Raw genomic sequence first — 55,018 nt, 5'->3', positions numbered from 1 at the left:
CCGCACAAGGCTGGCGGAGGACGCTGCTCGGATGGACGACATGATCCTGCCCAAAGGCGCGGAACTGGCAGGCGGCACCGATCTGTTCCGTCTCTATCACGTCGATGATGCCGCCGCCTGGCAGCAGCGACTGGCGCGCGCCCATATCTGGAGCCGCATTTTCCCCTATTCAGACACCTACCTGCGCCTTGGCCTGCCTCCGGCAGCAGGCTGGGACCGGCTGGAGGCCGCCCTTTGATCACCGCAACCCTTCTGATCCCCGCCCTGATCCTAGATGCCATTCTGGGGGAACCCCGTTGGCTGTGGAACAGATTACCGCATCCGGCGGTGCTGATGGGGCAATTGGTTGGTGCCCTTGATGCAGGGCTCAACTCCGGCGCCGGGCGCCGGACCAAGGGCGTGGTCGCCGTTCTGGTCCTAGTCATCACCGGACTGCTGATCGGTTGGCTGCTGTCACTCTTTGGCGCCTTGATGGAGATCCTCGTGGCCGCAATCCTGATCGCCCAGCGCTCGCTCTGCGATCATCTGCAGGCGGTGGTTCAGGGCCTGCAAAAGGACGGTCTGCACGGCGGTCGCGCGGCAGTTGCCATGATCGTCAGCCGCGACACCACCGAAATGACCGGCCCACAGGTCGCCCGCGCTGCCATCGAAAGCGGCGCCGAAAACATGTCGGACGGTGTGATCGCCCCCGCCTTCTGGTTTCTGATCGCCGGGCTGCCCGGATTGCTGGCCTATAAGATGATCAACACCGCCGACAGCATGATCGGCTACCGCAACGCGCGCTATCGCGACTTTGGCTGGGCGGCGGCGCGGCTCGATGATCTGGTGAACTGGATCCCGGCGCGGGTGACGTCGCTTTTGATGGCGCTGGCCGGAGGAACCTTGCGGGACTGGTCCGCGATTGCCGAGGACGCCCGCAAGCATCGCTCCCCGAATGCCGGCTGGCCCGAGGCCGCCATGGCGCGGGCGCTGGATGCGGCCCTATCCGGACCGCGTTCCTATGACGGCGAGATGCAAGAATTTCCCTGGGTGCACGAAGATGGTGCCAAAGGCATCGGCGCCGAAGCAATCCGGCGCTGCACCGAGATGCTTTGGAAAACCTGGGGGCTTGCCCTGCTGCTGACGGTTGCTATTGCGGTGATCTTCTAGCACACACTTGGGGCAATCACGGTCTAGAAAGGACGCCCAAGACATGCGCAAACTGATCCTGGCCCTGGCAGCCGCGATGCTGCCCACCGGCACCTTCGCCCAATGTGGCGGCAGCTTCTCTGACTTCGTACAGGGCCTGAAACAGGAAGCGGTGACCGCGGGCTACGATGCTGCCACCGTGAATGCGTTCTTCAAAGGCACCAAACAGGACCCCAAGGTGCTGCGCGCAGACCGGGCGCAGGGTGTGTTTCAGAAACCCTTCATCGAGTTTTCGCGGCGACTGATTTCCCAGAACCGGATCGACCGGGGCCGGGCCATGTCGAAAAAGCATGACAGCACCTTCCGCCGCATCGAAAACACCTACGGCATCAACCGCGGTGTACTTCTGGCCTTCTGGGCATTTGAAACCGACTTTGGCGCCTTTCAGGGCGATTTCAACACCCGCAATGCGCTGGTTACCCTTTCGCATGACTGCCGCCGTCCCGAATTATTCCGCCCGCAGATTTTTGCCGCGCTTGAGCTGTTCCGGCACGGCGATTTTGACCCGGCCCGCACCACTGGCGCCTGGGCCGGAGAGATCGGCATGGTACAGATGCTGCCCCGCGACATTCTGGACAATGGCGTTGATGCCGATGGCGACGGGCATGTCACCCTGAAAACCTCGGCGCCGGATGCACTGATGTCGGGAGCCAAGATGCTATCGCATCTGGGCTGGCAGCCGGGTCAGCCCTGGATTCAGGAGGTAACCCTGCCCAAGGGTCTGGACCTGTCGCTCACCGGACCTGCGCAAAAGCTGTCGGTGGCGGACTGGCAGCGGATGGGCATCGTGCCCCGCGAAGGGCGCCTGCCCGATCCAGCCATGCGCGCCTCGCTGATCGTCCCGCAGGGCCATAAGGGACCTGCCTTTCTCGCCTATCCCAATTTCGATGTTTATTTCGAATGGAACCAAAGCTTCACCTACGTGATGACGGCCGCCTATTTCGCGACCCGGCTGGAAGGCGCGGCGATCTATGACGCCGGAAGCCCCGATCAGGGCCTCAGCGGCGCCGGGATGAAACAGTTGCAACAGAAACTGCAGGCGCGCGGTCACGACGTCGGCGACATCGACGGTATTCTGGGCGCCAAGACCCGGATCGCGGTACAAAAAGAGCAGGAGCGCCTTGGCCTGCCCGCTGACGCCTGGCCCACTCCGGCCCTGCTAAACCGGCTCTAACGCACGGGAAACCGGTCGCCAGCCTGGTTGATCAGCACCACCCGGCCATGGCTGTGCACATAGAGATCGCAGCGCGAGAACCCGTCGACATAATCGATGCAGACGCTGCCATCTTGTGCGATCCGGTAGCTGCCCCAGCTGGTGGCCCCGCCATTGGCGGCCGAGTTGGTATAGGAATAGGCACCATCCTTGCCGAACCGCGCCTCACCGTCATCAAAGAACACGAAGGCCTGCCCAGGCAGCGCCGCGAGCTCAGACGGAGCAAAGGGTTGGTCGGCGGGTTTCAGATTCCAGTCTTCCGCATCAGCCGGGTCTGCGCCAAGACAGATCATGGCGGCGGCAAGAGAGCAGGCAATAAGGGAAGCACGTGTCATGCCCCCGGTATATCGCAAAAGCCGCCGGGCGCAGGTCACGATCCGGTGACGCCGAAAATACCTGTCCCGCGTGCGTGCCTACCAGTCGATGAAGGTTTCGAAGTCTTTCATGGCCCGTGCCCAGAGTGACACCTGCTGGGCAAAGTCATCAGCACTGACACCGTCCCGGCCCAGATAGATATCCATCTCGATGCGGGCCGACCCTTCATCCGAGATATAGGCACGTGCAAACCGGTTCTCCGTGTTCCATTCATTGATCTTTGCCAATCGTACCGATCCTTCGGTCTGATAGCCGGAAAAGAACTGGACCGCGTTGCAGTCGGTGTTGTTGTCACAGCCGTAGTAATAGACTGAGAAATCACTGCCGTAATAAGTCACGCGCAGCTTGGGATCACCAACATTATCCGTTGTCGCTTCGACCTCTGCCCCTTCATTTTCGAAGAACCTGTAAAGGCTATCGCCATCCGTCGCAAAAACGGGTTCGGCCTGTGCTGCAATGGGCAGAGTCAGCGCAGCGGCCGTGAGGATGGCGAGGCATCGTGAAGGGTACATACTAGGTCTCCTGAAAACACTTGTACCGATCCTAAGCAGGACGTCTCGGCCACACAAGGAAGTCGCCCGCGCCCCAACCTAAAGCCGCACTGCTGAGACCGCGGATCAGGCGACCAGCGCTTCTGCCTTTTTCAGATCGACAGAAACCAGCTGGCTGACGCCTTTTTCCTGCATCGTCACCCCGAACAGCCGGTCCATGCGGGCCATGGTGACCGCGTGGTGGGTGATGATCAGGAACCGGGTATCAGTCTGGCGGCACATCTCGTCCAGAAGATCGCAGAACCGGGTCACATTGGCATCATCCAGCGGCGCGTCGACCTCATCCAGCACACAGATCGGCGCCGGGTTCGACAGGAAGACGGCAAAGATCAGCGCCATCGCCGTCAGGGTCTGCTCACCGCCGGAGAGCAACGACAGGGTCGATAGTTTCTTGCCTGGCGGCTGGCACATGATCTCCAGCCCGGCGTCCAGCGGATCGTCGCTTTCGACCATCACAAGGTTGGCCTCACCGCCGCCGAACAGATGGGTGAACAGCATCGCGAAACTGGCGTTGACCTGCTCAAACGCGGTCAGCAGCCGCTCGCGCCCTTCGCGGTTGAGGCTGGCAATCCCGCTGCGCAGGGTCCGCACGGCCTCTTCCAGATCCTGTTTTTCCGACACCAACTCGTCATGTTCGGTCTGGATCTCCCGGGCATCTTCCTCGGCCCGCAGGTTTACCGCACCCAGCGCATCCCGCTGCCGCTTGTGACGAGAAACCTCGGCCTCCAGCGTCTCGGCCGTGGGCATCTGATCAGGGTCGGTATCAAGCTGTTCCAGCAGTACCTGAGGCGCACAGTTCTGCTCTTCTGCGATCCGTTCCGCAGCATGGGTCACGGTTTCCCGCGCGGCCTCGAACCGGGCTTCGGATCTGGCCCGCGCCTCGCGCGCTTCGGAGGCCAGACGCTCGCAGTCGCGTTCAGTCTGCACCGTCTCGCGCAGCACCGCCTCTGCCGCGATCAGCGCATCGGTCGCTGCTGCCTTGCGTGCTTCGGCCTCTTCGATGGCCTCATTCAGCTCTTCCCGCTTTTCGGCAATCTCGGCGGGCACCGCGTGGGCGTCTTCCAGCTCTTCCTGAGAGGCCTCGCGCCGTTCGGCCAACTCAGCGATCCTGCGCTCGGCAGTGTCTAACCGGTGACGCCAGCCCGACAGGTCCTTGGTGACCTGCTGCGCCCGTTTGGTGCGTGCTTCGCCTTCGCGGCGCAGCTCATCATGGGCCGAGCGGTGGGTCAGCATGGTAATCCGCGCCGCCTCCACCTGCTGCTTGATCTCCTCGACCATGGCGCGGGCCTGCTCCAGATCCCCGAGTTCTGCCAGCGCGGTCTCGGCATCTGTCAATTGCAGGCGGGCGGCCATGGCGTCTTCTTCATGCCGGGTCACCGCGATGCCCAGGGTTTCCAGCTTGCCCTCGGCCATATTCCGGTCAGCCTCCGCCCTGCTCAGCGCCCGGGCGGCATCGGCAACGCGTTGATCGGCGGCGCGGCGGGCCTGGCGAGCCAGCTGATCCGCCTGAGACACCTCTTCCAATTTGCGCAGCAGCGCATCATGGGCAGCGCGGGCGCCATCCGCGCGGGCACCGACGCGTTCCAGATCCTGTTTCAGCGCCTCCAGCCGGTTCAGCTGTTCCAGCCGCAGGGCGGCGGCGCTTGGCGCATCTTCGGCCCAGGACCGATAGCCATCCCAGCGCCACAGATCGCCCTCCAGCGTTACCAGACGCTGCCCCGGTTGCAGCTGCGACTGCAGATCGCGGGCCGTGTCACCATCTACCAATCCGATCTGTCCGATCCGCCGCCCCAGCGCTACCGGGCCAGACACATATTTCGCCAGCGGCTCTACCCCATCAGGCAAAGGCACATCGCGATCATATCCCGCCAGTGTGACCCAGCCGGTCGGCCCGTCCACATCGGCCATCGGCGCGCGCAAATCATCGGCGAGCGCCGCGCCAAGCGCCTTTTCATAACCCGGGGCCACGCTCAGCTCATCCAGGATCTGGCCGCCTTCAGCAGTGTCCCGTTCCACCAGTTTCGCCAGTGCCGTGACCTCGGCGCGCAGGGTGCCCAACTCGCCCTCGGCCTCAGATCGCTGCGCGCGCGCCTCGGTTTCGCGTTCCTGCGTGTCCGCCCGCATTTCATCGGCAGCAGCGAGCGCCTCTTCGGCGGCCTCTGCGGCCTCCCGGGCGTCCTCCTCGGCAGTGACAGCCTCTTCGAACCGTTCAGTTGCTTGCTCCAGTGCCTCTTCGGCCTCTGCCTGGGCGCCGCGGGATTTCTCACCTTCATCCGTGGCCCGTTGCAGCGCACGCTGGCAATCCTCGACCAGCCGCCGCGCCGATTGGTGACGGGCCACCAGACGGGCCACATCCTCGGTGACCTGCGACAGGTGGTCCTCGCGGGCCTCAAGGATCTGCCCGGCATCGCGCGCCAGATCAGAGGCCTCGGCCAGACGATCCTCGTGGCCTTCGCTGGCCTTGGCCAGTTCCCGCTGTTCCCAATCCAGCCGTTCGATGGTTTCGCCCGCATCCCGGTTCAGCCCGGTCTCGCGCTCGATATCGTTGCCGAGCTGCTGAATACGGGAGGTCAGCCGCTCAATGGCCTGGCGTGCCTGCGCGTCCTGATCGCTGAGCGCATCGCGCTGCACCATCAGCCGCTGCAGGATTGCCGCCGCGATGGCTTCCTCTTCGCGGAGGGGCGGCAGGGCGGCCTCATCCTCGGCCCGCTTGGCGCCCGCTGCGCGGCTCAGCGCCTCAGCCTTAGCCGCCTGGGTGACGCGGGTACTCAGCTCTTCCTCAGCGGCGGCGCGGGCGTCGTCTGCCTCGCGCCAGCGGCGGTACAGCAGCATGCCCTCGGCGAGGCGCAGTTTTTCCCCGATATCACGATAGCGCTGCGCCTGTTTCGCCTGACGCGCCAACTGCGACAGCTGCGCCGCCAGCTGTTCGATCACATCATCGACGCGCAGCAGGTTCTGTTCGGTGTTCTTCAGCTTCAGTTCTGCCTCGTGGCGGCGCTGATAAAGGCCCGAGATGCCGGCCGCCTCTTCCAGAATACGGCGGCGCGCCTTGGGTTTGGCATTGATCAGTTCGGAAATCTGCCCCTGCCGCACCAGCGCAGGCGAATGCGCCCCGGTCGAGGCATCGGCAAACAGCATCTGCACGTCCCGCGCGCGCACATCCTTGCCGTTGGATTTATAGGCGCTGCCCACATCGCGGGTGATCCGGCGCACGATTTCCAGCTGATCGCTGTCGTTGAACCCCGAGGGTGCCAACCGGTCGCTGTTGTCGATCTGCAGGCTGACCTCGGCGAAATTTCGCGCCGAACGGGAGGTCGTCCCGGCAAAGATTACGTCCTCCATACCGCCGCCACGCATGGCCCGGGCGCGGGTTTCGCCCATCACCCAGCGCAGCGCCTCCAAAAGGTTCGACTTGCCACAGCCATTCGGCCCGACAACGCCGGTCAGCCCATCCGCGATGATCAGATCGGTCGGATCGACAAAGCTTTTGAAGCCATTGAGCCTGAGTTTGGAAAAGCGCAAAGCCGCCCCTGAGTGATTCCGTGATAGTGAACCTCAGCAGGTTCGCGGGTCTTGAGTCAACGCTACAGCCCCCAAATCGGGCAAGCCTGCCTTCTTTGGCCACTATATCTTGTGGATAATCCCGAGAAATACAGCCTCAGCGGGAAAAATTGCCGGAACTGGCCTTTTACGGGCAGGACAAACGCCCGACAAGCACCGCCTGATCACCGCTGACCCAGAGGACACGGCAGCCGGTAGAGGCCGCCATTGCCCGTCTGGCCCGGTGCCGCAGTGGTCCCAGCCGGGGCGCATATTGCGGGTTGATGCGCACCGCCTCGACCAGAGTCCCGCGCTGACGGATATCAAAGGTGCTGCCCTCAACCGTAATCCGCGCAGGCGCAACACCCCGGAAATGCGCACTCGGGGTATCACAGCCCGCCACCAGCAGAACGCACAGAAGACTCAGTACACGCATGGCCGCCTCACGGTTGCTTCCTCGCCCTCAATAGGAGAGGCTCGGAAGTGACTATACCACCTCTGCGCTGACCTGCCGAGGCGACACAGCGTCCAGCTCTGCCAGAGTCTCTGCGATCAGACGGGCCAGACGAGCGATCCCCTCTTCAATCGCCGCCTCATCCAGCACCGAATAGCTGAGCCGGATCGTGTTGGTGCCACCGCCATCGGCAAAAAAGGCCTGACCGGGCACAAAGGCCACCTTCACGCTGTCCAGCGAGCGCGCCAGAAGTTGTGCCCCGTCCAGCCCCGCAGGCAGAGTAATCCAGATGAACATCCCGCCTTCGGGGCGGGTCCAATCCACGCCCGGCGGCATGTGCTGCTTCAGCGCGCGCAGCATGGCATCCCGGCGCGCCTTGTAAGCGGCGCGGACCTTTTCCACATGGCTGTCGAACTGCTGTCGTGCGACGGTGTTTACCGCCATCTGGTTCAGGGTTGGCGAGTGCAAATCCGCCGCCTGTTTGATCAGCACCATCTGTGCAATCACCGGCCGGGCCGCGACGATCCAGCCAACGCGAAGCCCTGGCGACAGGGTCTTGGAAAAGGTGCCGCAGTAGATTGTGCGGCAGTTGTCCAGCGTTCCCTTCTTCGCCTGCTCAAGCGCCAGAATAGGCGGCACCGGATCGCCGTCATAGCGCAGGTCCTGATAGGCACCGTCTTCGACGATGGCGCATTGCAGGTCTTCGGCGAGATCCAGCAGACGTTCCCGGTCGGCCTGACCGACGGTCTCCCCAGTGGGGTTGGCAAAATCCGCTGACAGATAGGCGAATTTGACCGCCCCACCATTCTGTGCGGCGTCATCGCGATAGCTTTGTGCCGTGCGGTTCCCGGAAAGGTTCAGCTGATCATAGCGCGGTTCGTAGGCGTTGAAGGCGGCCAGCGCCCCCAAATAGGTCGGCGCCGTCACGAGCGCGGTGTCCCCTGGCGACAGGAACAGTTTGCCAAGGTAATCCAGCCCCTGCTGCGAACCAGAGGTGATCAGGATGTTGTCCGGTTCGCAGTCTACGCCCATGCGCGCCATCTGGCCAACGATCCATTCTTTCAGCGGCGGGTACCCTTCGCTGACCGAATATTGCAGGGACTGTGCTTGCTGTCCGCCGGACAAGGCCCCTTGGAACGCTTCGGCAAAAGCCTCGGCCGGGAACAGGCCCGGGTCGGGAATGCCACCTGCAAAGGACAGAATGCCCGGCTGATCCAGAAGTTTCAGCAATTCGCGGATTTCCGACGCCTTCATCCGCATCGCACGACTGGCAAATATGTCTTTCAGCTGCATGAGACCCTCCTGACTGCACGCCTTTGGGCGATTGGCAATCTTTATTGCAGGTAAGTCAATATAACTGACCTTTTGTTTCAAAAAGGTGATCGGGCTTTTACGGATCTTGCGCATGACTTGCGGTCTTGCCTGAGATGCGGTCATATGATTTGACCAATTCGGGAAAACCACTCCCGTCCTGCAATACACAGATCCCGAGGCTCCGATGCCGTTTCAGAAAGTTCAGCCGGAAAAACTCTCGACCTCGGTCGTGCGCCAGATCGAGCAGCTGATTCTGCGAGGTATCCTGTCGCCTGGTGAGCGCCTGCCGGCCGAGCGGGAACTAGCGGAACGTCTGGGCGTATCACGCCCCTCGCTACGCGAAGCCATCGGCGAATTACAGGAACGCGGGCTTTTGACCTCGAAAGCGGGATCAGGTGTTTTTGTCGGCGATGTTCTGGGCTCAGCCTTTTCCCCCGCGCTGGTGCAGCTGTTTTCCAGCCATGATGAGGCGCTGTTCGATTACCTGTCCTTCCGCCGCGACATGGAAGGTCTGGCCGCCGAACGTGCAGCGCGGCTGGGGTCAGACGATGATCTGAAAGTAATCCAGACCATCTTTGACAAGATGAAAGCCGCTGGAAACCCCGCCGAATCCGAAGAAGCGGCAAAGCTGGATGCGCAGTTTCATTCCGCGATCATGGATGCCAGCCACAACGTGGTGATGCTGCATATGATGCGGTCGATGATCGATCTGCTGCGCGAAGGGGTGTTCTACAATCGCAAGGTCATGTTTCAGCAGTATACCTCGTATGAGGCGATCCTGGAGCAACACGAAGCCATCAATGCCGCATTGCAAGCGCGTGATCCCGCGGCAGCGCGCGCAGCCGTGGAACGGCATCTGGATTATGTGAAACAGGCCCTGATGGACCACCAGCGCGCCGAGCGGAACGCCGATGTTGCCCGGCAGCGGCTAGAACACGAAAAAAGCAAATCCTGACCCAGACGGGCGGACTTTGAACGACTGCGCCCACGCGACACAGCCATCTGCGCCTAGTGCAGGCTTTTCCGCCAGTCGATGATCGCCTTGCCAAGCCGATCCGCGATCTTCTGAAAATCGCCACTGCTCAGCAGCTCTGCCGCCGCATCACGCCGGTTCTTTTCCACACAGGTCGCGATATGACCCGCCGCCTGATGAAAACGACTATGCGCCTGCGCTACAGCCTGAAAGTACGGAGAGTCACCGATTTCGGGATCCTGGCGCAGCTTTACCAGCCATTTTCCAAAAGTGCATTGGTCGTCTTGGGAAATCTGCTCTGCCGACCAAGGCAGCTTGCCGGTCGCAACGGCCTCTTTAAGCTGTAGTTTCCAGCATCCATGCGCGCCGACCGCGTCTTTAATCTGCCGGTCCAGATCTACCTTGTCCATCCGGACACCTTTCAAAACTGCTACTCATAACAACCATAAAACCATAACCGAGCATACGTAAATGATGGTTAACGCCGCCGGGCTGCTGATCCGTGAAATACTACCGGCCCGGTGGCACCGCCTGTGGAGAGAGCACAGGGACGTCCATCCGGGCGGGAGAAGGGGCGCGTTGCAACCCGTTTTAATCTTCTTCAGGCGGCTGCAAAATCCATCAGGAAGCCACGCGACGGATCGGTCTCTGCCAGCCGTTTGCGAACCGGTCCCAAGGCGCCAAGGCATTGCGTGTCGATGATGCTTGCACCTGCGGTTTCCAGCGCCACGGCGATTGCCAGCGGTTCAAACGCACCCGACGGTCCCATCGGGTGAAATGTCTTCAGGCGGCTTTGCTGCGGCGTCATAGCGTCCTCCGGTTCCTTTGAACGTTGCTCAATCCACCATACCCGACAGGCCTGCGCGCCGCAGCACGGCAGGAGAACAGTCAGCGATGCTGACGGGTTAGCCCTCCTATCCAAAAGGATGGGAAACGGTCCCGACCCGCAGAAGACCCCGGAAACGCAAAAACCCGGGCGTTACTGCCCGGGTTTTCTAAGGTTTTAAACTGACTGTGGATCAGTGCAGTTTGGCGTCCACATCCGCGATGGCCGCGTCGATCAGCTTGTTCGCCTCGGTTGCAGTCATCTGCTTGGCGATAACCTGATCCGCAGCTGCAACCGCGATGGAAATGGCCTGATCACGCACTTCCTTCACAGCCGATGCTTCGGCAGAAGCGATCTGCTCTTCGGCTGCGGCCAGACGGCGTGCAATCGAGGTTTCCAGATCGGATTTTGCTTCATCTGCGGCTTTGACGGCGTCCTCGCGGGCGGCCGCAACGATGCGGTCGGCCTGCGCCTGGACTTCCTGCTGCTTACGCTCGTAGGAGGCCAGGATGGTCTGGGCTTCTTCCCGCAGGGCGCGGGCTTCGTCCAGCTCTTTCTGGATACCTTCGGCGCGCGAATCCAGCTGGCTCCCCAGCAGGCTCGGCACCTTCACGAACAGCAGAATGCCGACGAACAGAAGGAAGGCGATCAGAACAACAAAGTTGGTGTTGCTCATGGACAGGAACGGACCACTTGCGGCAAAGGCCGGGGAAGTGGCGCCAAGGGTCAGGGCAATTGCCAGAACTGTGCGCATGTCCTTATCCTTTCATCCGTTCATCGACCGCAGCCGATACCGCTTTCGCGTCCGCCTTGCCGCCCAGTGCTGCAACCAGCGCCTCTGCGGTGTCGGTCGCCACAACCTTCACGCTTTCCAGCGCGCCGGCTTTGATCTCTGCGATGGCCTTTTCGGACTCGGCGGCCTTATCGGCGATCTGTGCATCCGCCTTGGCGATTGCATCGTTCAGATCGGCCTGAATTTCCGCGCGGGTCTCGGCGGCGATACGCTGCGCCTCGGCGCGTGCGTCGGCCAGAGCCTTGTTATATGCGTTTTCGGCCTCGACCGCTTTGGCTTTCAGATCTTCAGCCGCGGCGAGGTCATTGGTGATCGTTCCCTGGCGTTCCGCCAGTACCGCCGCGATGCGGGGCAGAGCCACGCGCGACAGAATGAGGTAGATCACGACCAGCGCAACGGCGAGCCAGAAGATCTGGTTTCCGAAGGTCGAGAAATCCAGTTGCGGCATGCCCGGTGCAGACCCGTGCGCTGCGTCCGCCGCGCCGTGTGCTGCCTCTTGCGTATTTGATGCCATGTCGTTCTCCTTGGGAACTTGCCGTTACACCGGGCAGCGCGATGATCCGCACTGCCCGGCCGTAAGGATTGAGGTTCCTGAGGTCTTAGACAGCGAACATCAGCAGCAGAGCGACCAGGAACGAGAAGATGCCCAGAGCTTCTGCAAAGGCGATGCCGATGAAGAGGGTTGCGGTCTGGCCGGCGGCTGCCGACGGGTTGCGCAGAGCGCCTGCCAGGAAGTTGCCGGCTACGTGGCCCACACCGATTGCGGCTGCGCCGGAACCGATTGCTGCCAGGCCTGCGCCGATGAACTGACCGAGTTGTGCGATATCGCCTTCCATGGGTTTTCTCCTTACGATGGAATTGGTGATTTAGGGTCTCGGGTGAGCCGGACAGCTCACCCGGATGAGGGAACGATCCTGCCTTAGTGGCTCGGGTGCAGTGCGTCCTTGAGGTACACGCAAGTCAGGATGGTAAAGACGTAGGCCTGGATGAAGGCCACGAGAACTTCGAGGGCGTAAACTGCGGTGATGGCAAAGATCGGCAGGAAGCTGAACGCGCCCAGAGCGGCAGCAAAACCTGCGAACACCTTCAGAACCGCGTGGCCAGCCATAACGTTACCCGCAAGACGAATGGAGTGGCTGACGGGGCGCACGAAGTAGGAAATCAGTTCGATGATGGCCAGGATGGGGCGCAGCGGCAGCGGCGCGCTCGACACCCAGAACAGGCCCAGGAAACCAGCGCCGTTCTTGACGAAACCAACGATGGTCACTGTGAAGAACACCAGCGCAGCCAGAACCGCGGTCACAGCGATGTGCGAGGTGGTGGTAAAGGACATCGGCAGCAGACCCAGGAAGTTCGCCATCACGATGAACATGAACAGGGTCATGATGTAGGGGAAGAACTTCACACCGTCCTTGCCTGCAACGTCTTCAACCATCTTGTAGATGAAGCCGTAGGCCAGTTCCGCAACCGACTGGGCACGGCTCGGCACGATGGCGCGGCGCGAAGAGCCCAGAACCAGCAGCGCGAAGACTGCAACAACCGCGAGGCCCATCCACAGGGTCACGTTGGTGGGGGTGTACCAGGAAATGTGGTCACCGCCGAACAGCGGGGTCACGATGAACTGATCCATCGGGTGGATCGCCAGGGCGGCGTGCTCGGGTGCAAACACAACCCCTGCTACAAGGGCCAGCGCCAGTGCCGCGTAAAAGAAAATCTTGCCCATCTGTCCGTGTCTCCTGTCGCCAGTGCCTTCCCCCTTAGGGTCAGCCCCGGTCTTGCGCATTTTTGTCGGCCTCTTCGGCCAGTTTCTCGTTCTGGATCTCCTGCGCCGTGCGAAGCATGGTCTTCACCCCGGCGGCAAGCCCCAGCATTATGAACAGCACCATGAAGATGGGCAGGGTTCCAAACAGGTGGTCCAGCCCGTATCCGATGCCAAAGCCGATCCCGAGGCCGGCTACCAATTCGATCACCATCCGCCAGGCCTGATTGGCCAGAGAGTAGTGTTCATCCACGCGCGGCTTGGGCTCCTGGGCCTTACGCGCCTCCGCCAGCTTTGCCTCCAGCTGCGCCATGCGCTGCTTTTGGTCGTCATCTGTCACGGGCGCCATCCTCACGTGAATTCTGAAGAGCGTGCTAAGGGGTGCGGGGCTCAGAGTCAATTGCCCAGATAGGGCTGCGACAAGCAGCCTACCGCATTGACATTAAACCACATTTTAAACCACCGCCATCGCCGGGTTTGTCGAACAGAAGGCCAGATGCGCCGATTCCGGGCAAAAACCCTTATTCAACTTTCCGGTTAAGTAAGAAAACAGCGCCTAAGCGCAGCCCACAACCGAAGTGCCAACTTCCCCCGTCCCCTTGTGCTGACAGCCGATGTTCACTCTTGCATCTCCGCGGCACAGGACCGAGTGTGCAGAGATTGTTTCAGGAGAGCAGCATAGACGTTCAAATCTTCGCGGCACTGGCCTCTGGCGCTCTGACGGCCGGTTTTATCAATGGCTTCGCCGGGTTCGGTACCGCGCTTGTCGCGTCAGGTTTTTGGTTCCTTGTCCTGCCGCCCCATATCGTGCCGCCGCTCATCATCGTGTCCGCATTGGCGGCGCAGCTTGTAGGCCTGCTTGGCTTGTCGACAGATATGAACTGGCGCAAGAGCAGCTATTTGATCTCAGGTGGCATTCTTGGCGTTCCCATAGGCGCGGCCATGCTGGCCCTGCTTGACCCGGGCCTTGTCAAATCTGCGGTCGGGGGCTTTCTGGTTGCCTACGCGCTGCTGCAATTTGCAGGCTGGCCCAAAAAACGCACCAAAGCCCGGGCGGAAGGACACGCGGATCGGTTTGTCGGACTGGCCGGTGGCATCATGGGCGGCTTTGCCGGGCTGTCGGGTGTCGCACCGCTGGTCTGGCTACAACTCAGAGGCTTTAGCGCCAACGAACAACGGGAACGCTATCAACCGTTCAATCTATTGGTATTGGCATTTGCCGCTGGCGCCATGCTGCTGATCGGAAAGCTGGACCAAGAGCTGATGTTCTTCGCTGCAATCTCAGCCCCCTTTACCCTGATCGGCGCGTTTGTCGGTGTCAGGGCCTTCAAAGGCATAAGCGACGCGGGTTTTCGCAGAGCGGTTCTGCTTCTCTTGTTGATCTCTGGCGGGCTTATCGTCGCGCAAAGCCTGTAGCCCAGAGCCATCTCATCGATGCTTCCCTTTGCAGACGGCGCAGAATACTGTGCGCGAAGATGTCTAGTGATCTCGATACCGTCTTTGCCGCTCTCGCCGATCCCACACGGCGGGCGATCCTGACCATGTTGCTCGAAGACGACATGGCCGTCACCGATGTGGCCGATCCTTTCGAGATGTCTTTGGCGGCGATCTCCAAGCATTTGACCATCCTGACCCGGGCCGGGCTCATCGCGCAGGAAAAACGCGGCCGGGTGAAATGGTGCAAGCTGCAACCGGACGCCCTGCGCAGCGCCTCGGTCTGGATGCAGGGGTTTGGCCAGTTCGAGCCGGTGAACCTTGATGCCTTTGAACGGTTTCTCGCCACCGAACTCGGCAGCGACACGGCAGAGGCCAGCGAATAACCCCATCGGGCCCGCCCCTCAGGTCGGGGCGCGGGCCGGTTTCGCGTCATCTTCCAGCAACAGCACCAGCGCGATGACCGTTAGAGCGATCCCTACCAGCAACAGCCCAGATGGCACCGGACGCCCCAACGCGATTTCCCAGACAATCACCCAGCTGGGCGTCAGATAAGTATAAGCCATGACCTTGGCCGAGGGCAGGTGCAGGGTTGCGTATTGCAGCAGGACAAAGGTCGTCGCGCTGGCAAAGATCGCCAGATAGAAAAGTCCGATCCAGACAATGCCCGGCAGGTTCATCCAATCCGTGCTGCGGATATCGTTCCAGCCAAAGACGGTCAGGATCACCCCGCCAGCGATCAGCATCCCGAAGGTAAAGACCACCGCAGGCTCGCCCCGGTTCAGCTTGCGCACCATAGGGGTATAGATCGCGTGGGAAACACAGCCGATGAAATAGATCATTTCGCCCTGCCCGATCTCAAAGGCGGTAAAGGCGGACCAATCGGCGTGGAAGATGACCCAGAGCGCGCCGGTGGCTCCGATGGCCAGCGCCAGCGCCATACGCGGCGTTGTCACCTGCCGCAGCAGGATCCAGCCGAAGACCCCGCTCATCACCGGCGTCAGGGTAAAGACCGCTGAGGCGCTGACCGGATCTGCTGTCTTCAGCCCATAGAACATCAGCACAAAATAGGCCGCGAACAGTCCGCCCAGCACCAGAAACCGCCATGGAGCGCGAAAATGGCTGGCGCGGAACTTCCGCGTGCCGAGCGCCACAGCGCCGATCAGCACCGCCGCAAGGGCAAACCGCGCCGCGTTGAGCGCCGCCGGGGCGATTTCATTGGCAACCATTACCCCAAGCGAGAAAGACCCCGCCACCAGAGCCGAGAACAGCAGCATGGCGATATGGCCGCGCAGAGCCGGGGTCAGGCCACCCATTCTTTCGACCTTTCCTTCAGGAACTTCAGGAAGCTCTGCACCTTGTTGGTACGGTGCAGGTCCACGTGGGTCACCAGCCACAGGCTGCCTTCCCATTCCTTCAGCGGCTCCATCATCGGCACCAGATTACTGTGCCGGGCGGCTTCCCACAGGGACATGAAACCGATCCCGGCATCGGCAAGAATGGCCTCCTGCATCGCAACACCGTCCGTGCAGCGGAACATGATCGTCTCGGGCGTAGTGTGATCCCGCAGCCACCTGTTAAAGGGCGCCCGGCTGTCTGCGTTGTCGCTGCCGACGAAACGGTGGTTCGGCAGATCCTCTACCCCATTCAGCATGCCGTGCTTGTCCACGTAACTCTGGGTGGCGAACAGCCCCACTCGCTGGCTCAGAAAGGGTTGCACCACGTTATCGGGTTGATCGGGGGCATTGCCCGCCCGCAGCGCCACATGCGCCTCACCATATTCCAGCCGAAACAGGCGCTCGCCGGTCAGATAGCGGATGATCAATCCAGGATGCATCTGCTGAAACTCGGTCAGCACCGGCACCAGAAGATGCGAGAGGGACGACAGAGAGGTCACCACCAGCTCGCCCGTGACCTCATCCCCCTGCCCTTTGAGCCGCCCGGCCAGCTGGCTGAACTGATCGTCCGTGGTCTGCGCCACCCGCAGCAGGTCCTGCCCCGCTTCGGTCGGGGTATAGCCGCGCGCGTGACGCTGGAACAGTTTCACCCCCATCCGGGCTTCGATTGCGTCGATATGGCGGATGACCGTGGCGTGGTGGACCCCCAGAACCTCTGCCGCGCCGCTGACCGTTCCCATGCGAGCCACCTGATAGGCCGTACGCACCTCATCCCAGTTTTCCATTCCGGTCTCCGTCTGCAAATTACCCAGTTGCGCACGCACGCACACGAGCTGTGATTTATCAGCGATTGTGTTCAGTTTTGCAATCGTACATCTCAATAGCAGAGCTTCACTCGTGAACAGGAAAAAGACAATGACCAAGACCGTATTGCATATCGACTCCTCGGCCCGCCGCGAAGGTTCGGTGTCCCGTGACCTCAGCGCCAAGATCGTTGACCGCCTGGCAGCAGACACAGTTGTCCGCCGCGATCTGGCCACGCCGCTGCCGATGCTGAGCGAGGACTGGATCAATGCCAACTTCACCCCGGCCGATCAGCGCAGCGACGAGCAGAAACAGCTTCTGGCCCAGTCCGATGCCTTGGTGGAAGAACTGAAAGCCGCAGACACACTGGTCATCGGCGCGCCGATCTACAACTTTGCCGTTGCCTCCAGCCTCAAGGCCTGGATCGATCTGGTTGCCCGCGTCGGCGTGACCTTCAAATACACCGATCAAGGCCCGGTTGGCCTGCTGGAGGGCAAGCGCGCGATTATCGCCCTCGCCTCCGGCGGTACCGAAATCGGCTCCTCCATCGACTTTGCCTCCGGCTACCTGCGCTACATGCTGGGCTTCATGGGCATCACCGACGTCGAAATCGTGGCGGCTGACACGCTGGCCGTCGATGCGGATGCAGCCCTGGCGCGCGCCAACACCCAGATCGAGTCGCTGGCGGCCTGATCCCCGGCCCTTCTCGGGACACACAAAAAACAAAAGAGCCCCCGCATCGGGGGCTCTTTGCGTTTAAAATGCTGCCTGAATGGCAACAGGCCGGGCGATCAGGCCTCGATCTCTTTGATCATGTCGACGCGTGTTGCGTGGCGGCCACCTTCGAATTCGGCAGACAGAAAAGCGTCAGCGATCTCCAGCGCCAGACCTTCACCCACCACGCGGGCACCGATCGACAGGATATTGGCATCGTTGTGTTCGCGGATCATCCGGGCCGAAAACGGGTCAGAGCAAACGCCGCAGCGGATGCCTTTGACTTTGTTCGCGGCCATCATGATGCCCTGCCCGGTGCCACAAAGGATGATGCCCAGGTGGCAATCGCCCGAAGCCACTTTCTGCGCCGCTGCTTCGCCGTGCTTGGGGTAATGGGTGCTTTCCGGCGAGGTCGGGCCGATGTCAACCACCTCCCAGCCCTGTGCCTCGATATGCTTGGCGATGGCCTGCCGCATGTCGATCGCGGCATGATCGCTGGAAAGAACGATACGTTTGGTGTCTGCCATGATAAAGGTGTTCCCTTGATGATGTTGCGGATCAGACGGCGGCTGTGCCTCAGATCCAGTTTACCGCAACCCCGATGCGGTCGAAGAATGCCAGCAGATCGCCGCGCGGCATGACCACGGTGCGGTCGTTGACCAGCGGATGCATGTTGATCACATCCACGTCCTGCGCGGCGCGATCCAGATAGAATGTCACGTTCTTTTCGACGCCGGTGATCATCGCCAGCGGGCTGACAGCGCCGGGCCGGATGCCCAGATGCTCCATCAATCGGTCTGCCGATCCAAAGCTGAGCCCGGGCGCGCCGATCTCCTTGCCCAGTGCCTTGAGGTCAACCTCGCGGTCCTGCTCGACCGAGATCAGATAATTCCGCTTCTTGCGGTCACGCAAATAGAGGTTCTTGATCTTCAGCGCCGAGACACCCGGCTCGGCCATGTCGGCCTCGACCGTCTTGGCCTCTTCCACGGTCCGGAGCGGCACATGTTCATGCAGCCTGTAGGTCAGCCCCCAATCCTCCAGCCGCGCCAAGAGTGCGTCCGAGGAAACAGGCATGTCATCAAGTTGATCGGCTGTGGCGTCCGCTTTCGCTTCCATAGGCTCGCATTCCGCTCTATCTGAACTGTCCAGTTGACCCCTCTATTGCCGCAAATCGGCCGCAGGCACAATGCGGCCCCATCGCAGGCGCGCTCTGCAACGGCCTGCTCTGGCCCGCGCGGTTGACTCCTGCCCCCATCCGGCGTATCGACAGCCAACTTTCCGGAAGATCGCCCGAGTCTTCCGGTCCCCGTGCATTTGCCGGGGATCGCCCTCCACCAGCGTGTTACGCCCGTGGGGGCATTTGTGCATGGGCGTCATGGCCCCTACATACGGGGGCAGGAAACCGTAACCGGCTCAAGGAGGCCGCAAGGCATGTTTGAAAATCTATCCGAACGCCTTTCCGGTGTATTTGACCGGCTGACAAAACAGGGCGCCCTGTCCGAGGAAGACGTCAAGACCGCCCTGCGCGAGGTGCGTGTCGCGCTTCTGGAGGCAGACGTTTCGCTGCCGGTCGCCCGCGAATTCGTCAAGAAGGTGCAAAACCAGGCCACCGGTCAGGCCGTGACCAAATCGGTCACCCCCGGTCAGCAGGTCGTCAAGATCGTGCACGATGCGCTGGTCGAGACACTGCAGGGCGAAGGCGATCCCGGTGCGCTGAAAATCGACAACCCGCCCGCACCGATCCTGATGGTCGGTCTGCAGGGCTCGGGTAAGACCACCACCACCGGTAAGCTGGCCAAACGGCTGAAGGAAAAAGACGGCAAGAAGGTCCTGATGGCCTCGCTCGACGTTTATCGCCCCGCAGCGATGGACCAGCTGGCCGTTCTGGGCACCCAGATCGGCGTCGACACCCTGCCCATCGTACCGGGCCAGAAACCCGTCGACATCGCCAAGCGCGCCAAACAGCAGGCGGCGCTGGGTGGTTATGACGTCTATATGCTGGATACTGCCGGCCGCTTGCAGATCGACGAAGTCCTCATGCAGGAAGTCGAAGACGTGCGCGATGTCGTCTCGCCGCGTGAAACCCTGCTGGTCGTCGACGGTCTAACCGGTCAGGTCGCGGTCGAAGTCGCCGAGGAGTTCGATGCCAAGATCGGCATCTCCGGCGTGGTCCTGACCCGGATGGATGGCGACGGACGCGGCGGTGCCGCCCTGTCGATGCGCGCCGTTACCGGCAAGCCGATCCGCTTTGTCGGTCTGGGCGAGAAGATGGACGCCATCGAAACCTTTGAACCGGACCGGATCGCGGGCCGGATTCTGGGCATGGGCGACATTGTGGCCCTGGTCGAAAAGGCCCAGGAAACCATCGAGGCCGAACAGGCCGAGCGTATGATGAAGCGCATGATGAAGGGTCATTTCAATATGAATGACCTGAAGATGCAGCTGGAACAGATGCTCCAGATGGGCGGCATGCAGGGCATGATGCAGATGATGCCGGGCATGGCGAAGATGGCCAAACAGGTCGAGGATTCCGGCATGGACGACAAGGTGCTGAAGCGCCAGATCGCCATGATCCAGTCGATGACCAAGAAAGAACGCGCCAACCCCGCGCTGCTGCAGGCCTCGCGCAAGAAACGCATCGCCGCCGGCTCCGGCATGGAGGTCTCCGACCTCAACAAGCTTCTGAAGATGCACCGCCAGATGGCGGACGTGATGAAGAAGATGGGCAAGATGGGCAAAGGCAAGATGCTGAAACAGGCCATGAAAGGCATGTTCGGCAAAGGCGGCGGCATGCCCGATATGGCAGGCGGCATGCCCGGCGGAATGGATCCCAGCCAGATGGACCCCAAGGCGCTGGAAGCCGCGGCCAAGGCGATGGGCGGCAAGGGTGGCCTGCCCGGCGGTCTGCCGGGTCTGGGCGGCATGGGCGGTCTACCCGGTGGTCTCTCCGGTTTTGGCAAGAAGAAGTAACAGCTCATGACCGTGACCATTCCCACCATCGAAACCGAACGCCTGATCCTGCGCGCGCCGGAACTGTCGGACTTCGACGTGATGTGCGAATTCTACGCGTCCGAACGCGCCACCTACGTCGGTGGCCAGATGAAGCCCGAGCAAGTCTGGCGCCACCTCGCCTGCGAGATCGGTCACTGGCACATGCTGGGCTATGGCCGCTGGATGGTGGATGAGAAATCCACTGGCAAGGTTGCGGGCAACATTGGCCTCTGGAACCCGCATGGCTGGCCCGAGCCGGAAATCGGCTGGGACCTGTTCGAAGGTTTCGGCGGCAAGGGATACGCCACCGAGGCGGCAACAGCTGCGCGCTCTTTTGCTTATGACGTTCTGAGTTGGGACACCGTGATCAGCCTGGTGAACCCGGAAAACCACGCCTCTCGCGCGGTGGCAAAACGCCTTGGTGCGCGCCGCGATGGTGATTACACCCATCCGCGCCTTGGCACGCTGGAGCTTTGGCGTCACCTGTCCCCGGCAGAGGTCACCGACGGCGGCATGGAGGCTTATGCCTGATGCCAGCCTCCATCCCGACCATTGAAACCAAACGTTTGATCCTGCGCGGCCCCGAGCCCGAGGATTATCCGAACTTTAAGGCGACATTTTCGTCTTATCGCGCGCGTTTCATGGGCGGGCCGCTGAACCCGTATGAATCCTGGATGCTTTATGCCGCTGAAATCGGCCACTGGCAGATCCGCGGCTTTGGCATGTGGATGATCCACGACAAGGTCACGGACGAGACCTACGGCATGGCGGGCGGCTGGAAACCCGCAGGCTGGCCCGAGCGTGAAATCGCCTGGATCATCTGGCCCGAAAAGGCTGGAAAAGGCTACGCGCTGGAGGCGACCAGCGCCGCGCGGAGATATTTCTACGACACATTGGGCTGGGATGGGGCGGTCAGCTACATCGACCCCAAGAACCTCGATTCCATCCGCCTGGCCGAACGCCTTGGCGCCAAGAAGGACAATGATGCCGAGACCATCGACGGCAGCGACGCCGTCTACCGGCATCCCTCGCCCGAGGCGCTGAAGGGCAGCCAGATCGCCCATGGCATCGAGATGGAAATCAGCCACTACGCCGACCCGCTGTTCAAACCGAAAGGATGGGCCATTGACTGACATGAGCAATGATCCTGTTGCACGCGCCGCCGAAATCCTGAAAGGGCACCGCGAAAGCATCGACCGGCTGGACGCGATCCTTGTCTATACCCTCGGCGAGCGCTTCAAGCACACCCAGGCAGTGGGCAAGCTGAAAGCCGAACACGACCTTCCCCCGTCCGATCCGGCCCGCGAGGCAAAGCAGATCGCACGGCTTGAAGACCTGGCAACTCAGGCGGACCTCGACCCTGAATTTGCCAAGGCGTTCCTGAACTTCATCATCGATGAGGTCATTCGCCACCATAAGAAACACCAAGAATAAGCGGGATTGATCCGACAATCGGAAATCCCGTTCAACGCCATCAAAGGAGAATGAAACCATGGCAATGAAAATTCGTCTGGCCCGCGGCGGCTCAAAAAAGCGTCCCTTCTACCGCATCGTGGCTGCTGACAGCCGCATGCCGCGTGACGGTCGCTTCATCGAGAAGCTCGGCACCTACAACCCGCTGCTGCCCAAAGACAGCGAAGAGCGCGTGAAAATGGACATGGAGCGTGTTCAGGCATGGCTCGACAAGGGCGCCCAGCCCACCGACCGTATCGCCCGGATGCTGGAAGCCGCCGGTGTGCGCGCCAAGACCGAGCGCAACAACCCCAAGAAAGCTGTTCCCGGCAAGAAAGCTCAGGAGCGCGCTGAAGAGAAAGCCGCAAAGGCCGCCGAAGCTGCTGAAGCCGCTGAAGCACCCGCAGACGCGGAATAAGACCATGACGCTGCGAAAGACCCGTGATCAGGGCGCCTTCCCTGAGGGCTTTCGCAGCGAATTGGACCGGTTGATGCGGCTTCGGCGCGATGTGCGCCGATTCCGCAGGGACCCTGTGGACGAGGCAGTGCTTGCGCGCTGCCTCTCTGCGTTTCTGCTGGCGCCCTCGGTGGGGCTCAGCGAACCTTGGCGCGTTCTACGTATCGAAAGCGATACCGCCCGCGCCGCAGCCCTTGAGAATTTCAAGGCCGCCAACGCCGAAGCGTTGCAAGGCTACTCTGGCGCACAAGCCGAACGTTACGCCGGGCTGAAACTCTCGGGCATGCAGGAGGCGCCGGTGCAACTGGCGATCTATTGCGACGATGCCACCAGCAAGGGGCACGGTCTGGGCGCAGGCAGCATGCCGGAAATGCGGCGTTATTCCGTGGTCTGCGCCATCACCCTGTTCTGGCTGTCGCTGCGCGCCGAAGGGTTGGGCCTTGGCTGGGTCTCGGTGCTGGATCCCGAGCAGCTGAACCGCGATCTAAAGGCCCCGGAAGGTTGGCAGCTGATCGGCTATTTCTGCATTGGCCACCCCGAAGTCACCGAGGACGAGACCCCGGAACTAGAACAGCAAGGCTGGGAAAGCCGCCGGGACGGCCTGCCGGTCGAAACCCGCTGATCCGCAAGACGGCATCTGCCGACCTCTTGGAGGCGGCCAGCGAAACTTCGCCTTGTCATGAACACCCCAATGGCTCAGATAGGGTTGGATGAAACCGGTCTGCGATCAACAGTTACACAGGATACAGCCATGAGCGATCTGATTTGCATCGGCGCGGTGGCCGGCGCCTTCGGGGTACGGGGTGAAGTCCGCCTGAAAAGCTTTTGCGCCAATCCCGAGGACATTGCGACGTATGGCCCGCTCAGTTCCGAGGACGGCAGCCAGAGCTATACTGTGTCACTGACATCGGTAGTCAAAAACGGCTTTGCTGCGCGCCTTGGCGGGGTGGAGACCAAGGAACAGGCGGATGCGCTGAAGGGGCTGCGCCTTTTTGCCCCGCGCGATCGCCTGCCAAGCCTGCCGGATGATGAGTATTATCATGCCGACCTGATCGGTCTTGATGTCTATGATACCGGCGGCACCCTGCTGGGGCAGGTGAAATCGGTACAGAACCACGGCGCGGCCGATCTGTTGGAACTGCACGGCCCTGGGATGAAGAACACGGTTCTGCTGCCCTTTACCCTTGCGGCAGTCCCGACAGTGGATCTGGAACAGGGCCGGATCATCGCCGACCCACCCGAAGGGTTGTTCTAAGCAACTGCAGAGCCTGCCACTCCTTACAGTTCAGTCGGTATGGTTTCTTTGAAACCAGTCAAAAACCGTCTCGACCCCACTCAGAAGGGTTATGTCCCGCTCCTGCAGCTCTGCCCCCGGTGCGGGTAGGCGCAGCCATGAGCGGTAGAGGCGATGCAGAAACAGGAACCGGAAGACCGGATCCTCTGTAAACCGGGCGCCATAGCCCGCTTCAAAGGCGGCCCAGTCGCTGCGCGCGACGCCGCCAAATCCAACCGCCTGCCCCTGCGCCCCGTCCCCTGTGGCCAGATGGTCCGGCAGGTTCGCCAGCCAGAGATTGGCAATATCCGAATGCGGCAGGGAAAACCGAGCGTTGGAAAAATCGATAAACGAGACCAGATCCTCGGTGATCAGGATGTTCCTGAAATGCAGGTCCCCATGCTGCAGCGCCGCCTGATAGGGCAGCCCCCGCGCCTCCCGGGCAAAGCGGTGCAACATCGCACAGAGGCCCAGAAACCTGTTTGGCTTGCGGATCTGCAAATCGCCCGCCCGCACCTTGGCGGCGCGGTCTTGCACCCGCTCAAGATGCGATTTTGGCCAAAACCGGCGCTGCTCCACCGCTCCGGCCGCATGCAACTGCGCCACGGCACCGCCAATCCGGCGCAGCAGAACCTCCCTATCGCCCAGGCCATGGTCCGCAAAGGCGAGCTCGCGATAGGCTGTTTCGCCCGGCGCAAACTCAAAAAGCGCGATGGGGCGCTCCGGATCCAGCCAGACCAGCCCCGGCACATTGACGCCCGGAACATCGCGCAGCGCCTGCGCCGCCGCGCGATGGCGGTCGTGGTGGGCACGCAAGACCGCCAGATTACCTTCGGCAAAATCCGCCCGCAGCACGAAACGCCGTTCGTCCGCCGTCCGGATCCCCAGCACTGCGCGGCTGTCCTGCCGGGACGAATTCACCTGCATCATACTGAAAGCGGCCCCATCCGGCGGCAGGCCGGTTTCTGCAGCGATCTGCGGCCAAAGCGCCATCGCGCGCTTCTCCACCTCTGCCACGGATGGCTTCTGGTGGAAGGCAGGCAGCCGGTTCATCATTTCATCGGGCATGGCAGGGGCAAAGCTTTCTGTTGCGACCGGCCCAGTTTCAACTAAACAACGGGATATGAGCAACCCGACAAAATCCCATGGCCGCAAGGCGATCCGCCCAACGCTGAAACCGCGTGAACTGATGACACCGACTCCGGATTTGGCCGGGGTGTGGAAGGTCAAGATCATGACCCTGTTTCCCACCGCCTTTCCCGGTGTGCTGGGCGAAAGCCTTACCGGCAAGGCCCTGCAGGAAGGGCTGTGGCAGATGGAGACCATCGACCTGCGCCAGTTCGGCGTCGGCAAGCATCGTAACGTGGATGACACCCCCGCAGGCGGCGGCGCCGGGATGGTGCTGCGCCCCGATGTTCTGGGCGAGGCGATCGACCATGCCATGGATGGGGTGCAGGGCAACTGGCCGCTGATCTACCTGTCGCCGCGCGGGCGACGCATGGACCAGAAGATGATGCAGAACTTCGCGCGTTGCGACGGCATGACCCTGCTGTGCGGGCGATTCGAAGGCGTCGATGAACGGGTCCTGGAACACTATGGCATTCAGGAAGTCAGCCTCGGCGATTTCGTGATGACCGGCGGCGAAATCGCGGCGCAGGCCCTGATCGACGCCACCGTGCGACTGATCCCCGGCGTCCTGGGCAACCAGGCCTCAACCGAGGAGGAAAGCTTTTCCTCCGGGCTGCTGGAACATCCGCAATACACTCGCCCCGCCGAATGGAAGGGCCGCGAGATCCCCGAGATCCTGATGTCCGGCCATCACGGCAAGATCGCCGAATGGCGTCACCAGATGAGTGAAGAAATCACCAAGGCGCGCCGCCCGGACCTATGGGACGCCTATTGCGAGACCAAGAAGGACTGATCCGGGGACGGAACCTATATAGCCCCCGGCCCCACCCCGTCAGGGCGCGGCGTTGTTCTTCTTGACGGTCAGGTCCGTCCCCTTGCGGAAGGTGATGTCACCCTTGGGCTGATTGCGCCGGGTTTCCCAACCCAGTTGCCCCGAAGAAATGCCATTGTCGGGATAATGCGTCTTCAGCTTCCAGGCGCCGCCGCCCGCGCCGCGCTCCAGCACTACCCGGCAATGCGGGATCATCTTTACCCCGCCATCGCGTTCGATGAACTTGACGTTCAGCGCCTTGAACAGCTGGTCCATGGTCTGCGCGCCGGTTTCGAATTTCTTCAGTTCGCTCTTCACTGTGGACACATCGACGGCATCGCCATCCCGCTCGACCGCGTAGCCCCAGCCAACCGAACTGGATGGCTTGCCCAAGAGCACGGTCAGATTCTTGAACTCGGTGGTGACCGCCGTGTGGTCCGAGGTGTTGCCCTCGGCCCAATGGGTGAAATCCTTGAGCTTGTTGGCCACGTCCAGCGCCGCCTCTACCGCTTCCTTTTCCAGCACCGGCGTGGCCCACATCGACCCTTTGCCGCCGCTGTACTGGGTCCTGTCGAACTTGTTGACGATATTCTGCGCGGTCTTGTCGATATCGGCGATCACGCGTTTGCCGTCCTCTTCGGTGTAGGTGACCTTGACCTGGTTCCAGGTTTCCGTCTGCATCACACCTTTTTCCTGACGGCTGACGCCCGAAGTATTGCCATCCTGATCCGGGGTGACGCCATCCTGCGTTGAGGCGCGCATCGCCTGGCGCTCCATCCCGGTCTGTGCGCCGTGGCGACCGGTGCCATGTCCCTCGCCACCCTCTTCGGCCTTTAGCCGCTCCTCCTGCCAGGCCTGCGCCTCGGCCTGTTTCTTGATCAGCGCCTCGATCTGGGCCCGGGCCTGATCCACCGGTACGCTGTCGAGCATCTCATCCAGCGCCGAGATGCGTGATTTGATATTGCCCAGTGCGGTGACGAATGCCTTTTCCTTCTCCAGCTTCTCGCTTTTCATCTTTTCGATGTTTTCAAGCAGCTCGCTGCGCGAGGTCTCCAGCACCTGACGCGCCTTGTCGAGCCGATCTGAACTGGCATCGACCTGGCGCTGCTTGGAGGCGATGTCCTTTGGCTTGGTCAGCCCCGACAGAGTGTCCTGCAGATCCTTCAGCACGCCCGCCTCACGGGTCACGGCGGCCTCCAGTTTCTTCAACTTTTCCGCTTCGGATTTGATGCGCGAGGCGAGCACCTTGGCAGCCTGACCTGCTTCGGATTTGTCAAAGTCAGAACTGCGTTTCTCGGCGCTCTGCTCCTCAGAAGCCAGCGCCTCCTTCACATAACCGACCATTTCCTTGTCCAGTTGCTCCAGCCGTTTCTGTCCGTCGGCCCATTCACCCTTTTTGAAATGCTCGACGACGGCGGCGAAATGCTGACGCAGCGCCTTGCGCTCGTCATCCATGATCTTGCCTTTGACCTTGTCAAAGCGGGCCGTGGTCGCCTTCAGCCGGGTCTTGGCGTTGACCTCTTCGCGCGACGCCTCCGATCCGCCGCCGATCAGGCCAATCAGCTCTTCCATCCGGGTGTTGAGTTTGCTCAAGATCGCGGCTGCCTTGTCCACCGCGCTATCCTTCTGCTCCTCAATCTGGCCGAACAGGATGCGCAGCTCCTTGCGTTCCTCGTCGGTGATCTTGCCCTTGATCTTGTCAAACCGCGACACCACAGCCTGCAGCCGTTTTTCGAACTTACCATCGGCGCTGTCCGCCCCGCCAGCGTCCACATCCGCGTCCACGATCTTATAGGCAAACTGCGTGCCCTTCATGACCGGCTTCAGATTCTTTTCCAGAATCTTGCCCTTAACCGGGCTCAGCTTCAGGGTGCCATCCTCAACAAAACAGCGGCCGACGGCGTGCGTCTTGGCCTTGGCTTTCAGCTCTTTCAGCAACGGCGCGGCGGTCTCTCCGACCACCAGAATAGTCTGCGGCGCGCCATTGAGCGCCACCTGATCGTAGTAATGAAACTCGCTCAGGCTCGCGTCGAGCTTTTTGAGTTCCTTCTTAAGCTCCGCCTTGTAGCCTTGCTCACTATTGAAAATATCCAGCTTTTTGAAAGGCATGGTCATTCCTCCTACCCATGAGGCACATTTAAACAGCACGGCCAGAAAGGGCCGACGCAACAACTTGATCTATCAATTCCCCCAAACGGTAGCCCCATAAGCCCCGGCGAGCAAAACAAAAGCGTTGCGAAGAAGTGGGGTTACGGCACAATTCCCTTGAAACATTGGCGCCACAGGCCTAAAAGCCGCTCGTCTGGTACCGGATTCGGTTCCGGGCGTTTTGCCTATGTGCGCATATCCTGGCTGACCTTCTTCGGTCATCTGACAGGGCGCGGATCGGCACTCAGGAACGATCGGTGTGATCTCTGGCGGGCTGCACAAGCGGGACCCGGTGAAGACCAAGAGCTCTCATATCCGCGCAAAACTTCGTGGAACAACCACGAGCAAAATAGGAGAAGATCAGATGGACCTGATCGCACAGCTGGAGGCGGAACAAGTTGCCGCCCTGGGGAAAGAGATCCCCGATTTCAAAGCCGGTGACACCATCCGCGTCGGCTACAAAGTGACCGAAGGCTCGCGTAGCCGTGTTCAGAACTACGAAGGCGTCTGCATCAGCCGCAAGAACGGTTCTGGCATCGCCGGTTCCTTCACCGTCCGCAAGATTTCGTTTGGCGAAGGCGTGGAGCGTGTGTTCCCGCTGCATTCGACCAACATCGACAGCATCACCGTCGTGCGCCGTGGCCGCGTGCGTCGTTCCAAGCTGTACTACCTGCGTTCGCGTCGCGGCAAATCCGCCCGTATCGCTGAAGACGCAAACTACAAAGCTAAAGCGTAAGGAGTGGTATCATGAAAGCCGACACCCATCCCGACTACCACTTCATCGACGTCAAAATGACCGACGGTACCGTCATCAAGATGCGTTCCACCTGGGGCAAAGAAGGCGACCAGCTGTCGCTGGACATCGACCCCTCCGTGCACCCCGCATGGACCGGCGGTTCGACCCGCCTGATGGACGCCGGTGGCCGCGTGTCCAAGTTCAAAAAGAAATACGAAGGTCTGGGCTTCTAAGACCAACTATCGGTTTCGAAACGAAAACCGCTCCTTTTGGGGCGGTTTTTTTTTATTTTTGGCGCAAGCACAAATTAGATAGAGGCCATGCATAGCCCGAGCAAAAATTGTAAAATCTTTTCAAATTGACAAGCTTTTTGGGGCACAGTTTTTCGAAATCGTGGATACACTGAAACGAAAGGCCGCAGCCAATGCTCTCCCAAGCCAGCCCTTCCCGCATCAAACACCTCCCCGAGGCTTTGGCGGGGAATCGAGGGCATGGGACCCCCGTGAGCCAATCGGAAGTCACTGCGGCGGTTACTCTTTTCCGAGAAGGCAGAATCTCAGACGCCCTGTCCACAGCACAAGCTCTGGCGAAACGCTCCCCCGACTTGGTCCCATTGCTGGATTTGCAGGGCGCGTGCCTGAAGGCCCAAGGCGACCTCCTAGGCGCTCTGGATTTCTTCAAACGCAGCCTAGAGGCTGGAGGCAATCCCGCCATCGGGCATTTCAATATCGGCGCTATACTTCTTCAACTCAATTACCTCGATCTCGCAACCGAGCACCTGAGCAAGGCCGTCGTCCTAGATCCGAAAAACCCGGCGGCGAGCAGAGCACTGGCCATGTCCCTGAACGAACAAGGCCACTATGCGGAAGCCGTGCATATCATCTCAGCTCTTATCGAGAACAATCCGGTTACCGATGAATTACTCAACGTACTGGGCCTATCACTACGCCGCCTTAACCGTCTGACAGAGGCGAAGGCCTGCTATAATTCGGTGACCCCGGCCTCACCAGCTGGTGGAGAAGCCCAATATCAGCTTGGACTCATCGCAGTATCCGAAAACAGAAATGACACCGCAAAGCAGCATTTCCAGAACGCTCTGGACCTAAATCCCCGGCTGACGCCCGTGCACCGCAACATGTCCCTGGTGATCACCTATGACAAGGATCATCCCCACCTGAGAGACATGCAACAACTCCTCAACGAGGGCGACCTGCAGCCCAGCGCAGAAAGCGAACTGCGCTTTGCGCTCTACAAAGCTCTGAATGATACCAGGCAGTACGACGCCGCATTTGAGCATCTGGAACAGGGCAACAGCCTCAAGAAGCAAACGATCAGATATTCGATCGAGAAGGACGAAGGCATATTTGCGTACCTGAAGCATACCTTTGCTGAACCGGCACCGGTTGCCACATCTGAGCTCGGCTTTCGGCCAATTTTCATCGTCGGGCTGCCGCGCTCAGGCACAACGGTAACGGAACGCATCCTATGCGGCTGCGAAGGTGTGACAGGCGCTGGCGAATTGCAGTATTCCACAACTGCCATGTCCAAGCTGATGCAGCAAATGGCAACAAAGAAGCAAACGAAATTCACACAAGCCGACGCACAGGCCCTGCGAGACGCAGTTGGGCAGGCCATGCAGGGTCACGCCAATGGCGCACCTGTTGTAATCGACAAGATGCCGCTCAACTTTCGTTGGGTCGGCGGCCTTCTGGCAGCCTTCCCCGAGGCGCGGATCGTCTACACCACGCGCATGCCCCGCGATCAGCTCTGGTCTCTTTATCAGGTTTGCATGGCGGGTAGTGGCAATGGGTTCAGCTATGATCTCAGCGACATTGCCCAATATCAGGCTCTAACGCGGGACCTGATGCAACACTGGATGCGGCTGTTTCCGGACCAGATCCATCAACTGGACTATCACGCGCTCACGAAAGATCCCGAAGAGCACATCCGGCCATTGGTGGATTTCTGCGGGCTGGAATGGTCCGATGACTGCCTGCATCCAGAAAACCGTGAGAGCGCCATTCAAACGGCATCGTTGCAGCAGGCGCGACAGCCGATCTATCATCGCTCGACCCCGGACTGGCTCCCCCACGAGGCACGTCTCTCCTCGGCATTCGAGCAGTTGAACCAATTGGGTCTGTAGCAGCGCCGGAACGAAGTGTTCCAATTAACACATGGCATCCTGCGGCAGTGCATCAGCTGCACTGCTGCCCCCGCCTGATGCGGCAAAAATCAGGCTCTAATTGGGGTAGTTCAACGCTTTTCATTGATTCGGGCACTGTCTATAGTCCGCAGAAAATCGCTCCCGCGGCGCGGGGAACCAAAGGGATCATTGAATGGCGCATATCATTGTCGTCGGCAACGAAAAGGGCGGTGCAGGGAAATCCACCGTCTCCATGCATGTGGCAACCGCTCTGGCACGGCTGGGGCACAAGGTGGCGGCGCTGGATCTTGATCTGCGGCAACGCTCGCTTGGTCGGTATCTGGAAAACCGCAAGGCGTTCATGGCACAGGTCGGGCTGGAACTGCCCATCGTGGATCTGCACGAATTGCCGGACATCGATCCCGACAGTCTGCAACCGGGCGAAAATATCTATGATCACCGCCTGTCCGCTGCGGTCTCCAGCCTGGAGCCGGACAATGATTTCATCCTGATCGACTGTCCCGGTTCACACACCCGGCTGAGCCAGGTGGCGCACTCGCTGGCCGACACGCTGATCACGCCACTGAACGACAGTTTCGTGGATTTCGACCTGCTGGCCCATACCGATGACAAGGGCGACAAGATCACCGGCCCGTCGGTCTATTCGGAAATGGTCTGGAATGCGCGCCAGTTGCGGGCGCAGGCCGGGTTGAAACCCATCGACTGGATCGTGATCCGAAACCGTGTCGGCACCCAGCGCATGGTCAATAAGGAAAAGATGGAGCGCGCCATCAACATGCTGTCCAAACGGATCGGCTTTCGCGTTGCGCCGGGCTTTTCCGAGCGGGTGATTTTCCGCGAGCTCTTCCCGCGCGGCCTGACCTTGCTGGATCTCAAGGACGTGGGCGTCAAACAGCTGAACATCTCCAACATCGCCGCCCGGCAAGAGCTGCGGGACATGATGAAAGAGCTGAACCTGCCCGGTGTCGAGATCAATATCTGATCCGCGCCCTGCGAGGTGCCAGGCTGGCCCTCACACGGGCCGTTCCGGCGCCTCGTAGATCGTGAACAATTCGATCGGCTCGGCCACGCTGCGCAGCATGTAGCGGCCGAGAGACACCAGATCGTGCCCCGCCTCTGCCCCGGCGCGCTGTACCTCCTGTGACAGGATCACGCTTTGCCCGACCGAGTGGCGCAGGCCGGAAATCCGCGCTGTCTGATTGACGGTCGGCCCGATCACGGTGAAATCTAGCCTGTTTTCTGACCCGATATTCCCATACAGAATATCGCCCGCATGCAGCGCAAGGGTGAACCCCGGCGCGGGCTGGCCAGCCTTGGTCCGTTCGATATTGCGCAGGCGGATCTTCTGACGCAGCTCACTCGCCGCATCCAGCGCCGCCTTGGCGTCCTTGCTGAGCGAGCCGAGGTTGAACATCGTCAGCATCCCATCGCCCATGAACTTCAGGATATTGCCCCCGTGGGACTGGATCACGGTTACAGCAATGCCGAAATAATCGTTCAGCATGTCGATCACCTCGGGGCCGGGCACCTGCTCGGCCAGGCTGGTAAAGCCCTTGAGGTCGAACAGGCAGATGACCGCGTTGATCCGGTCCGACGACCCGCGCTGGATTTCGCCGGACAGCACCCGCCGCCCGGCGTCACGTCCCAGATAGACCTGCAACAGATCCTTGGCCATCTGCTGGTTCGACATCGATTTCAGCGCCAGCCCCAGGTGCGGCGCGATCGTGCGCAGCAGGAGCAGGTCACGCGCGGGAAAACCGCCCGGATGATCGCAACTCCAGGAGATCAGCACCCCTTCGGAGGGCCTGCTCGGGTCCAGCGGAGCCTTCTCATCAGAGAACCGCAAACCGAAAGCAAAGTAATCGGTCACCCCACGCCCCCGCAGATCCCCCAGCATGGGGAAACGGACGACATCCTGATCGTTCAGATCTGATCGGAACTCATCCAGGTCCTCTGCCAACAGATGGAACAGCGGGCTTTGCAGCCAGGCATCGCGCGGCGCCTGCCGATGCTCGTATCGCTCCTGCGACATCCCTTCGGTCCGTGTCCAGCTGAACCCGATCCCGCCGAACTGCGGGTGAAAGGCGCGTTGCGCCAGATGAAACCGCCACAGGGGCACACCGGCGGCGACCAGTTCCTCGCAGAACGCCTTCAGAAAGGTTTCGCGCTCGTTGCTGCGCAACCCCTGCTCGGTCAGCCAGGAGATCAAGGCGGGGGCTCGGCTGTCTGTCTGATCCACGGGAAAGGGTCCTCGGTTTGCGCGGGTGTTTTGCCAGTATCCGGCACTCTCTGTGTCCGGCAGTATCTGGGGTGCCGAAGCCCGAATGTCTATTCCTCGATTCCAGCCAACTGACGCAACATGCGCCGCAGGGTCTGTTCCTCTTCTGGGCTGAACCGGGCCGCCAACTGCTTGTCATAGCTTGCCGCCTGCCCGCGCAGATCGCGATAGGCCGCCTCCCCCGCCGGGGTCAGCTTCAGGTGCTCCGACCGCCGGTCCGCCGTATCCCTGTTGCGGGTGATGAAACGGCGCTCAGTTAGCTTGGCCACCGCCCGGCTGATCTTGGTCTTGTGGATCTTGGCGCGCTGACCGATCTCCTTGGCCGTCATGGTGCCATAGGTGCCAAGGTGGAACAGTACCCGCCATTCGTTGCGCAGCATCCCATAACGGTTCTTGTAATAGGACTGAAAGGCAAGCGAGCTTTCCTCGGCCGCACGGTTCAGCAGGAACGGCAGGAAATCCTGCAAAGCGAAATCATCTTTTTCGGTCATTTGCCCCTCCATACCCTTGTTAGTTACAAAATCAACTATTACCCCGGCAAGCGGAAAAGGAGGAACGCGCCATGAATCGACCCACAAATCCCCATGAGATGATCCAGGCCCCTTCGCTTGCTGGCCCGCATGAGGGCTATATGCCCGGCTTTGGCAACGACTATGAAACCGAGGCTCTGCCCGGCGCCCTGCCCCAGGGCATGAACAGCCCGCAGAAATGCAATTACGGTCTTTATGGTGAGCAGCTGAGCGGCACCGCCTTCACCGCCGAGCGCGTCGAGCGCACCTGGTGCTACCGCATCCGCCCTTCGGTGAAGCACTCCCACCGCTATGAAAAAATCGACCTGCCCTATTGGAAATCCGCGCCCTGTGTCGATCCCGATGTGACCTCGCTCGGTCAGTATCGCTGGGATCCGGTGGCCCACAGCGGCGAGCCGCTGACCTGGCTGACGGGTATGCGCACCATGACCACCGCAGGCGATGTGAATACCCAGGTCGGCATGGCCAGCCATGTCTATCTGGTCACAGAATCGATGAAAGACAGCTATTTCTTCTCGGCCGACAGTGAGCTCTTGGTCGTCCCGCAAGAGGGCCGTCTGCGTTTCTGCACCGAGCTGGGCATCATCGATCTGGAGCCGAAGGAAATCGCCATCCTGCCGCGCGGCCTGCTCTATCGGGTCGAGGTTCTGGAAGGCCCCGCACGCGGTTTCGTCTGCGAAAACTACGGTCAGAAGTTCGAGCTGCCGGGCCGTGGCCCGATCGGCGCCAACTGCATGGCCAACCCGCGCGACTTCAAGGCGCCGGTGGCGGCGTTTGAGGACCGCGAAGTGCCCTCTACCGTGACCATCAAATGGTGTGGCCAGTTCCACGAGACCAAGATTGGCCATTCGCCGCTGGATGTGGTCGCTTGGCACGGCAACTATGCGCCGGTGAAATACGACCTGCGCACCTATTGCCCGGTCGGTGCCATCCTGTTCGACCACCCGGATCCCTCGATTTTCACCGTGCTGACCGCGCCCTCGGGCCAGCCGGGCACCGCGAACATCGATTTCGTGTTGTTCCGCGAACGCTGGATGGTGGCCGAGAACACCTTCCGCCCGCCGTGGTATCACAAGAACATCATGTCCGAGCTTATGGGCAACATCTACGGCCAGTATGATGCCAAGCCGCAGGGCTTCATCCCCGGTGGCATGTCCCTGCACAACATGATGCTGCCGCACGGACCGGACAAGAACGCCTTTGAGGGCGCGTCGAACTCGAACCTCGGGCCGGAGAAGCTGGAAAATACCATGTCCTTCATGTTCGAGACCCGCTTCCCGCAGCACCTGACCGAATTCGCCGCCAAGGAGGCGCCGCTGCAGGACGATTACATCGACTGCTGGTCCGACATCGAAAAGAAATTCGACGGCACGCCGGGCCTGAAGTAAGCCTGTAGCCACAGCCGTTTTGCGCCGGGGTGCTCCCGGCGCCTGCACATAACGTTTTGGGAGACACCATGCCCCTTTTGAAATCCTGGGTCGCCTCGGCCAATTCCGCCGACACGCCCTTTCCGCTGAACAACCTGCCCTACGGCGTCTTCTCTGTCGGTGACGAAGACCCGCGCTGCGGCGTCGCCATCGGCGACATGATCCTTGATATGCAGGCCGCCGAAGAGGCTGGCCTCATCGACCTGACCGATTACGCCCTGTTCGAGGTCCCCTTCTGGAACGACCTGATGGAAGAAGGTCCCGCCGTCTGGACCGCCCTGCGCAACCGTCTGACCGCGCTTCTGTCCGAAGGCGCCGCCGAGCAGGCCAAGGTCGAACCGCTGCTGGTGCCGCAGGCCGAGGCGCAGATGCATATGCCCTTCATGGTCAGCGAATACACCGACTTTTATGCCGGCAAGCATCACGCCATGAACGTCGGCACCATGTTCCGCGGCCCGGAAAACGCGCTGCCGCCGAACTGGCTGCACATCCCGATCGGCTATAACGGTCGCGCCTCCTCGGTTGTCGTGTCCGGCACCGATGTGCGCCGCCCCTGGGGCCAACTGAAAGGCCCGAATGACGACGCCCCCCGCTGGGCGCCCTGCGCGCGTTTCGACATCGAGCTGGAAATGGGTGCCATCGTCGGCGTCCCCTCCGAAGGTCCGATCACCGTGCAGGAAGCGGACGACAATATCTTTGGCTACGTGCTGCTGAACGACTGGTCGGCGCGCGATATCCAGGCCTGGGAATACCAGCCGCTTGGCCCGTTTCAGGCCAAGGCGACCGCCACCACCGTCAGCCCCTGGATCGTGACCAAGGCGGCGCTGGAACCCTTCCGCTGCGACACGCCCGCGCGCGAAGTTGAGCTACTGGATCACCTCAAGGACTGCGGACCGATGCTCTATGACATCGATCTGGAGGTAACCATGGCGCCAGAGGGCAAGGACGCCAGCACCATCGTGCGCACCAACTACAATGAAATGTACTATTCCGCCGCGCAGCAGCTGGCCCATCACACCACATCGGGCTGCCCGATGAACGCGGGTGACCTGCTAGGTTCCGGCACCATCTCGGGCGAAACCAAGGAAAGCCGCGGCTCGCTTCTGGAACTCAGCTGGGGCGGCAAGGAGCCAGTGACGCTGGAGACCGGCGAGGAACGCTCCTTTATCGTCGATGGCGACACGCTGACGCTGAAAGGCGCAGGCAAGGGCGACGGCTACACGATCGGGTTCGGCGAATGTGCGGGTAAGATCCTGCCCGCGCTGGACGATCCCTATAAGCGCTAAGCTGTGATCGCCCTCGACCATATCCAGATTGCCATCCCCAAGGATGGAGAGCCCAAAGCCCGCGCCTTTTGGTGTGAGGGCCTTGGGCTGGCCGAGATCGAAAAGCCGGAGGCGCTGAAAGCGCGCGGAGGCCTGTGGCTGTCACTGGCCGGTTCCGAGCTGCATCTGGGCGTGGAAGAGGGGTTCACCCCTGCGCGCAAAGCCCATCCGGGCTTTGCCGTAGACGACATCGACACCATCGCGGCACGGATCACGGCCACCGGCCAATCACCGCGCTGGGATGACACCATAGAAAGCCGACGCCGGTTCTTCGCCGAAGATCCATTCGGCAACCGGCTTGAGTTTCTGCAAAAGGACTGAACACATGGCAAAGGCATTCGCGTCGCAAGGCGACATGACGGAAAAGAAGATCAGCTTCACCGAAGTGGGCGAGGGCCTTTACGCCTTCACCGCCGAGGGCGATCCAAACTCAGGCGTGATCATCGGCGATGACTCGGTGATGATCGTCGAGGCGCAGGCCACCCCGCGTCTGGCGAACAAGGTTATCGAATGCGTGCGCTCGGTGACGGACAAGCCGATCACCCATGTCGCGCTGACCCACTATCACGCGGTGCGGGTGCTGGGCGCCTCGGCCTTTGGCGCGCAGCAGATCATCATGGGCGATGCTGCCCGCGCCATGGTCGTTGAACGCGGTCAGGAAGACTGGGACAGCGAATTCCAGCGCTTCCCGCGCCTGTTCGAAGGTCACGAAAGCATCCCGGGCCTGACCTATCCCACCACCACATTCTCGGAAGACATGACCGTCTATCTGGGCAACCGCCGCGTCGACCTGATGCACCTGGGCCGCGCCCATACCGCAGGCGACATCGTGATCCACGTGCCGGATCAGAACGTCATGTTCACTGGCGATATCGTGGAATACCACTCGGCCTGCTATTGCGGCGACGGTCACTTCAGCGACTGGGGTGATACGCTGGATGCGATCAAATCCTTTGACGTCGACGCCATCGCGCCGGGTCGCGGGGATGCGCTGGTCGGCAAGGAAATGGTCAACGCGGCCATCGAGAACACCCGCGACTTCGTCGAAAGCACCTATCGCCCCGCCGCCCGCGTGGCTGCCCGCAACGGCACCCTGAAAGAGGCCTGGGACGCGGTGCGCCAAGAGTGCGATCCCAAGTTTAAAGACTACGCGATCTACGAGCACTGCCTGCCCTTCAACGTCGCCCGCGCCTATGACGAGGCCCGCGGTATTGACACCCCCCGCATCTGGACCGCACAACGTGACCTTGAAATGTGGGACTCACTACAAGGCTAAGATGCATGAAAATAACGCACTTTAAGTCAGCGGCGATGAAAGCAGCTGTAGTTTTAGTGCCCTCGTATCTGGCGGCATTCTTGAGCGACAAAATGGTTTGGGTCGTGCCGACACTCGCAGCTTCAAGCTTTTTCGCTGCAACGATTGGCGTCAAATCGGAAGATGCTGCCAGAAACGTTGAAGAAGATCTCGAAAGCCATACCGAGCATGCCAATCAAAACCACGCTGAAGGCATGTCGGTGGAAACAGGGAGCAACTAGAACCTTTCGCCAGCCCAACAAGGTTTGGCTTTTTTTGACCTAGGTCGTGTTGCTCCCGCTTTTGAAATGGAATGCTAACCTAACCTCCCGGCCAACCCCATGGCCGGGAACCGGAGAAGCTGTGCCAAGCGGCACCCTTTGGGAGGACACCAGATGAACAAGATCTTTGAAGTGCCCCTGTACCCGTATGAACGTCATGCGGATCAGGACGCCCCGGCGCCGGTGCGGCGCAAGGTGGTGATCATTGGCGCAGGCCCGGTCGGCCTTGCCGCAGCCATCGACCTGGCCCAGCAGGGCATCGAGGCGGTGATCCTGGATGACAACGACAAGGTCAGCTTCGGCTCCCGCGCGATCTGTTTCGCCAAACGCCCGCTGGAGATCCTTGACCGCCTTGGCTGCGGTCAGCCGATGGTGGACAAGGGCGTGCAGTGGAACATCGGCAAGGTCTTCTTCGATGATCGTCAGGTCTATGAATTCAACCTGCTGCCGGAGGAAGGCCACAAACGTCCGGCCTTCATCAACCTGCAACAGTATTACTTCGAAGAGTACCTGGTGAACCGGGTCAAGGAATTGCAGGCCGAAGGCGCCCCGATCGAGATCCGCGGCCGCAACAAGGTCTCCGCTATCGGCACCCACCCCGATCACGTGACGCTGGAAATCGACACGCCCGAAGGCTCTTACAATATCGAGGCAGACTGGCTGATCGCCTGCGATGGCGCCGGCTCTCCGACCCGGCAGATGCTGGGGCTCGATTTCGTGGGCCGCGTGTTCGAGGACAACTTCCTTATCGCCGATGTGGTGATGGAGGCCGACTTCCCCACCGAACGCTGGTTCTGGTTCGATCCGCCCTTCAACAAAGGCCAGTCGGCGCTGTTGCACAAACAGCCTGATGGCGTCTGGCGCATCGACCTGCAGCTGGGCTGGGACATCGACAAGGAGCGCGAGAAACGCCCCGAGAACGTCATTCCCCGCCTCAAGGAAATGCTGGGCGAGGATGTGAAATTCGAACTGGAATGGGTGTCGATCTACACCTTCCAGTGCCGCCGCATGGAAAACTTCCGCCATGGCCGCGTGTTGTTTGCGGGCGATGCAGCGCATCAGGTATCTCCCTTCGGGGCGCGCGGTGCGAACTCGGGTCTGCAGGACACCGATAACCTGTGCTGGAAGCTGAAACTGGTGATGGAGGGCAAGGCCCCCGAAAGCCTGCTCGACAGCTACGATCAGGAACGGGTCTATGGCGCCGACGAGAATATCCTGAACTCCAGCCGCTCCACTGATTTCATCACCCCGAAATCGGAAATGTCGCGCGTGCTGCGTGATGCGGTTCTGGACCTCAGCGAACATCACGAATTTGCGCGCCCGCTGGTGAACTCCGGCCGCCTGTCGGTGCCCTGCACCTATGACGGATCGCACCTGAATTCTGCCGATGCGCTGCCCAATGGGCCGGAGCGCACCCGCCCCGGATCGCCCTGCCCCGATGCGCCGCTTGGCGATGACTTCCTGCTGCCGAAACTGGCGGACAAGTTCACTCTGCTAACCATCGACGCCGAGGCCCCCGATATGATCGAGGAAGACGGCATCGAAGTCACCCGGCTGGCACTGTCGGTCAAGGACGACCGCACCCTGGCCCTGAAGGAACGTTACCTCGGCGACAATGCCAGCGGCGTTTACCTGATCCGCCCGGATCAGCACGTGGCCGCCCGCCGCCCCTCCTATGACGACAACCAGTTCCGCGCCGCCATCCGCCGCGCCGTGGGCAAGGAGTAACACGGATGTCCGACCAACTGATCCTGACCCCGAACATCGACGGCGCCGATGATTTCTACGCCGATCTTCTGGCCGCACACGAGGGCCTTTCCAAGGCCGACAGCGACGCGCTCAATGCGCGGCTGGTGCTGGTCCTGTCCAACCACATTGGGAAACGCGCGATCCTGAAACAGGCGCTGGCTGCCGCCGCGCTTCAGCCTTCGGAGGAGAGCAAGTGAAAATCGAGAAAATCCATCACGTCGCCTATCGGTGCAAGGACGCCAAGGAAACGGTGGAGTGGTACAACAAGATGCTGAAGATGGACTTCGTCCTCGCCATAGCCGAGGATCACGTCCCGTCCACACATGAACCCGACCCTTACATGCATGTCTTCATGGATGCGGGCGACGGCAATGTCCTGGCCTTTTTCGAATTGCCGACCAAGCCGGAAATGGGCCGTGACCCCAACACGCCGGAATGGGTGCAGCACATCGCCTTCAAGGTGAAGGACCGCGACACGCTGATCGAATTCAAGGACCATCTTGAGGCCAACGGTGTCGAGGTGCTGGGTGTGACGGATCATTCGATCTTCCACTCGATCTATTTCTTCGACCCGAACGGCCACCGGGTGGAACTGGCCTGCCCAGATCCCAAGGAAGAGGCGCTGCTGGAAAAACTGGACGCCGTGAAATGGGAGATGCTGGAGGAATGGTCAAAGACCAAGAAGGCGCCCAAACACGCAGACTGGCTGCACGCCAAGGAACTGAGTAACCTCTGAACAACAGACCGAAACACAAAGACCGCATCCGGGGATCCCGGGTGCGGTTTCATATCAGGCAGGCACAAGAGGGAGAGACTGATGACGGATGTGGTACTTTTTGATTACTGGCGGTCGTCGGCCAGCTACCGGCTGCGCATCGCGCTGAACCTTGCCGGGATCGACTACCAGTCCATCCCCGTCGATCTGGTAAAGGGAGAGCAGCGCAGCCCCGAACATCTGGCGCGCAACCCGCAGGGCTTTGTGCCGGTGCTGGAGATCGATGGGCTGCGGCTGACACAGTCGCTGGCGATCCTGGATTATCTGGACCAGACCCGTGATCTGAACCTTCTCCCGAAAGCCCCGGCAGAGCGGGCCAAGGCGCAGGCACTGGCGCAATCCATCGCGGTGGACCTGCACCCGGTCTGCAACCTCGCCGTTGCCCGCCATGCAACCCAGCTGAGCGGTGGGCGCGAGGATATGCCTACGGCCTGGATGCAGCATTTCATCCGCCCCGGATTGCAGGCGTTCGAGGCGCTGCTGGCGGGGTTTGAACAGGCCCCCTATTGCACTGGTGATGCGCCGGGGCTGGCTGATATCTGCCTGATGCCGCAGATCTACAATGCCCGCCGCTGGGAGGTAGATATCTCGGACATGCCACGCCTTTTGGCGGTCGAAGACGCCTGTGCCCAGCATCCGGCCTTTGCTGCTGCCCATCCGGATGCGGTGCAACCCGGCGCTTGACCCCGCCCCGCCGCTTCCCCTTACTGGCAGCACTGGCAGCGGGGAGCGCAGCATGAGCAAACATGGATATGACAGCGGGCGGCTGAACCTGCCTTTCGTCGGCATCTGCACCTTTGGCAAGTACCCATACGTGGAGGATTGGAACGCCATTGATGCGGATGCGGCCGTTCTGGGGGCGCCGTTCGATTTCGGTGCCCAGTGGCGGTCGGGCGCACGCATGGGGCCGCGCGCCATCCGCGAGGCCTCGACCCTGTTCAGCTTTGGCCATGCGGGCGCTTATGATTTCGAGGATGATGTCACCTATCTGGACCCGGCCAAGGTGACCATTGTGGACATTGGCGATGCGGATATCATCCATACCGATACCCTGCAGAGCCACGCCAATATCGAATACGGCGTGCGTAAGATCCTGAAGGCCGGTGCCCTGCCGGTGGTGCTGGGCGGCGATCACTCGGTGAATGTCCCCTGCATCAACGCCTTTGACGATCAGGAGCCGATCCACGTAGTGCAGATCGACGCGCATCTCGATTTCGTCGACGAGCGTCACGGGGTACGCTATGGCCATGGCAACCCGATGCGCCGCGCCGCTGAAAAACCCTATGTCACCGGGCTGACCCAGATCGGTATCCGCAACGTCTCCTCCACCGCCAAGGACGGCTATGATGCCGCCCGCTCCATGGGGTCGGACATCCAGTCGGTCCGCCATGTGCGCAAGATGGGCACCGAGGCACTGATCAACCGCATCCCGCAAGGAGAGCGCTATTATCTGACTGTGGATATCGACGCCTTCGCCCCCTCAATCGCACCGGGCACCGGCACTCCCAGCCACGGCGGGTTTCTCTATTACGAGGTATTGGAGATCATCGACGCGCTGGCGCAGCGGGGCGATATCGTCGGGCTTGATCTGGTGGAGGTGGCGCCGGATTACGATACCACCGGCTGCACATCCATTTTGGCGGCGCAACTGCTGATGAACACCATCGGGCGCATCCTGCACCACCGCGACTGAACCTGCTGCGGCGGCTTTATTCTGCGGCGCTTTTGAGGCTGGCCATCAGAGTGTGGAACTTCTCGCCCTGCACCGCGACGTGATCGCGCAGGGCGTTGGCAGCGGCTTCGCCGTCGCCCCGGACCAGCGCCTGCACCACGGCCTTGTGTTCATCCATGGACTGCGCCAGACGCCCGCGAAACCGCAGCTGCTGGCGGCGAAAGGGCTTCAGGCGTTTGTGCAACTTGCAGGCTTCCTGCTCCAGAAACCCATTGCCGGATTCGCGGTAGAGGATGCGGTGGAAACGCTCGTTCTCCACGTAATAGGCATCCGAATCCTGTGCATCGACCGCTGCCTGACATTTAGCATTGGCATCGTTCAGCTCATCCAGCGCCTGATCCGAAATCCGCTTGGCTGCCAGCCGTCCGCAGACCGCTTCCAGCTCGGCCATGACTTCGAACATTTCCATCAGTTCGACCGGGCCGGGCTGACGTACAAAGGCGCCGCGTCGCGGGATCAGCTGTACCAGACCAGAGAGCGCAAGCCGCTGAAATGCCTCACGAAGCGGCGTGCGTGAAACGCCGAACTGTTCGGCCAGGCGCACCTCGTCCAAGCGGTCGCCATCCGCAAATGTGCCGTCAAAGATCAGCTCTTCCAGCTCTTCAGCGATACTATCTGCACGACGTTGCCCCATGGATTTTCAGTAGCACTCCGGTTTTGAAAATTCAACATAACTATTCTTGTATACAAAAATATTGACTTGAAAAACACCTGATGTTTACGTTCGGGCATCTCCAGCCATCAAAGGTTGGAATTTCTGGGAGGAAAAAATGAAAACCATGCTGAAAGCTGCGGTCGCTGCCGCGGCGCTCTTGTCGTCGGCCGCGCTGGCCAATGCCACCGAACTGCGCCTGTCGCACCAGTGGTCGAACAAGGACATCCGCCACAAGGTCGCGCAGATCGTCGCCGATGAGGTGGCCGCCGCCGATGTCGATCTGGACATCAAGATCTTCGGCTCCAAATCGCTGTTCAAACCGCGCGAGCAGTATAAACCGCTCAGCCGCGGCCAGCTGGACATGACCGTTCTACCGCTCAGCTATGCTGGCGGCCAGCAGCCCGCCTATAACCTGACGCTGATGCCCGGCCTGGTGAAGAACCACGACCACGCCGCGCGGCTCAGCAACTCGCCCTTCATGGAAGCGCTTGAGGCCAAGATGGCCGACGACGACGTGATGGTTCTGGTGCACGGCTATCTGGCCGGCGGTTTCGCAGGCAAGGACAAGTGCATCACCAAACCCTCCGACATCGAAGGACTGCAGACCCGCGCGGCCGGCAAAGCCTTCGAACAGATGTTGGCTGGGGCCGGTGCCTCCATCGCCTCGATGGCATCTTCGGAAATCTACAACGCCATGCAAACCGGCGTTCTGCAGGCTGCTAATACCTCGTCATCGTCCTTCGTGTCCTACCGGATCTACGAACAGGTCAGCTGCTACACCCCGGCGGGCGACGTAGCCCTGTGGTTCATGTATCAGCCTCTATTGATGAACAAGAGCACCTTTGAAGGTCTGAGCGAAGCACAGCAAAACGCGCTGCTGGCCGCTGCCGAAAAGGCCGAAGCCTATTACCTGGAAGAAGCCAAGAAACAGGACGCAGCCTCGGCCAAGGTCTTTGCCGACGCCGGTGTGGAAATCGCCCAGATGAGCGCCGATGACTTCGACGCATGGCGCAAGCTGGCCATGGAAACCTCCTACAAGAAATTCGTGGATGAGGTTTCGGACGGTCAGGCGCTTCTCGATCTGGCGCTCGCAGTCGAGTGATAACACCCGGCGGGGTGGCCTGAAGCTGCCCCGCCTTTTTTGAATACCTCAGAACTTCAGGAGGCGGGAATGGCAGGACAAAGCGCGGCCACGATCGCAAAAACCGGGAACAATCCGTTCCTGCGGGCCGTTGCGGGCCTGTCCACACTTGCCGGCTGGTGCGCGGCTGCCATGATCATGGCAGCAGTTGCGATTACCTGCCAGATGATCGTGATCCGGTTTGTGCTGAACGGATCCACTGTCTGGCAGACCGAGGCGGTGATCTATCTGGTCATCTCGGCCACCCTGATCGGCCTACCCTATGTGCAGCGGCTGCGCGGCCATGTGAATGTCGATCTGATCCCGATTTCGTTGCCGCCGCGCGCGCGGTTTGGGCTGGCGGTTCTGACCTCACTCCTGTCGATCAGCATCATGGCGATAATGCTGTGGTACGGGTTCGAGTACTGGCATTTCGCCTGGGATCGCGGCTGGCGCTCGGACACCGTATGGGGCGTGCGCCTGTGGATCCCCTATCTGGCCATTCCCGTCGGGTTTGCGCTGTTTCTGCTGCAACTGATTGCTGACTTCGTGGCGCTTCTGACCGGCGCCGACAAACCCTTTGGCCTGGATCTCTGAACTATGGACCCACTTGTTCTTGGGGGCATTGTTGCCCTTTCCACCATCCTCGTGCTGTTTTCCGGCGTCTCGGTCGCCCTAGGGCTGCTGATCGTTTCGGCCGGTTTCTTGATGATCTTTGACGGGATGCGCAGCCTTGAGCTAATGCCGGAAATCCTGTTCGGGAAACTGGATAATTTCGCCCTGCTGTCGATCCCGATGTTCATCATCATGGGATCCTCTATCGCCTCGACCCGCGCCGGAGCGGATCTTTATGAGGCGCTGGAACGCTGGCTGACCCGCATTCCCGGCGGGCTGGTGATTTCAAACCTTGGCGCCTGCGCGCTGTTTGCTGCCATGTCGGGATCCTCGCCTGCAACCTGCGCTGCTATTGGCAAGATGGGCATCCCCGAGATGCGCAAACGCGGCTACCCGGATGGCGTGGCAGCAGGCTCCATCGCCGCCGGTGGCACGCTGGGTATCCTGATCCCGCCTTCGGTCACCATGATCGTCTATGGCATCGCCACCGAAACCTCGATCGGACGGCTGTTCCTTGCAGGGGTCATTCCCGGTTTCATGCTGGTAGGGCTATTCATGGCCTGGTCGCTTTACTCCACCTGGCGGTCCGGCAACACCCAGCGCCTCAGCTCGGGTAGCTACACCTGGGCCGAGCGGTTCGAGATCCTGCCCCGCGTGGTGCCGTTCCTGCTGATCATCCTTGGCGTTCTTTATGCCATGTATGGCGGCATCGCGACGCCTTCGGAAACCGCCGCCGTGGGCGCGCTGTTGTGTCTGCTGATTGCGATGGTGATCTACAAGCTGTGGAACCCGCGCGATCTCTGGGTGGTGCTGCGCGACAGCACCAAGGAATCGGTGATGATCCTCTTCATCATCGCCGCCGCCGGGGTGTTCTCCTACATGCTCAGCTCGCTCTTCATCACCCAGTCGATTGCCGAATGGATCGGTACGCTGGATGTGAACCGCTGGGTGCTGATGGGGGCGGTCAACGTCTTTCTGCTGATCGCGGGCTTCTTCCTGCCGCCCGTCGCGGTGATCCTGATGGCCGCGCCAATCCTGTTGCCGATCATCACCACCGCAGGTTTCGATCCGATCTGGTTTGCCGTGGTGCTGACCATCAATATGGAGATCGGCCTGATCTCTCCGCCGGTGGGTCTGAACCTTTACGTCATCAACGGCATCGCGCCGGACATTTCGCTGAAGACCATCCTCACCGGCTCGCTGCCCTTCGTGGCCTGCATGGTGCTGGCCATCGTGCTTCTGTGCCTGTTCCCGGGACTGGCGACCTGGCTGCCCAACCTTGTGATGGGAGGTGCAATGTGACCCTTCTCGCAGATCTTCTTTCCACCGTCTTTGAACGCCGCTACCGCTGGTCGGGCGCGGCGGGACAGGACAACCGGCCCATCGCCGAACTGGCCGAAGATCTGGTTGGATCGGCAGGCGAGACGTCTGAGCTGATGCTGGCGCGCGAGGTGATTTCGGGGTTCGAGCAGCTGGAGGACGCGGACAAACTGGCGTTCTTCTCCCATATCGCCACCAAGCTGAACATCGACCCCGAGGCGGTGCGCAGCGGGTTGGATGCCTATGAGCAAAGCCCGTCAAAGGCGACCTACCGTACCTTCATGGCTGCGGTCGAACCCAGGCGGCAGGAGTTGATCCGCCGCCTGAACCGGGTGCCGGGCGCCACCGGTGCGCTGGTGCGGATGCGCGCGGATCTGTTGCGCCTTGGCCGGGGCATTCCCGAACTTGAAGCACTGGATCAGGATTTCCGGCATCTCTTTGCCTCCTGGTTTAACCGAGGCTTTCTGGTGCTGCGCCCGATCAACTGGCAAAGCCCGGCGAACATTCTGGAGAAGATCATCGCCTACGAGGCCGTGCACGCCATTCACAGCTGGGACGATCTGCGCCGCAGGCTGCAACCGGCGGACCGGCGCTGTTTTGCGTTTTTCCACCCTGCGATGCCGGATGAGCCGCTGATCTTTGTCGAGGTGGCGCTGACCAAGGGCACACCGGGATCCATTCAGGCGCTTTTGGCCGAGGATCGCACCCCCATGACGGCGGACGAAGCTGATACGGCGGTTTTTTACTCGATCTCCAACTGCCAGTCGGGGCTGGCCAGTATTTCCTTTGGCAACTCGCTGATCAAACAGGTGGCTGCTGATCTGGCGGCGGAACTGGCGGGGCTCAAAACCTTTGTTACCCTCTCCCCCATTCCGGGGCTTGCGGGCTGGATCGAGCAGGAGGGTCTGGATTGGGCTCCCTCCGACCCGGACCGGATGAAATCAGACGCGGCCCATTATCTGCTCAACGCCAAAGGGCGCGGTGGCCTGCCCTTTGATCCCGTCGCACGGTTTCATCTGGGCAACGGCGCCATTGTCCATGCGGTGCACGCCGATGCGGATACCTCGGACAAGGGGCGTGCCCAGTCCGGCGGCGCGATGGTCAACTACCTGTATGACCTGAAGAAAGTTGCCCAGAACCACGAACAATTCGCCACCACCCAGAAGGTGGCCGCAACGGCAGAGGTGCGCGCCCTCGCCGCCGCATCAAAGCTGCAAAAAACAGAAGAAAGTTAGCCCATGGCAAATCCTCTTTATGACGGGCTGTTTGGTGCCCATGCCGGAAAATCCACCCCGTTTCTGTATTTGCCCGACGGGCAGGTCGTCAGCCATCAGGCATTTCTTGAGATGGCCGCGCAGATCGCCCATGTCCTGACCGGCAAAGGGCTGCAACCCGGCGACCGCGTTGCCGTTCAGGTGGAAAAATCCCCAGAGGCGCTGGCCCTATATGCGGCCTGTGCGCAGGCCGGTCTGGTGTTCCTGCCGCTCAACACCGCTTATACGGCTGATGAGCTATCCTATTTCATCGAAAACAGCGGCGCCTCGGTCGTGGTCTGCGATGCCGGGAAGGAGGCGACCGTCGCCCCCATCACCAAACCTCTCGGCGCGGCGCTGGAGACGCTGAACGCAGATGGCTCTGGCACCCTGATGGACCAGGCGGCGGCGATGCGGACCTCCTATGACACGGTCGACCGGGATGGCGAGGATCTGGCGGCCTTCCTTTATACCTCTGGCACCACGGGGCGTTCCAAGGGGGCGATGCTGACGCAGAACAACCTGTTGTCGAACGCGGAAACGCTGGCGGCCGAGTGGCGGTTCACGGCGGATGATGTGCTGCTGCACGCGCTGCCGATCTTTCATACCCACGGGCTTTTTGTCGCCAGCAATGTGACGCTGCTGGCGGGGGGCGCGATGATCTTCCTCCCGAAATTCGACCTTGATGCGGTGATCGAGAACCTGCCGCGCGCGACCACGATGATGGGGGTGCCAACCTTCTATACCCGGCTTCTGAGCGATGCGCGGTTCACCGGAGATCTGACCCGGCATATGCGGCTGTTCGTGTCCGGTTCTGCGCCCTTGCTGGCGGAGACCCACGTGCAATTCGAAGAACGCACCGGCCACCGTATTCTTGAACGCTATGGCATGACTGAAACCAACATGAACACCTCCAACCCCTATGAAGGCGAGCGCCGCGCGGGCACCGTCGGCTTCCCGCTGCCGGGGGTGGAGCTGAAGATCACCGATCCGGCGTCGGGCGACCCCCTGCCCGCAGGCGAGGTTGGCCAGATCGAGGTGCGCGGTCCCAACGTCTTCAAGGGCTACTGGCAGATGCCAGAGAAGACAGCAGCCGAATTGCGCAGCGATGGGTTCTTCATCACCGGGGACCTCGGGATGGTGGACGCGGACGGCTATGTGCATATTGTCGGCCGCAACAAGGACCTGATCATCTCGGGCGGATACAACATCTACCCCAAGGAAATCGAACTGGTGCTGGATGAACAGCCCGGCGTGCTGGAAAGCGCGGTGATCGGCGTACCGCACCCGGATTTCGGCGAAACCGTGCTGGGCGTTCTGGTCCCGGCGCCGGGTGCAACACCGGATCCGGACGCGATCATGGATGCCGTGCGCGATGTTCTGGCCCGTTTCAAACACCCGCGCAAGCTGGTGATACTGGATGAGCTGCCCCGAAATACCATGGGCAAGGTGCAGAAAAATATCCTGAGAGAGCAGTACCAGGACGCCTTCAAGGCTTCCTGACGCCACGGAAGATGACCCGGATATGCGCCCCAATCTTGCGGGGTTGTCGGGCAGAATCAGATCTTCTGAAACGCACCCCGGCCGCCCCAACGGCGCCGGGGTGTTGTTCTTTTTGACGATCTCAGATGGCGCTTTTCAACAGAAAATAACGGCTCCCGGGCCTGCTCACGACATCGTCAGCCCTGCCTCAGCCGCGGATTTTGGTGCATAAAATTCTAAAAACTTCAATTATATACCGCCGCCGCAAGGCCGGTTGGCAGTGAAAGATTATTAATTGGGCAGACTATGTCTGCCTTGACGAAATGTTCACCTGAACGCAAAGTGAATTCATATGAGCGTTACAAAGACAGAATAATGCGCCTCATGTGAGTGATTGAACTCATACGGAATCAATAACGGGGAATTGCTGCGGACAGGACTGATCTGCCGTGGCCTCAGGAGATGAACATGAAACTCAAATCCATTCTTTCGGCGACCACTGCATTTGCCATGGTCGGCACCACCGCATTCGCCGAGAAGGCCGAAGTGCAGTTCTGGCACGCCATGGGCGGTCAGCTGGGCGAAATCGTCGACAAATTCGCATCCGAATACAACGCCGGTTCTGACAGCTGCCACATCAACGCTGTCTACAAAGGCAACTACACAGAGAACATGACCGCCGCCATCGCCGCCTTCCGCGCCGGTGAGCAGCCGCACGTTGTGCAGGTCTTCGAAGTTGGCACCGCCACCATGATGGCCGCCGGTGACAAGGGCGCGATCTACCCGGTCTACAAGCTGATGGAAGACGCAGGCGTCGATTTTGATCCCTCTGCCTACCTGCCTGCCGTGATCTCCTACTACACCGACACCGACAACAACCTGCTGTCGCTGCCGTTTAACTCCTCCACCCCGGTTCTGTGGTACAACAAGACCGCGCTGGACGCTGCCGGTGTTGACGTTCCCACCACCTGGGACGAAGTCGAAGAAGCCGCCCGCGCCCTGAAGGCAAACGGCGTTGAAAAGCCCTTCTCCTTTGGCTGGCAGTCCTGGTCGAACATCGAAAACTACTCGGCATGGCACAACCTGCCCATGGGCACCGAGGAAAACGGCTTTGCCTCGTTGAAAACCGAGTTCAGCTTCAACAACGACGCGGTTGTGAACCACATCCAGCGTATCGCCGACATGGGCAAAGAAGGCCTGTTCGCATACGGCGGCCGTCGCGGTGACAGCCGTGGTCAGTTCGTGAACGGCGAAACCGCGCTGTGGATCAACTCCTCGGCCTATTACGGTGGCTTCAAGAAAGACATCACCGATTTCGAATTCGGCCAGACCATGCTGCCGGTTGACACCGCAGTGGCGGACAAGCCGCAGAACTCGATCATCGGCGGTGCAACCCTGTGGGTTCTGAACGGTCACGAGCAGGCGGAATACAGCTGTGTCGCCGACTTCTTCCAGTTCGTTTCTGCCCCCGAGCAGCAGGCCTACTGGCACCAGAACACCGGTTATGTTCCGATCACCACCGCGGCCTACGATCTGTCCAAGGAACAGGGTTTCTATGAATCCGATCCGCTGACCGACACCGCGATCAAGCAGCTGTCCCTGAACGCACCGACACCGGCCTCCAAAGGCGTCCGTTTCGGTAACTTCGTGCAGGTGCGTGACATCATCAACGAAGAGCTGGAAGCCGTATGGGCTGGCGACAAAGACGCCAAGACCGCCCTGGACGAAGCTGTAGAGCGCGGCAATGCCCTGCTGCGCAAGTTTGAAAAAGCCAACGACTGATCATCCCCACATGTTGGCTTTAGGGAGGTCCCTGACGGGGCCTCCCCTTTTTGAAAAAGACCACCCCAAAGGTTCCTGCCCGTGCAAAAGCGTGTCGTCTTCCGCTCCCGGTTGCTGCCATACCTGCTGGTACTGCCGCAAATCGCGATCACTATCGCCTTCTTCTTCTGGCCTTCCTATCAGGCGCTTGAAAGTTCGTTTTTCATCGAAGACGCCTTTGGGTTTTCCCGTGAATGGGTCTGGCTGGACAACTATTACGAACTGTTCAGCGATCCCGGCTACCTGAAGTCCTTCCGCACGACGCTGCTGTTCGGTTTCTCGGTTGCCTTCCTCGCCATGGCCATCTCCCTGATCCTGGCGGTTGCCGCCAACCGGGTGATCAAGGCCGCGACCGGATACCGGACCCTGCTGATCTGGCCCTATGCCGTCGCGCCCGCCCTTGCCGGTGTGATCTGGTACTTCCTGATGAACCCCTCGCTTGGCATCGTTGCCTACTGGCTGAAAGGGATCGGGATCGAATGGAACCACTATGTGAACGGAGATCAGGCCCTGTTGCTCGTCGTGGTGGCCGCCGCCTGGAAACAGGTCAGCTACAACTTCCTGTTCTTCCTTGCCGGGCTGCAAAGCATTCCCAAGTCCCTGATCGAGGCAGCCGCCATCGACAGGGCCGGGCCGGTGCGCCGCTTCTGGTCGATCACCTTCCCGCTTTTGACGCCCACCACCTTCTTCCTGCTGGTCGTCAACCTCGTCTATGCCTTCTTTGACACCTTCGCCCTGATCCACGCCACCACCGAAGGTGGCCCTGCAGACGCCACCTCGATCCTGGTGTTCCGCGTCTACAACACTGGCTTTATTGGTCAGGACTACGGCTCCTCGGCTGCTCAGTCGGTGATCCTGATGGGCATGGTGATCCTGATGACCTTCATCCAATTCCGTTACGTCGAGCGCAAGGTGCAATACTGATGGTCGAAAATCGCCCCATTCTGACGTTCTTTACCCATGCCATCCTGATCGCCGGCGTCCTGTTCCTGTGCTTTCCTGTCTGGATGGCGCTGGTTGCCTCGACCCACGGTCCCGGCGCACTGTCGCAATCGCCGATCCCGCTGTGGTTCGGGGATCAGGCCTGGGAAAACTATTCCCAGCTTCTGGCCGGTGGCCTGCCCGAGGCCGGCGGTGTGCCAATCGGCATGATGATGTTCAACAGCCTGATCATGGCGCTGGTCATCACCTTCGGTAAGATCTTCATCTCGATCCTGTCGGCCTATGCCATCGTCTATTTCCGCTTCCCCTTCCGCATGGGCTTTTTCTGGATGATCTTCGTCACCCTGATGCTGCCGGTCGAAGTGCGGATCCTGCCCACATTCGATGTGGTGGTGAAGATGGGTCTTCTGAACACCTACGCGGGCCTCACCGTGCCGCTGATTGCCTCGGCCACGGCAACCTTCCTGTTCCGCCAGTTCTTCCTGACCATCCCGGATGAGCTGGTCGAGGCCGCCCGCATCGACCGCGCAGGTCCGATCCGTTTCTTCAAGGACATCCTGCTACCGCTGTCGCGCACCAATATCGCGGCGCTCTTTATCATTCTCTTCATCTACGGCTGGAACCAGTATCTCTGGCCGCTTCTGATCACCACCGACGAAAGCCTCTACACCGTCGTCATGGGCATCCAGCGCATGGTCAACTCGGGCGAAGCACTGCCGGTCTGGCACTACATCATGGGCACCGCCGTCCTTGCCATGATCCCCCCGGTTCTGGTCGTCGTTCTAATGCAAAAGCTCTTTGTCAAAGGGCTGGTCGAAAGCGAGAAATAAATGGCTACTCTCAACATCAAATCCCTGGGCAAGACCTATCCCGGCGGCGTCACCGCCGTGTCCGATGTCAACGCGGATATTGCCGACGGAGAGTTCATCGTGCTGGTCGGACCCTCGGGCTGCGGCAAGTCCACCATCCTGCGGATGATTGCGGGCCTGGAAAGCATCACCGCCGGTGATCTGAGCATCGGTGAGCGCCGTGTGAACGATCTGGAACCGGGTGAGCGTGACATCGCGATGGTGTTCCAGAACTACGCGCTTTATCCGCATATGTCGGTACGCGGCAACATGGAGTACGGCCTCAAGAACGAAGGCCTGCCGAAGGACCAGATCGCCGAACGCATCGCCGAGGCCGCCCGCACCCTGCGGCTTGAGGAATACCTCGACCGCAAACCGGCGCAGCTCTCGGGTGGTCAGCGCCAGCGGGTCGCCATGGGCCGCGCCATCGTGCGCGATCCCAAGGTGTTCCTGTTCGATGAACCGCTGTCGAACCTCGATGCCAAGCTGCGCACCCAGCTGCGCGCCGAGCTGAAGGCCCTGCACCAGCGCCTTGGCGCCACCTTCATCTACGTGACCCACGATCAAGTCGAAGCCATGAGCCTTGCGGACCGGATCATCATCATGAACGCGGGCAAGGTGGAGCAGATCGGCACGCCGATGGATCTCTACCTGCGCCCGGCCAGCCGGTTTGTTGCCGATTTCATCGGCAGCCCCGCGATGAACGTGGTCGAAGGCACCGTCACCGAGGATCGCCGCAGCCTGCTGGTTGATGGCAGCCGCGACATCCGCTTTGCCGATGAGATCCCCACAATGGCAGGCGCCAAGATCGCCATGGGCATCCGCCCCGAGCATCTGTCGCTTGATGCCTCGGGCGCGGCGCAGTTCCATCTGGAAGTCGATTTCGTCGAACAGCTGGGCGCCGACACGGTGGTCCACGGCAAGGTCTCCGGCACCTCGGTCCCGCTGGCCGTGCGCCTGCCCGGCGTGCAGCAGCATGACAGCGGCGAGACGCTGGAACTGGGCTGCGGCGCCGATCAGCTGCACCTGTTCGATCTGGCCTCTGGCAAACGACTGGCCTGAGGACGGATCATGCAGTTGCCCAAGATATTCGGACATCGCGGCGCCCCGGATGTTCTCCCCGAGAACTCTCTGGACGGGTTCGCGCATACCATCGCCTCCGGCGCGGATGGGATCGAGCTGGATGTGCTGTTGACCAGCGACGGCGTGCCCGTCGTCACCCACAATCACCGTCTTCTGGCCGACACCACCCGCGACAGCGCGGGTGCGTTTCTGGCAGAGGAAGGCCCTGCCATCGGCGCGCTGACCTACGAGGAGCTCTGCGCCTTTGACGTGGGCGGTATTCGTCCGGGTTCGGAGTACGCAAAGAAGCACCCGCAGCAGCAGGACCTGCCCGGCGCCCGTGTGCCGCGCCTGTCCGAGGTGCTGGATCTGGTGGCCAAGGCCGACCGTCCCGTCGATGTTCTGGTCGAGCTGAAGCACGACCCCGAAGACGCCGCAGAACCCGCGCCCGAGGATTTCGTGCGCGCTGCGGTCGATGTCATCACCGCCACGGGAACCCAGGATTACTGCCTGATCCATGCGTTTGACTGGCAGATCCTGTCGGCGGCTAAACGCGTAGCACCGCAGTTCCGCCGCTCGCACCTGTCGATGAGCCGCGAAATCCACGCCTCAGGCAACCTCTACGACGGCTCGCCCTGGCTGGACGGCGCCCCTGCCGATCCAGAGGCGATGCTGCGCCATCTTGCCGACACCGGCGCGACTGTCTGGAGTCCGCTGTTCTGGGAATTGACGCCCGCCCATCGGGAGCTGGCCCGGAGCCTTCGCCTGCAGGTCATGGTCTGGACCATGCGCGGCGAAGAGGCGATCCGCAAAGGTCTGTTGGCGGATGTGGACGGGGTGATCACCGACGATCCTGCACTAGCCGTGCGCCTGCGCAAAGAGCTGTCGGAAGCCGGGGAATTGGCATCATGACCCCCGAAATGGCTTTCGCCAGATACGAGGAAATCCGCCCCCACCTGCCCGTCAGCAGCCACAAGGGGCAGGCCAAGCCCGTCTCGGGCATTGACCAGGTGATGGATCAGACCGACGCCTTCGTCTTTGACGCCTATGGGGTGCTCAACGTTGGCGACAGCCCGATCCCCGGCGCCCATGAACGGGTGCAGCAGTTGCGCAATAGCGGGAAATCGCTGCTGGTTCTGACCAATGCAGCGAGCTTTACCCGCACCCAGACAACTGAGAAATTCGCCCGTCTCGGCTTTGACTTTGCCCCGGAAGAGATCATTTCCAGCCGCGAGGTCTGCGAGACCTGCCTGACCGACATCGCCCCGGACGGCACCTGGGGCGTGATGGCGCCAGCCGGGTTCGAAGCCGCCGAATTGCCGGTGGCCGCCGTGGCGCTGGAGGATACGCCCGACACCTATGACGCCGCCGATGCCTTCCTGCTGCTCAGCACCTCGGACTGGACCGACGTGCGGCAGGAGATGCTGCGCGCCAGCCTGGCGCGCAATCCGCGCCCGCTGGTGGTGGCCAACCCGGATCTGGTCGCCCCGCGCGAAACCGGGCTGACGCTGGAACCGGGGTTCTACGCCGTCGCCCTGCGGGATCAGCTGGGTATTGCGCCGGTGTTCCACGGCAAGCCCTTCCCCTCGGTCTATGCTGCAGCGCAGGCCCGACTTGGTGACATAGCGCCGCAGAGGATCACCATGGTTGGCGACACCCTGCACACCGATGTGTTAGGGGCGCAGGCGCAGGGCTGGAACACCGCCCTGATCACAGCGCACGGGCTGTTCGCCGGTCACGATGTCACCGGCTACATCGAGCGCAGCGGAATTGTCCCGGACTGGATCGCGCCGTCGATCTGATCCAACAGTGGAAGACCTCGGACGGCGGCAACAGGAACGGAAGCCCGGATGAGCGACCTCAACGACCGTCAACGTCAGATCATGGAACAGCTGCGCGCTTCGGGGCAGCAATCCATCAATGAGCTGGCTGCTGAATTCGGTGTCGCCACCCAGACCATCCGCCGCGATATCAACGATCTGTGCGATCAGGGGCTGGCGCGGCGGGTGCATGG

62 protein-coding genes (2 of these 62 only partly in view) are annotated in these 55,018 nt (G+C 61.0%); 41 read left to right on the top strand and 21 right to left on the bottom strand.

Translation table 11 applies throughout. From position 1 onward, the window contains the following. The 3 genes in view from cobD to SM763_RS07845 are tightly spaced (at most 43 nt apart) and all read left to right on the top strand, a layout consistent with a single transcriptional unit that may run on beyond the window. Positions 1-238, top strand: partial view of a threonine-phosphate decarboxylase CobD gene (gene cobD / locus SM763_RS07855; protein WP_368998171.1) — the 3' portion only. It extends 725 nt beyond the left edge of the window; only the last 238 of its 963 coding nucleotides appear in the window; its start codon lies off the left edge, out of view; its stop codon occupies positions 236-238. Further along, positions 235-1,149 carry an adenosylcobinamide-phosphate synthase CbiB gene (cbiB, locus tag SM763_RS07850; RefSeq protein WP_368998169.1) on the top strand — a complete coding sequence of 305 codons (915 nt, stop codon included), beginning with the start codon at positions 235-237 and terminating at the stop codon, positions 1,147-1,149. Before cobD ends, cbiB begins: the two co-directional genes overlap by 4 nt. Before the next feature lie 43 nt (positions 1,150-1,192). Beyond that, entirely contained in the window at positions 1,193-2,362 is a 1,170-nt protein-coding gene (locus tag SM763_RS07845; protein WP_368998168.1) for a lytic murein transglycosylase, read from the top strand. Here the strand turns inward: SM763_RS07845 and SM763_RS07840 are convergent. From SM763_RS07840 to SM763_RS07820, 5 genes are all read right to left on the bottom strand, one after another. Then, positions 2,359-2,736, bottom strand: a complete 378-nt coding sequence (locus SM763_RS07840; RefSeq protein ID WP_368998167.1) for a hypothetical protein — start codon at positions 2,734-2,736, stop codon at positions 2,359-2,361. The two genes, SM763_RS07845 and SM763_RS07840, sit on opposite strands and share 4 nt — an antisense overlap. A 78-nt stretch (positions 2,737-2,814) precedes the next feature. After that, positions 2,815-3,288, bottom strand: a complete 474-nt coding sequence (locus tag SM763_RS07835; protein ID WP_065271550.1) for a YbjN domain-containing protein — start codon at positions 3,286-3,288, stop codon at positions 2,815-2,817. A 105-nt stretch (positions 3,289-3,393) separates the two neighbouring features. Then, on the bottom strand, positions 3,394-6,849 hold the full coding sequence (locus SM763_RS07830; protein WP_368998166.1) for a chromosome segregation SMC family protein: 3,456 nt from the start codon (positions 6,847-6,849) through the stop codon (positions 3,394-3,396). A gap of 166 nt (positions 6,850-7,015) precedes the next feature. After that, positions 7,016-7,303 carry a hypothetical protein gene (locus tag SM763_RS07825; RefSeq protein ID WP_274833341.1) on the bottom strand — a complete coding sequence of 96 codons (288 nt, stop codon included), beginning with the start codon at positions 7,301-7,303 and terminating at the stop codon, positions 7,016-7,018. A gap of 51 nt (positions 7,304-7,354) precedes the next feature. Further along, positions 7,355-8,614 (bottom strand): aminotransferase-like domain-containing protein, encoded by a 1,260-nt coding sequence (locus tag SM763_RS07820; RefSeq protein ID WP_368998165.1) that lies wholly within the window; start codon positions 8,612-8,614, stop codon positions 7,355-7,357. A 205-nt stretch (positions 8,615-8,819) separates the two neighbouring features. On the opposite strand from SM763_RS07820, the gene SM763_RS07815 reads away from it, so the two are divergent. Next, on the top strand, positions 8,820-9,590 hold the full coding sequence (locus tag SM763_RS07815) for a FadR/GntR family transcriptional regulator (RefSeq protein WP_065271554.1): 771 nt from the start codon (positions 8,820-8,822) through the stop codon (positions 9,588-9,590). 53 nt (positions 9,591-9,643) lie between these two features. Here SM763_RS07815 and SM763_RS07810 read toward each other — a convergent pair whose 3' ends face one another. From SM763_RS07810 to SM763_RS07780, 7 genes are all read right to left on the bottom strand, one after another. Further along, entirely contained in the window at positions 9,644-10,018 is a 375-nt protein-coding gene (locus tag SM763_RS07810; protein ID WP_274830310.1) for a CZB domain-containing protein, read from the bottom strand. Positions 10,019-10,209: 191 nt separating this feature from the next. After that, on the bottom strand, positions 10,210-10,416 hold the full coding sequence (locus SM763_RS07805) for a hypothetical protein (protein WP_065271556.1): 207 nt from the start codon (positions 10,414-10,416) through the stop codon (positions 10,210-10,212). 211 nt (positions 10,417-10,627) lie between these two features. Beyond that, on the bottom strand, positions 10,628-11,188 hold the full coding sequence (locus tag SM763_RS07800; protein ID WP_065271557.1) for a F0F1 ATP synthase subunit B: 561 nt from the start codon (positions 11,186-11,188) through the stop codon (positions 10,628-10,630). Between the two features lie 4 nt (positions 11,189-11,192). Continuing rightward, positions 11,193-11,741 carry a F0F1 ATP synthase subunit B' gene (locus SM763_RS07795; protein WP_274833337.1) on the bottom strand — a complete coding sequence of 183 codons (549 nt, stop codon included), beginning with the start codon at positions 11,739-11,741 and terminating at the stop codon, positions 11,193-11,195. Positions 11,742-11,826: 85 nt separating this feature from the next. Beyond that, positions 11,827-12,063: a F0F1 ATP synthase subunit C gene (locus SM763_RS07790; protein ID WP_008205040.1), complete on the bottom strand. Its 237-nt coding sequence runs from the start codon at positions 12,061-12,063 to the stop codon at positions 11,827-11,829. Between the two features lie 83 nt (positions 12,064-12,146). Further along, positions 12,147-12,950 (bottom strand): F0F1 ATP synthase subunit A, encoded by an 804-nt coding sequence (locus tag SM763_RS07785; protein WP_065271559.1) that lies wholly within the window; start codon positions 12,948-12,950, stop codon positions 12,147-12,149. Between the two features lie 40 nt (positions 12,951-12,990). After that, positions 12,991-13,335 carry an AtpZ/AtpI family protein gene (locus tag SM763_RS07780; RefSeq protein WP_197492345.1) on the bottom strand — a complete coding sequence of 115 codons (345 nt, stop codon included), beginning with the start codon at positions 13,333-13,335 and terminating at the stop codon, positions 12,991-12,993. Between the two features lie 32 nt (positions 13,336-13,367). Here SM763_RS07780 and SM763_RS07775 point away from each other — a divergent pair, with 32 nt between their 5' ends. Both SM763_RS07775 and SM763_RS07770 read left to right on the top strand, forming a co-directional pair. Then, on the top strand, positions 13,368-14,402 hold the full coding sequence (locus SM763_RS07775) for a sulfite exporter TauE/SafE family protein (RefSeq protein ID WP_368998164.1): 1,035 nt from the start codon (positions 13,368-13,370) through the stop codon (positions 14,400-14,402). A 59-nt stretch (positions 14,403-14,461) separates the two neighbouring features. Then, on the top strand, positions 14,462-14,806 hold the full coding sequence (locus SM763_RS07770) for an ArsR/SmtB family transcription factor (protein WP_368948396.1): 345 nt from the start codon (positions 14,462-14,464) through the stop codon (positions 14,804-14,806). A gap of 18 nt (positions 14,807-14,824) precedes the next feature. On the opposite strand, the gene SM763_RS07765 is transcribed toward SM763_RS07770, so the two are convergent. Together SM763_RS07765 and SM763_RS07760 are read right to left on the bottom strand one after the other, a co-directional pair. Continuing rightward, positions 14,825-15,736 (bottom strand): DMT family transporter, encoded by a 912-nt coding sequence (locus tag SM763_RS07765; protein ID WP_368998163.1) that lies wholly within the window; start codon positions 15,734-15,736, stop codon positions 14,825-14,827. Continuing rightward, positions 15,724-16,602 carry a LysR family transcriptional regulator gene (locus tag SM763_RS07760; protein WP_065271561.1) on the bottom strand — a complete coding sequence of 293 codons (879 nt, stop codon included), beginning with the start codon at positions 16,600-16,602 and terminating at the stop codon, positions 15,724-15,726. Before SM763_RS07760 ends, SM763_RS07765 begins: the two co-directional genes overlap by 13 nt. Positions 16,603-16,732: 130 nt before the next feature. Between SM763_RS07760 and SM763_RS07755 the strand changes: the two genes are divergently transcribed. After that, entirely contained in the window at positions 16,733-17,314 is a 582-nt protein-coding gene (locus SM763_RS07755) for an FMN-dependent NADH-azoreductase (protein ID WP_065271562.1), read from the top strand. Positions 17,315-17,412: 98 nt separating this feature from the next. Here SM763_RS07755 and rpiB read toward each other — a convergent pair whose 3' ends face one another. Both rpiB and SM763_RS07745 read right to left on the bottom strand, forming a co-directional pair. Further along, positions 17,413-17,862, bottom strand: coding sequence for a ribose 5-phosphate isomerase B (gene rpiB / locus SM763_RS07750; RefSeq protein ID WP_368998162.1), 450 nt, complete (start codon positions 17,860-17,862; stop codon positions 17,413-17,415). Between the two features lie 49 nt (positions 17,863-17,911). After that, positions 17,912-18,451: a prolyl-tRNA synthetase associated domain-containing protein gene (locus tag SM763_RS07745; protein WP_368998161.1), complete on the bottom strand. Its 540-nt coding sequence runs from the start codon at positions 18,449-18,451 to the stop codon at positions 17,912-17,914. Positions 18,452-18,766: 315 nt separating this feature from the next. On the opposite strand from SM763_RS07745, the gene ffh reads away from it, so the two are divergent. The 7 genes from ffh (at position 18,767) to rimM (ending at position 23,490) form a co-directional block, all read left to right on the top strand. Beyond that, on the top strand, positions 18,767-20,305 hold the full coding sequence (gene ffh, locus SM763_RS07740) for a signal recognition particle protein (RefSeq protein WP_274830318.1): 1,539 nt from the start codon (positions 18,767-18,769) through the stop codon (positions 20,303-20,305). Between the two features lie 6 nt (positions 20,306-20,311). Next, positions 20,312-20,857, top strand: coding sequence for a GNAT family N-acetyltransferase (locus SM763_RS07735; RefSeq protein ID WP_274830319.1), 546 nt, complete (start codon positions 20,312-20,314; stop codon positions 20,855-20,857). After that, positions 20,857-21,459 carry a GNAT family N-acetyltransferase gene (locus tag SM763_RS07730; RefSeq protein ID WP_274830320.1) on the top strand — a complete coding sequence of 201 codons (603 nt, stop codon included), beginning with the start codon at positions 20,857-20,859 and terminating at the stop codon, positions 21,457-21,459. The genes SM763_RS07735 and SM763_RS07730 overlap by 1 nt, the downstream gene beginning before the upstream one ends. A 1-nt stretch (position 21,460) precedes the next feature. Continuing rightward, positions 21,461-21,760: a chorismate mutase gene (locus tag SM763_RS07725; RefSeq protein ID WP_065271567.1), complete on the top strand. Its 300-nt coding sequence runs from the start codon at positions 21,461-21,463 to the stop codon at positions 21,758-21,760. 58 nt (positions 21,761-21,818) lie between these two features. Beyond that, positions 21,819-22,196 carry a 30S ribosomal protein S16 gene (gene rpsP / locus SM763_RS07720; protein WP_065271568.1) on the top strand — a complete coding sequence of 126 codons (378 nt, stop codon included), beginning with the start codon at positions 21,819-21,821 and terminating at the stop codon, positions 22,194-22,196. Positions 22,197-22,200: 4 nt separating this feature from the next. Beyond that, positions 22,201-22,857 (top strand): 5,6-dimethylbenzimidazole synthase, encoded by a 657-nt coding sequence (gene bluB / locus SM763_RS07715; protein ID WP_065271569.1) that lies wholly within the window; start codon positions 22,201-22,203, stop codon positions 22,855-22,857. A gap of 129 nt (positions 22,858-22,986) precedes the next feature. Further along, positions 22,987-23,490, top strand: a complete 504-nt coding sequence (gene rimM, locus SM763_RS07710; RefSeq protein WP_065271570.1) for a ribosome maturation factor RimM — start codon at positions 22,987-22,989, stop codon at positions 23,488-23,490. Positions 23,491-23,520: 30 nt separating this feature from the next. On the opposite strand, the gene SM763_RS07705 is transcribed toward rimM, so the two are convergent. Further along, positions 23,521-24,576: a phosphotransferase family protein gene (locus SM763_RS07705; RefSeq protein WP_368998160.1), complete on the bottom strand. Its 1,056-nt coding sequence runs from the start codon at positions 24,574-24,576 to the stop codon at positions 23,521-23,523. Positions 24,577-24,631: 55 nt separating this feature from the next. Between SM763_RS07705 and trmD the strand changes: the two genes are divergently transcribed. Beyond that, positions 24,632-25,429 carry a tRNA (guanosine(37)-N1)-methyltransferase TrmD gene (gene trmD, locus SM763_RS07700; protein WP_368998159.1) on the top strand — a complete coding sequence of 266 codons (798 nt, stop codon included), beginning with the start codon at positions 24,632-24,634 and terminating at the stop codon, positions 25,427-25,429. 39 nt (positions 25,430-25,468) lie between these two features. Here the strand turns inward: trmD and SM763_RS07695 are convergent, their stop codons facing one another. Next, complete coding sequence (locus tag SM763_RS07695) at positions 25,469-27,556, bottom strand: coiled-coil domain-containing protein (protein ID WP_368998158.1); 2,088 nt, start codon at positions 27,554-27,556, stop codon at positions 25,469-25,471. Between the two features lie 403 nt (positions 27,557-27,959). On the opposite strand from SM763_RS07695, the gene rplS reads away from it, so the two are divergent. From rplS to SM763_RS07675, 4 genes are all read left to right on the top strand, one after another. Then, the gene (gene rplS, locus SM763_RS07690) at positions 27,960-28,331 is read left to right on the top strand and encodes a 50S ribosomal protein L19 (RefSeq protein WP_065273597.1); all 372 of its coding nucleotides are present in this window, start codon (positions 27,960-27,962) and stop codon (positions 28,329-28,331) included. An 11-nt stretch (positions 28,332-28,342) separates the two neighbouring features. Next, complete coding sequence (gene rpmE, locus SM763_RS07685; RefSeq protein ID WP_274830325.1) at positions 28,343-28,564, top strand: 50S ribosomal protein L31; 222 nt, start codon at positions 28,343-28,345, stop codon at positions 28,562-28,564. A 269-nt stretch (positions 28,565-28,833) separates the two neighbouring features. Then, the gene (locus SM763_RS07680) at positions 28,834-30,474 is read left to right on the top strand and encodes a tetratricopeptide repeat-containing sulfotransferase family protein (protein WP_368998156.1); all 1,641 of its coding nucleotides are present in this window, start codon (positions 28,834-28,836) and stop codon (positions 30,472-30,474) included. Positions 30,475-30,667: 193 nt separating this feature from the next. Further along, positions 30,668-31,477 carry a division plane positioning ATPase MipZ gene (locus SM763_RS07675; RefSeq protein ID WP_368998155.1) on the top strand — a complete coding sequence of 270 codons (810 nt, stop codon included), beginning with the start codon at positions 30,668-30,670 and terminating at the stop codon, positions 31,475-31,477. A 30-nt stretch (positions 31,478-31,507) separates the two neighbouring features. Here SM763_RS07675 and SM763_RS07670 read toward each other — a convergent pair whose 3' ends face one another. Beyond that, on the bottom strand, positions 31,508-32,734 hold the full coding sequence (locus tag SM763_RS07670; RefSeq protein ID WP_368998154.1) for an adenylate/guanylate cyclase domain-containing protein: 1,227 nt from the start codon (positions 32,732-32,734) through the stop codon (positions 31,508-31,510). Between the two features lie 89 nt (positions 32,735-32,823). Continuing rightward, complete coding sequence (locus SM763_RS07665; RefSeq protein ID WP_065273598.1) at positions 32,824-33,264, bottom strand: MarR family winged helix-turn-helix transcriptional regulator; 441 nt, start codon at positions 33,262-33,264, stop codon at positions 32,824-32,826. 71 nt (positions 33,265-33,335) lie between these two features. Here SM763_RS07665 and hmgA point away from each other — a divergent pair, with 71 nt between their 5' ends. The 10 genes from hmgA (at position 33,336) to speB (ending at position 41,847) form a co-directional block, all read left to right on the top strand. Further along, positions 33,336-34,691 (top strand): homogentisate 1,2-dioxygenase, encoded by a 1,356-nt coding sequence (hmgA, locus tag SM763_RS07660; RefSeq protein ID WP_274830328.1) that lies wholly within the window; start codon positions 33,336-33,338, stop codon positions 34,689-34,691. Positions 34,692-34,759: 68 nt separating this feature from the next. Next, positions 34,760-36,016 (top strand): fumarylacetoacetase, encoded by a 1,257-nt coding sequence (fahA, locus tag SM763_RS07655; protein WP_368998153.1) that lies wholly within the window; start codon positions 34,760-34,762, stop codon positions 36,014-36,016. A gap of 3 nt (positions 36,017-36,019) precedes the next feature. Then, the gene (locus tag SM763_RS07650; RefSeq protein WP_274838245.1) at positions 36,020-36,376 is read left to right on the top strand and encodes a VOC family protein; all 357 of its coding nucleotides are present in this window, start codon (positions 36,020-36,022) and stop codon (positions 36,374-36,376) included. Between the two features lie 4 nt (positions 36,377-36,380). Then, complete coding sequence (locus tag SM763_RS07645) at positions 36,381-37,331, top strand: MBL fold metallo-hydrolase (RefSeq protein ID WP_274838244.1); 951 nt, start codon at positions 36,381-36,383, stop codon at positions 37,329-37,331. A 5-nt stretch (positions 37,332-37,336) separates the two neighbouring features. Continuing rightward, positions 37,337-37,591 (top strand): hypothetical protein, encoded by a 255-nt coding sequence (locus SM763_RS07640; protein WP_274838243.1) that lies wholly within the window; start codon positions 37,337-37,339, stop codon positions 37,589-37,591. Between the two features lie 153 nt (positions 37,592-37,744). Then, complete coding sequence (locus tag SM763_RS07635) at positions 37,745-39,358, top strand: FAD-dependent oxidoreductase (RefSeq protein ID WP_368998152.1); 1,614 nt, start codon at positions 37,745-37,747, stop codon at positions 39,356-39,358. Between the two features lie 5 nt (positions 39,359-39,363). Then, positions 39,364-39,576: a DUF2783 domain-containing protein gene (locus SM763_RS07630; RefSeq protein WP_065271581.1), complete on the top strand. Its 213-nt coding sequence runs from the start codon at positions 39,364-39,366 to the stop codon at positions 39,574-39,576. Further along, positions 39,573-40,115 (top strand): VOC family protein, encoded by a 543-nt coding sequence (locus SM763_RS07625; protein WP_368998151.1) that lies wholly within the window; start codon positions 39,573-39,575, stop codon positions 40,113-40,115. Before SM763_RS07630 ends, SM763_RS07625 begins: the two co-directional genes overlap by 4 nt. 81 nt (positions 40,116-40,196) lie before the next feature. Beyond that, a complete protein-coding gene (gene maiA / locus SM763_RS07620; RefSeq protein WP_368998150.1) occupies positions 40,197-40,838 on the top strand; it encodes a maleylacetoacetate isomerase in 642 nt (213 codons plus the stop codon). A 52-nt stretch (positions 40,839-40,890) separates the two neighbouring features. Continuing rightward, positions 40,891-41,847 (top strand): agmatinase, encoded by a 957-nt coding sequence (speB, locus tag SM763_RS07615; RefSeq protein ID WP_368998149.1) that lies wholly within the window; start codon positions 40,891-40,893, stop codon positions 41,845-41,847. A 16-nt stretch (positions 41,848-41,863) separates the two neighbouring features. On the opposite strand, the gene SM763_RS07610 is transcribed toward speB, so the two are convergent. After that, complete coding sequence (locus SM763_RS07610; RefSeq protein ID WP_065271585.1) at positions 41,864-42,520, bottom strand: GntR family transcriptional regulator; 657 nt, start codon at positions 42,518-42,520, stop codon at positions 41,864-41,866. A 136-nt stretch (positions 42,521-42,656) separates the two neighbouring features. Between SM763_RS07610 and dctP the strand changes: the two genes are divergently transcribed. From dctP to SM763_RS07550, 12 genes are all read left to right on the top strand, one after another. Then, positions 42,657-43,643 carry a TRAP transporter substrate-binding protein DctP gene (dctP, locus tag SM763_RS07605; protein WP_065271586.1) on the top strand — a complete coding sequence of 329 codons (987 nt, stop codon included), beginning with the start codon at positions 42,657-42,659 and terminating at the stop codon, positions 43,641-43,643. 69 nt (positions 43,644-43,712) lie between these two features. Then, entirely contained in the window at positions 43,713-44,258 is a 546-nt protein-coding gene (locus SM763_RS07600; protein WP_065271587.1) for a TRAP transporter small permease, read from the top strand. A gap of 3 nt (positions 44,259-44,261) precedes the next feature. Beyond that, on the top strand, positions 44,262-45,578 hold the full coding sequence (locus SM763_RS07595) for a TRAP transporter large permease (RefSeq protein WP_274830336.1): 1,317 nt from the start codon (positions 44,262-44,264) through the stop codon (positions 45,576-45,578). Then, positions 45,575-46,831 carry a malonyl-CoA decarboxylase gene (locus SM763_RS07590; protein ID WP_368998148.1) on the top strand — a complete coding sequence of 419 codons (1,257 nt, stop codon included), beginning with the start codon at positions 45,575-45,577 and terminating at the stop codon, positions 46,829-46,831. The genes SM763_RS07595 and SM763_RS07590 overlap by 4 nt, the downstream gene beginning before the upstream one ends. 3 nt (positions 46,832-46,834) lie before the next feature. Further along, positions 46,835-48,352, top strand: a complete 1,518-nt coding sequence (locus SM763_RS07585; protein WP_368998147.1) for a malonate--CoA ligase — start codon at positions 46,835-46,837, stop codon at positions 48,350-48,352. Between the two features lie 447 nt (positions 48,353-48,799). Next, positions 48,800-50,113, top strand: a complete 1,314-nt coding sequence (gene ugpB, locus SM763_RS07580) for a sn-glycerol-3-phosphate ABC transporter substrate-binding protein UgpB (RefSeq protein WP_065273600.1) — start codon at positions 48,800-48,802, stop codon at positions 50,111-50,113. Positions 50,114-50,194: 81 nt separating this feature from the next. After that, positions 50,195-51,076: a sn-glycerol-3-phosphate ABC transporter permease UgpA gene (ugpA, locus tag SM763_RS07575; RefSeq protein WP_065271591.1), complete on the top strand. Its 882-nt coding sequence runs from the start codon at positions 50,195-50,197 to the stop codon at positions 51,074-51,076. Further along, a complete protein-coding gene (ugpE, locus tag SM763_RS07570) occupies positions 51,076-51,924 on the top strand; it encodes a sn-glycerol-3-phosphate ABC transporter permease UgpE (protein ID WP_368998146.1) in 849 nt (282 codons plus the stop codon). Before ugpA ends, ugpE begins: the two co-directional genes overlap by 1 nt. Further along, entirely contained in the window at positions 51,925-53,004 is a 1,080-nt protein-coding gene (locus tag SM763_RS07565; protein ID WP_065271593.1) for a sn-glycerol-3-phosphate import ATP-binding protein UgpC, read from the top strand. Positions 53,005-53,013: 9 nt separating this feature from the next. After that, positions 53,014-53,916 (top strand): glycerophosphodiester phosphodiesterase family protein, encoded by a 903-nt coding sequence (locus tag SM763_RS07560; protein WP_368998144.1) that lies wholly within the window; start codon positions 53,014-53,016, stop codon positions 53,914-53,916. Then, on the top strand, positions 53,913-54,806 hold the full coding sequence (locus SM763_RS07555) for a TIGR01459 family HAD-type hydrolase (protein WP_368998143.1): 894 nt from the start codon (positions 53,913-53,915) through the stop codon (positions 54,804-54,806). Before SM763_RS07560 ends, SM763_RS07555 begins: the two co-directional genes overlap by 4 nt. A gap of 48 nt (positions 54,807-54,854) precedes the next feature. Continuing rightward, positions 54,855-55,018, top strand: the beginning of a protein-coding gene (locus tag SM763_RS07550; RefSeq protein WP_368998142.1) for a DeoR/GlpR family DNA-binding transcription regulator. 610 nt of this gene lie beyond the right edge of the window; 164 of the gene's 774 nt are visible here — the first part of the coding sequence; the start codon lies at positions 54,855-54,857; the stop codon falls past the right edge of the window.

The organism is Pseudophaeobacter sp. C1-32P7, from assembly GCF_041008775.1.
Classification (GTDB): domain Bacteria; phylum Pseudomonadota; class Alphaproteobacteria; order Rhodobacterales; family Rhodobacteraceae; genus Phycobacter; species Phycobacter gallaeciensis_A.
The sequence above is the reverse complement of the archived record's forward strand: the minus strand, read 5'-3'. Positions and strand labels throughout refer to the sequence as shown.

What these genes read in the sequence shown, in the direction of transcription:
- SM763_RS07845 (WP_368998168.1), top strand. Translation starts at nt 1,193, where the DNA reads ATGCGCAAACTGATCCTGGCCCTGGCAGCCGCGATGCTGCCCACCGGC.
- SM763_RS07840 (WP_368998167.1), bottom strand. Translation starts at nt 2,736, where the DNA reads ATGACACGTGCTTCCCTTATTGCCTGCTCTCTTGCCGCCGCCATGATC.
- SM763_RS07835 (WP_065271550.1), bottom strand. Translation starts at nt 3,288, where the DNA reads ATGTACCCTTCACGATGCCTCGCCATCCTCACGGCCGCTGCGCTGACT.
- SM763_RS07825 (WP_274833341.1), bottom strand. Translation starts at nt 7,303, where the DNA reads ATGCGTGTACTGAGTCTTCTGTGCGTTCTGCTGGTGGCGGGCTGTGAT.
- SM763_RS07820 (WP_368998165.1), bottom strand. Translation starts at nt 8,614, where the DNA reads ATGCAGCTGAAAGACATATTTGCCAGTCGTGCGATGCGGATGAAGGCG.
- SM763_RS07815 (WP_065271554.1), top strand. Translation starts at nt 8,820, where the DNA reads ATGCCGTTTCAGAAAGTTCAGCCGGAAAAACTCTCGACCTCGGTCGTG.
- SM763_RS07810 (WP_274830310.1), bottom strand. Translation starts at nt 10,018, where the DNA reads ATGGACAAGGTAGATCTGGACCGGCAGATTAAAGACGCGGTCGGCGCG.
- SM763_RS07805 (WP_065271556.1), bottom strand. Translation starts at nt 10,416, where the DNA reads ATGACGCCGCAGCAAAGCCGCCTGAAGACATTTCACCCGATGGGACCG.
- SM763_RS07800 (WP_065271557.1), bottom strand. Translation starts at nt 11,188, where the DNA reads ATGCGCACAGTTCTGGCAATTGCCCTGACCCTTGGCGCCACTTCCCCG.
- SM763_RS07795 (WP_274833337.1), bottom strand. Translation starts at nt 11,741, where the DNA reads ATGGCATCAAATACGCAAGAGGCAGCACACGGCGCGGCGGACGCAGCG.
- SM763_RS07790 (WP_008205040.1), bottom strand. Translation starts at nt 12,063, where the DNA reads ATGGAAGGCGATATCGCACAACTCGGTCAGTTCATCGGCGCAGGCCTG.
- SM763_RS07785 (WP_065271559.1), bottom strand. Translation starts at nt 12,950, where the DNA reads ATGGGCAAGATTTTCTTTTACGCGGCACTGGCGCTGGCCCTTGTAGCA.
- SM763_RS07780 (WP_197492345.1), bottom strand. Translation starts at nt 13,335, where the DNA reads ATGGCGCCCGTGACAGATGACGACCAAAAGCAGCGCATGGCGCAGCTG.
- SM763_RS07770 (WP_368948396.1), top strand. Translation starts at nt 14,462, where the DNA reads ATGTCTAGTGATCTCGATACCGTCTTTGCCGCTCTCGCCGATCCCACA.
- SM763_RS07765 (WP_368998163.1), bottom strand. Translation starts at nt 15,736, where the DNA reads ATGGGTGGCCTGACCCCGGCTCTGCGCGGCCATATCGCCATGCTGCTG.
- SM763_RS07760 (WP_065271561.1), bottom strand. Translation starts at nt 16,602, where the DNA reads ATGGAAAACTGGGATGAGGTGCGTACGGCCTATCAGGTGGCTCGCATG.
- SM763_RS07755 (WP_065271562.1), top strand. Translation starts at nt 16,733, where the DNA reads ATGACCAAGACCGTATTGCATATCGACTCCTCGGCCCGCCGCGAAGGT.
- rpiB (WP_368998162.1), bottom strand. Translation starts at nt 17,862, where the DNA reads ATGGCAGACACCAAACGTATCGTTCTTTCCAGCGATCATGCCGCGATC.
- SM763_RS07745 (WP_368998161.1), bottom strand. Translation starts at nt 18,451, where the DNA reads ATGGAAGCGAAAGCGGACGCCACAGCCGATCAACTTGATGACATGCCT.
- ffh (WP_274830318.1), top strand. Translation starts at nt 18,767, where the DNA reads ATGTTTGAAAATCTATCCGAACGCCTTTCCGGTGTATTTGACCGGCTG.
- SM763_RS07735 (WP_274830319.1), top strand. Translation starts at nt 20,312, where the DNA reads ATGACCGTGACCATTCCCACCATCGAAACCGAACGCCTGATCCTGCGC.
- SM763_RS07730 (WP_274830320.1), top strand. Translation starts at nt 20,857, where the DNA reads ATGCCAGCCTCCATCCCGACCATTGAAACCAAACGTTTGATCCTGCGC.
- SM763_RS07725 (WP_065271567.1), top strand. Translation starts at nt 21,461, where the DNA reads ATGAGCAATGATCCTGTTGCACGCGCCGCCGAAATCCTGAAAGGGCAC.
- rpsP (WP_065271568.1), top strand. Translation starts at nt 21,819, where the DNA reads ATGGCAATGAAAATTCGTCTGGCCCGCGGCGGCTCAAAAAAGCGTCCC.
- bluB (WP_065271569.1), top strand. Translation starts at nt 22,201, where the DNA reads ATGACGCTGCGAAAGACCCGTGATCAGGGCGCCTTCCCTGAGGGCTTT.
- rimM (WP_065271570.1), top strand. Translation starts at nt 22,987, where the DNA reads ATGAGCGATCTGATTTGCATCGGCGCGGTGGCCGGCGCCTTCGGGGTA.
- SM763_RS07705 (WP_368998160.1), bottom strand. Translation starts at nt 24,576, where the DNA reads ATGCCCGATGAAATGATGAACCGGCTGCCTGCCTTCCACCAGAAGCCA.
- trmD (WP_368998159.1), top strand. Translation starts at nt 24,632, where the DNA reads ATGAGCAACCCGACAAAATCCCATGGCCGCAAGGCGATCCGCCCAACG.
- SM763_RS07695 (WP_368998158.1), bottom strand. Translation starts at nt 27,556, where the DNA reads ATGCCTTTCAAAAAGCTGGATATTTTCAATAGTGAGCAAGGCTACAAG.
- rplS (WP_065273597.1), top strand. Translation starts at nt 27,960, where the DNA reads ATGGACCTGATCGCACAGCTGGAGGCGGAACAAGTTGCCGCCCTGGGG.
- rpmE (WP_274830325.1), top strand. Translation starts at nt 28,343, where the DNA reads ATGAAAGCCGACACCCATCCCGACTACCACTTCATCGACGTCAAAATG.
- SM763_RS07675 (WP_368998155.1), top strand. Translation starts at nt 30,668, where the DNA reads ATGGCGCATATCATTGTCGTCGGCAACGAAAAGGGCGGTGCAGGGAAA.
- SM763_RS07665 (WP_065273598.1), bottom strand. Translation starts at nt 33,264, where the DNA reads ATGACCGAAAAAGATGATTTCGCTTTGCAGGATTTCCTGCCGTTCCTG.
- hmgA (WP_274830328.1), top strand. Translation starts at nt 33,336, where the DNA reads ATGAATCGACCCACAAATCCCCATGAGATGATCCAGGCCCCTTCGCTT.
- fahA (WP_368998153.1), top strand. Translation starts at nt 34,760, where the DNA reads ATGCCCCTTTTGAAATCCTGGGTCGCCTCGGCCAATTCCGCCGACACG.
- SM763_RS07645 (WP_274838244.1), top strand. Translation starts at nt 36,381, where the DNA reads ATGGCAAAGGCATTCGCGTCGCAAGGCGACATGACGGAAAAGAAGATC.
- SM763_RS07640 (WP_274838243.1), top strand. Translation starts at nt 37,337, where the DNA reads ATGAAAATAACGCACTTTAAGTCAGCGGCGATGAAAGCAGCTGTAGTT.
- SM763_RS07635 (WP_368998152.1), top strand. Translation starts at nt 37,745, where the DNA reads ATGAACAAGATCTTTGAAGTGCCCCTGTACCCGTATGAACGTCATGCG.
- SM763_RS07630 (WP_065271581.1), top strand. Translation starts at nt 39,364, where the DNA reads ATGTCCGACCAACTGATCCTGACCCCGAACATCGACGGCGCCGATGAT.
- maiA (WP_368998150.1), top strand. Translation starts at nt 40,197, where the DNA reads ATGACGGATGTGGTACTTTTTGATTACTGGCGGTCGTCGGCCAGCTAC.
- speB (WP_368998149.1), top strand. Translation starts at nt 40,891, where the DNA reads ATGAGCAAACATGGATATGACAGCGGGCGGCTGAACCTGCCTTTCGTC.
- SM763_RS07610 (WP_065271585.1), bottom strand. Translation starts at nt 42,520, where the DNA reads ATGGGGCAACGTCGTGCAGATAGTATCGCTGAAGAGCTGGAAGAGCTG.
- dctP (WP_065271586.1), top strand. Translation starts at nt 42,657, where the DNA reads ATGAAAACCATGCTGAAAGCTGCGGTCGCTGCCGCGGCGCTCTTGTCG.
- SM763_RS07600 (WP_065271587.1), top strand. Translation starts at nt 43,713, where the DNA reads ATGGCAGGACAAAGCGCGGCCACGATCGCAAAAACCGGGAACAATCCG.
- SM763_RS07595 (WP_274830336.1), top strand. Translation starts at nt 44,262, where the DNA reads ATGGACCCACTTGTTCTTGGGGGCATTGTTGCCCTTTCCACCATCCTC.
- SM763_RS07585 (WP_368998147.1), top strand. Translation starts at nt 46,835, where the DNA reads ATGGCAAATCCTCTTTATGACGGGCTGTTTGGTGCCCATGCCGGAAAA.
- ugpB (WP_065273600.1), top strand. Translation starts at nt 48,800, where the DNA reads ATGAAACTCAAATCCATTCTTTCGGCGACCACTGCATTTGCCATGGTC.
- ugpE (WP_368998146.1), top strand. Translation starts at nt 51,076, where the DNA reads ATGGTCGAAAATCGCCCCATTCTGACGTTCTTTACCCATGCCATCCTG.
- SM763_RS07565 (WP_065271593.1), top strand. Translation starts at nt 51,925, where the DNA reads ATGGCTACTCTCAACATCAAATCCCTGGGCAAGACCTATCCCGGCGGC.
- SM763_RS07560 (WP_368998144.1), top strand. Translation starts at nt 53,014, where the DNA reads ATGCAGTTGCCCAAGATATTCGGACATCGCGGCGCCCCGGATGTTCTC.
- SM763_RS07555 (WP_368998143.1), top strand. Translation starts at nt 53,913, where the DNA reads ATGACCCCCGAAATGGCTTTCGCCAGATACGAGGAAATCCGCCCCCAC.